Below are 57671 nucleotides of genomic sequence, written 5' to 3' on the forward strand. Positions count from 1 at the left end.
AGGCCTGGATATGACTTAGACGAGGCCCAGAACTGTCAGCAGCATGTCGATGAGCTTGATGCCCACAAACGGCACGATCAGCCCGCCCAGGCCATAGATCAGCAGGTTTCGGCGCAGCAGCAGGGCCGCACCCACGGCGCGATACTGCACACCACGCAAGGCCAGCGGCACCAGGGCGATGATGATCAGTGCATTGAAGATCACGGCACTCAGGATGGCGGAATCCGCGCTGTGCAGCTGCATCACGTTGAGCGAGGCCAGTTGCGGATAGGTGCCCACAAAGGCGGCAGGAATGATGGCGAAATACTTGGCCACATCATTGGCAATGCTGAAGGTGGTCAACGCGCCGCGCGTCATCAGCATCTGCTTGCCGGTTTCCACCACCTCGATCAGCTTGGTGGGGTTGCTGTCCAGGTCCACCATATTGCCGGCCTCTTTGGCAGCCTGGGTGCCGCTGTTCATGGCCACGGCCACATCGGCCTGGGCCAGGGCCGGAGCATCGTTGGTGCCGTCCCCCGTCATCGCCACCAGGCGGCCCGCAGCCTGGTGCGAGCGGATCAGCTGCAGCTTGTCTTCGGGCCTGGCTTCGGCCAGGTAATCATCCACCCCTGCCTCTGCGGCAATGGCGGCAGCCGTCAGCGGGTTGTCGCCCGTCACCATCACCGTCTTTATGCCCATGCGGCGCAGCTCGGCAAAGCGCTCGCGCATGCCCGGCTTGACGATGTCCTTGAGTTCGATCACGCCCAGCACCTTGGCGCCATCTGCCACCACCAAAGGCGTGCTGCCCTTGCGCGAGACGTTATCCACAGACAGTTGCACCTGAGCCGGGAAGCTGCCTCCCAGTGCCTCGACATGCCGGCGCACGGCATCGGCGGCCCCCTTGCGCAAGCTGCGCAAGCCTTGTGGACTCTGCAGATCCACACCACTCATACGCGTCTGTGCGGTAAAGGGGACGAACTCGCCCGGAAAATCCGCACTGCTGCGATCGGGCAAGCCATGACGCTCCCTGGCCAGAGCCACCACGCTGCGGCCTTCAGGTGTTTCATCTGCCAGAGATGAGAGCTGTGCGGCTTCGGCCAGCTGCGCGGCGCTCGTTCCAGGGGCCGGCAGAAACTCGCAGGCCTGGCGGTTGCCCAGGGTGATGGTGCCGGTCTTGTCCAGCAGCAGCACGTCCACATCACCGGCAGCCTCCACGGCCCGGCCCGAAGTGGCGATGACATTGGCCTGCATCATGCGGCTCATGCCGGCCACGCCAATGGCCGACAGCAGGCCGCCAATGGTGGTCGGAATCAGGCAGACCAGCAGCGCAATCAGCACGGCAATGCCGACCACCGAGCCCGTTCCGGCCTGTGACACCGCAAAGGCCGAGAAGGGCCACAGCGTGACGATGACCAGCAGAAAGACCAGCGTCAGCCCCACGAGCAAAATCGTCAGCGCCATCTCGTTCGGAGTCTTCTGGCGCTTGGCCGACTCGACCATGGAGATCATGCGATCCAGGAACGACTCGCCGGGGTTGACCGTGACTTCCACCACCAGCCAGTCCGACAGCACGCGCGTGCCGCCGGTCACCGACGAGAAGTCGCCTCCGGCCTCGCGGATCACGGGCGCGGATTCGCCGGTGATCGCGCTTTCGTCCACCGAAGCAACGCCCTCGATCACCGTGCCGTCAAGCGCAATCGTGTCGCCGGCTTCCACGAAGATGACCACGCCCTTGCGCAGTTCGCTGGCGCGCATGGGAATCCATGAGCTGCCGAAATGCGGTTGCTGCAGCAGCTTGGCCACCGTATCGCGCTTCATGCCGCGCAGGCTGGCGGCCTGGGCGCGGCTGCGGCCCTCCGCCAATGCTTCGGCAAAGTTGGCAAACAGCACGGTGAACCACAGCCACAGCGCAATCGCCAGAACAAAGCCGCTGTTCTCGCTGCCCGGCTCCATCAGGCTCTGCCACCACAACAGACTGCTCAGGATCGCACCCAGATACACCACAAACATCACTGGGTTGGCCCACTGCGTACGCGGCGAGAGTTTGCGCAGCGCATCCCACAGAGCCGACTTCACCAGCCTGGCATCGAGCAGGCTGCGGCCTGCCGTCATTTTCTTCGTGCTCATGGCTTACTCCTTCACTGCGCTGGTGGCGGGCTGCAAGGCGTCCAGCGCCAGATTGAGCTGCAGCACATTCACGCGCGGCTCGCCCAGCAAGCCCAGCGTGCGCTGCTCTGTTTCCTGCGCCAGCAATGGCTGCACCTGGTCTGGCGAGAGCCCTCGCGCCTTCGCCACACGCGGCAGTTGCAGCAGCGCATTGGCCATAGAGATATGCGGGTCCAGGCCCGATGCCGACGCCGTGACCGCATCCACCGGCACCGCCAGGTCTGCGGCCAGACCGTTATCGGCGCGGTACTGTGCGACACGCTGCGCCACGGCTTCGGACAAGTCCTTGTGCGTGGCCCCCTGGTTGCTGGCGCCAGACAGGCCTGCGTTGTAGGGAGCCGCAATGTTTGCCCCTTCCTGACTCGGATCGGGAGCGACTGTGGCGCTGGGACGGCCATGGAAGTACTGCGGCCCGGTGAATTGCTGACCGATCAGGGCCGAGCCCACGATCCGACCCTGGCGTTCGATCAGGCTGCCATTGGCTGCATGCGGGAACAGTGCCTGCGCCACACCCGTGGTCAGCAAGGGATAGGCAATGCCGGAGATCGCCATCACCAGCAGGGCGGCGCGCACGCTGCTGCCCAGCAGATGTGGCCAGGAGGCGGATTCCGCCTCGGGCTGCGCTTGAGCATGGCTTGGCAGCACTGAAGCGCAAAGAGTTTGAGTCGATGTTTTCATGATTTGCTCCCTGGTCTGCAGCCTTGCATGGACTGCAGACCATTGGCATCAATTGGATAGAACGTTAGGCGTACAGCTGAGCCACAAGCATTTGCAGGTGCTCGATCACGGGCCCCAGAGCCAGCGCCGGCAGAAAGGTCAGACCGCCCACCACCAGCACCACAAACACCAGCAGGCCCATGAACAACGGCGTGGCCGTGGGGAAAGTGCCCGGACCCGGAGGCACGGTGGCCTTGGCGGCCAGGCTGCCGGCCACGGCCAGCATGGGCACAAGCGTCAGAAAGCGCCCTGCCAGCATGGCCAGGCCCGTGGTGGTGTTGAAGAACGGCGTATTGGCATTCAGCCCTGCAAAGGCCGAGCCGTTGTTGGCCGTGGCCGAGGCATAGGCGTAGAGAATCTCCGAGAAGCCATGCGGGCCGCGGTTATTGAGGCTGGCTGCGGCATCCGGCCAGAGCACGGCCAGCGCCGTGAAGCCCAGAATGCAGGCCGGCGGCACCAGCACCGCAAGCATGACCAGCTTGATCTCGCGCACCTCGATCTTCTTGCCCAGGAATTCAGGGGTACGCCCAATCATCATGCCGGCCAGAAACACCGTGAGGATGGCGTACTGAATCAGGTTGATCAGTCCCACGCCGTCGCCGCCGAAGACGCAGTTGAGCATCATCTGCGCCAGCGGCGTGATGGAGCCCAGCGGGGTCAGCGAATCATGCATGGCGTTGACCGAGCCCGTGGTGGCCGCGGTGGTGGTAGCCACGAACAAGGCCGTATCGGCAATGCCGAAGCGCAGCTCCTTGCCCTCCATATTGCCGCCGCTCTGGATCAGGCTGTATTGCTGATCGGCTCCGGCGCGCGCCAGCAGCTGGCTGCCGTTTTGCTCGGCCACAAACACCAGGCTCAGAAAGCCGACGAACATCACCATGCAGGCCGCAAACAGCACCCAGCCCTGCTTGCGGCGCAGCAGCATGGAGCCAAAGGCGTAGGTCATGCCGGCCGGGATCAGCAGCATCGAGAGGATGTGCAGCAGATTGGTCAGCGGCGTCGGGTTCTCGAACGGATGTGCCGCATTCATGCTGAAGAAGCCGCCGCCATTCGTGCCCAGATGCTTGATGCTTTCCAGGCTGGCCACGGGCCCCATCAGCAGTTGCTGCCGGGCGCCTTCGAGCGTCGTCGCCACCGCGTCGGTGTGCAGAGTCTGCGGAATGCCCTGCCAGACATAGACCAGGGCCATGATGAAGGACAGCGGCAGCAGTACGCGCCAGAACACGCGCACGAAGTCGACCCAGAAGTTGCCGACATCCTTGCTACTGGATCGCGCCAGGCCGCGCACAAAGCCGGCACCGGCAGCAACACCCGTGGTGGCACCGGCAAACATCAGAAAGGTGATGACCACCATCTGCGTTGCATTGCTCAGGCTGTTCTCACCCGAGTAGGCCTGCCAGTTGGTATTGGTGATGAAGGAGGCTGCGGTGTTGAAGGCCAGGTCGGGCGCCTGCGCCGCGATCTCCAGCGGGTTCAGCGGCAGTGCGCCCTGCAGACGCAGCAGCAGATAACCCTGCAGCATCATCAGCGCATTGCTCAGCACCACAGCGGCGCCATAGCGCTGCCAGCCCATGCGCTCCTGCGGGTTCACGCCCATGACCCGGTAGCTCAGGCGCTCCAGCCAGCCATGACGCTCGCTGGTAAAGCAACGTGCCAGCCATTGGCCCATGGGTATGGTCAGCAAGGTTGCCGCAGTCAGCACGGCGGCAAATTCCATCCAGGGTAACCACATGATCCACCCCTTTCACAGACGCGCCAGGGCGCGCACAAAGCCCAGCAGTCCGACAAAGCAGACCACCGTCAGGCTCACAAAAATCAGGTCTTGCAGCACTTGCATGGCAGCCCCTTCAGAATTTCTCGGGGCGCAGCAGCGCATAGCCCAAATAGGCAAACAGCCCCAGCGCCGTCAGGGCGGCCAGGGCTTCAATCCAGGTGATGGTCATTTCATTCCTCCCGCAAGCCGTTCACGCGGCTTGATTGCGATGGAGGAACTGTAGAAATTCGCCCGTCAAGAACGGGTAGAGATTGGGCGTGCCGATATCAAGACGGCATCAAGAAGCGGCTCGATTCGCGGCCGCAATCCCGGCCAGCCACTGAACGCGCAAGGCCAGCACGATGACCAGCGCCAGTACAGCCAAGGCCACGGAGCCCACGCCCGTCCAGCCCCAGCGCGACCAGAACCAGCCCGCCCCGGCCCCCAGCACGCTGGAGCCCATGTAATAGCCCCAGAGATATAGCGATGATGCGTGCCCCTTGGACTGCGTGGCCAGTCGCCCCACCCAGCCGCTGGCCACCGAATGCGCGATGAAGAACCCTGCCGTCAGCAAGACGATGCCGAGCACGATGACGGCCAGCGGCTGCAACAGGGTCAGAACCACGCCTGCGGCCATCAGCAAAGTGCCAGCAACCAGCACCGGGCCGCGGCCCAGCCTGTCGGCCAGCCCCCCGGCAATCGGCGACGCCGCCGTGCCCAGCAGATAGGCGTAGAAGATATGGCTGATCTGCAGCTGGCTCAACTGATAGGGCGATGCGCTGAGCAGAAAGCCGGCATAGTTGTAGATGCTGACAAACACGCCCATCAGGCCGAAGGCGATCAGGAACAGCAGCGGCAGGCCCGGGTGGCGCAGATGCCGGCCCCAGGCCTGCAGGTGATACCGGGCACCCAGCCCGGTCTTCTTGATGAAGTTGCGCGAGTTGGGCAGCAGCCAGACAAAGCCCAGGGCTGCCAGCAGGTCAAGCACCGACAGTGCAGCCATGGCATGGCGCCAGCCCCAGAACTCGGTCATGGCGCTCATGCCGACCCGGCCCAGCATGCCGCCCAGCGCCGTGCCACCCACATACAGGCCCATGGCAAAGCCCAGGCCGGGCGGGTCGATCTCCTCGGACAGATAGGCCATGGCCACGGCAGGCACGCCGCCCAGCAGCAAGCCTTCCAGCGCGCGTGCGGCCAGCAGCGCATGCCACTGCGGCATGAACGAAGCCAGCAGATTGCACAGCGCCGCCAGTGCCATGGAGATGAACATCAACTTGCGCCGCCCCAGCCCCTCGGACAAGGCCCCCGCCAGCACAATGGAGCCGGCCAGGCAGGCCGTGGATACCGACAGCGCCAGCGCGCTCTGGGCCGGACTGACGGCAAAGCTGTGGGCCAGCTCGGGCAGCAGCGGCTGCACGCAGTACAGCAGGGAGAAGGTGGCAAACCCCGCCAGGAACAGCGCCACGCTGACCCGCCGGTACTCGGGCGTGCCGCGCTTGATCCATACCGGAGCGGCAGAGGCTGGAGACTGGATGGGCAAGGAGGTGTTCACATCCTGCGGGACGCTGTTCATGAGTGGCAAATAAGGACCGGAGACTAGGCCGCTATTGTGCTCCGCATCTGCCCGCGGCCGGAGCCAGCGGCCCTGGGCAATGGCGTCGCCCGCCCCGCATTTGCCGGAGCATCTCCATGAATTGGCCCTGCCGTTAAAATAAGCGCCCTCAAGACTTATTCACAGGTCTGCCCTGCATGGGTGCGGGCCTGGTGCGGCAAACGGACCGCCGCACCTTTTGTTGTCACAGCCGGCGTTCTCCGGCTGTATTTACAGCTCTCAATACTGTGTCATACGCCCCAGAAACCCGGCGCCGTCGTACGTTCGCCATCATCTCCCACCCGGACGCGGGTAAGACCACGCTGACCGAAAAGCTGCTGCTGTTCTCGGGCGCGATCCAGATTGCCGGCGCCGTCAAGGGCCGCAAGGCCTCGCGTCACGCCACCTCCGACTGGATGGAAATCGAAAAGCAGCGTGGCATCTCGGTGGCCTCGTCGGTGATGCAGATGAGCTACCGCGACCATGTGATCAACCTGCTCGACACTCCCGGCCACAAGGACTTCTCGGAAGATACCTACCGCGTGCTGACGGCCGTGGACTCGGCGCTGATGGTGATCGACGCGGCCAACGGCGTGGAGTCGCAGACCCGCCGCCTGATCGAGGTCTGCCGCCAGCGCAACACGCCCATCATCTCCTTCGTCAACAAGTTCGACCGTGAAGTGCGCGACCCGCTGGACATCATGGACGAAGTCGAGCGCGAGCTGGGCATGCCCTGCTGCCCCATCACCTGGCCCGTGGGCCAGGGCAAGAGCTTCGGCGGCATCATCAATCTGCAGACACAGAGCATGACGGTGTTTGCCGCCGGCAGCGAGAAGCGCCCCGAAGACTTCGAAGTCATCCCGCTGACCGAAGTCGACAGGCTGCGTGCCCGCTTCGGCCAGGCCTACGACGATGCCATCGAGAGCATGGAACTGGCCCAGGGCGCATCGGCCGAATGGGATCACCAGGCGTTTCTGGAAGGCAAGCTGACCCCCGTGTTCTTCGGCTCCGGTGTGAACAACTTCGGTGTGATGGAAGTGCTGAACGCCGTGGTCGACATGTCCCCCCCCGCCCGGCCCGCGCGTCGCCTTCACCGAAGTGAACCGCCAGCGCGAAGAAGTCACCATCAACCCCGAAGACAAAACCTTCGCAGGCGTGGTGTTCAAGGTGCAGGCGAACATGGATGCCAACCACCGCGACCGCATCGCCTTCGTGCGCGTGGCCAGCGGCAAGTACACCCCTGGCATGAAGATGAAGGTGCAGCGCACCGGCAAGGAACTGCGCCCCACATCCGTGGTGACCTTCATGAGCCAGCGCCGCGAGGCCGTTGACGAGGCCTATGCGGGCGACATCATCGGCTTCACGATTCACGGCGGCGTGCAGTTGGGCGACTCCATCACCGACGGCCCGAATCTACAGTTCACCGGCCTGCCCTTCTTCGCACCCGAAATGTTCATGACCGTGGTGCTCAAGAACCCGCTGCGTACCAAGCAGCTGCAGCAAGGCCTGATGCAACTGGGCGAGGAAGGCGCGATCCAGGTCTTCAAGCCCGATGTCGGCGGCAATATGCTGCTGGGCGCCGTGGGTCAGCTGCAGTTCGAAGTGGTTCAGCACCGCCTCAAGACCGAGTACGACTGCGACGTGCGCCTGGAAGGCTGCCAGTACACCGGGGCGCGCTGGATCACGGCCGATTCGCCCGCCGAGCTGCGCGAGTTCGAGAACGCCTATCCCATGCGTCTGGCGCATGATGCGGCCGACACCCTGGCCTATCTGTGCACCAGCCCCTATGACGTGCGCCTGGCGCAGGAGCGCTTCCCCAAGATCCACTTCCACCCGCTGCGCGAGCATGCGGGCCTGGCACTGGGCTCGGCGAATTGAGCGTGATCACCCCCTGAGGCGCTTCGCCTAGGCGGCCCCGCGCCTTCCCCCTCTCTGGCTTCGCCGGAGGGGGACGACATCCTCGCTGCGAGGCGGCTCTTGCTCGATGTCTCTGAGTTGGACCGCGCTAGCTTCAGGCGAGGATCAACATCGAGAGAGTTTGTTGTGAGCCAAGAATTTCTGCGCCCTTTGTCTGAACTGCGGACACCTGCCAAGCTGCTGGGCGTGCTGACCGATATCGACGACACGCTGACCACCGACGGCGTGGTGCCCGAGCATGTGGTGGCCGCGATTGCGCGCCTCAAGAATGCGGGCCTGAAGGTGGTGCCCATCACCGGCCGTCCCGTGGGCTGGAGCGTGCCCTTTGCATCGGCCTGGCCCGTGGACGCCATCGTGGCCGAGAACGGTGCCGTGGCCCTGCGCCGCAATGCCCAGGGCGGCCTGGACAAGCTCTACCAGCAATCCGCCGACGAGCGCACCCGCAACTTTGCCCGCATGCAGCAGGTGCTCGAGCAGATCGAGGCCACCGTGCCCGGCGCCAGACGCGCCACGGACTCGGCCGGCCGCGAATGCGATATCGCCGTGGACCACAGCGAATTCACGAACATGCCCCAGGCACAGATCGATGAATGCGTGGCCATCATGAAGGCGGCCGGCATGAACGCCACCGTCAGCTCCATCCACATCAACGGCTGGTTCGGCGAGCACAACAAGCTCGAAGGCGCGCGCTGGATCACACGCGAGCTGTTCGACATCGATCTGGACGCCACGCTGGCGCGCTGGGTGTATATCGGCGACTCGACCAACGACCAGCAGATGTTCGAGCACATGCCCCACAGCGTGGGCGTGGCCAATATCGCGCGCTTCGTGCCTCAGCTCAGGCATCTGCCGCGCCATGTGACCTCGGCCGAGCGCGGCGACGGCTTTGTGCAGCTTGCCGATCAGTTGCTGACTCAGCAAAAATAGTAGCTTCAACCGCTCTTTGCTTAACGATTTCACTATCAAAACAATCTGAAATCGTTTGAAAACAAGCGCAAGCAGCTCTCATTTTCAAAGGCCTCCGTGCTTGCCGGCACAGAGGCCTTTTTTGATGCCAATCCATCGCCAAACACGATGCACCCACCCGTACAAGACGACCCCCGGGTGCGTAAAAACCCACGGTTGGCACTCACTACAATTTTTGATTCATTTCAAAACATTTCTGAGAGACCAACACCATGCGCATGATTCGCCGCACCTTCGTCGCCACGGCCGTGGCAGCAACAGCCGCCCTGAGCGCAGGCACTGCATTTGCCCAGGGCAAGGAAGTCAAGATCGGCTATGCGCTGGCCGTCAACTCCCACTACGGCGCTGCCGCCAACGCCTGGGCCGAGGGCGTGGAAAAAGGCACCAACGGTGCCTACAAGTTCAAGCAGTTCCCTGCCTCCGCCCTGGGCGGCGAGCGTGAGCTGATCGAAGGCCTGCAGCTGGGCACCGTGGAAGCCGCCATCGTTTCCACTGGCGCCCTGAGCAACTTCGTGCCCGATGTGGGCGTGGTGGACATCCCCTTCCTGTTCCGCGACACCCAGCACGCACGTGCCGTGATGGACGGTGCCTTCGGTCAGGACCTGCTGGCCAAGTTCCAGAAGCGCGGCCTGATCGCCCTGGCCTGGGGCGAGCAGGGCTTTCGCCATCTGAGCAACAACAAGCATGCCGTCAATGGCGTGGCCGACCTCAAGGGCCTGAAGATCCGCGTGACCGAGAACCCCGTGCACATCACGGCCTTCCGCACCCTGGGTGCCTCGCCCACCCCCATGTCCTGGCCCGAAGTCATCGGTGCGCTGCAGCAAGGCACGATCGACGGCCAGGAGAACCCCATCTCCGTGCTGGTGTCCGCCAAGCTGTGGCAAGTGCAAAAGCACCTGACCCTGACTTCCCACGTCTACGCCCCCATGGCCCTGATCGTGTCGCCCTCGTTCTGGGGATCGCTGAACGCCGCCCAGAAGACCGCCTTCACGGAAGCCGCCAAGAGGGGTGCGCTGGCCTCGCGCGCCTTTGTGGACAACGTGGAGAAGAAGGGCGTTGAAGAAGCCAAGGCCAACGGCATGAAGGTCGTGGAGAAGGTCGATCAGGCCGCCTTCCGCACCGCGCTGGAGCCCGCGTACAAGGAATACGCCAAGAAGTTCGGCCAGAAGACGCTGGACTCCATCACCGCCGTCAAGTAAGCAACCGGCAACACGGGCCTGCCTCCGCGGAGACGGGCCCGTGCATTTTTCTCCCTCCTGGGCAAGGCAGGTCCTTGCCCGGCTGCGGTCAGCACGAATGGACTTGCGCCAATTCCCGCCGATGATGACGCAGCCTTCAACTCCGTGACGCAGCCGGCTCTTGCGGCAGGTTTCGCCGCTGCCTCTGCTCACCCCCACTCCTATGCTTGATCGTATCGAACGCATTCTCGTGGCCGGCAATCGCTGGCTGCTGATCTTGCTGCTGCTGGCCATGGCCTGCATCGTCTTTGCCAACGTGGTGCTGCGCTACACCACGGGCGACTCCATCGTCTGGGCCGAGGAAGTGGCCCGCCACATGATGATCTGGGTCACTTTTCTGGGCTCCGGCCTGGTGCTGCGCTTTGGCGGCCATGTGGCCATCGACAATCTGCACCGCAGCGTGAGCACCCGCAAGGCGCAGGCCATGCGCGGCTTTGTCGTGCTGATCCTGGCGGTCTTCTTTGTGGTGATGACCGTGACCTCCTCGCAGTATGTGTACGCCACACGCTTTCAGACCACGGCGGCCACGGACATTCCGATCTCCTATATCTACGGCGCCATGCCTGTGGGCTTTGTGCTGATGCTGATCCATCTGCTGTTCATCGCACGCGGCTACATCACCACAGGCAGCTTCGCCGAGTCCGATGAAATGGATGCGGATGCCGCAGCGTCGATATGAAACACCCCCTGTGCAGCTTCGCTGCATCCCCCTCTCTCGCTTCGCGGGAGGGGAACGACACCTCGGTGCGGGGCGGCCCTTCCTCGGTGTCCCTGACTTGGTGCGCGTACGAATCTATGCGCCACACCATGAATCACTGATTGACTGAAACATCATGGGTATCACTTTATTTGTTGCCATCATCGTCCTGCTCACGCTGGGCTTTCCGGTGGCGTTTGCGCTGGCCATCTCGGCAGCCCTGGCGGTCTTTGTCGGCGGACGTTATCCACAGCTGATCGTCTTCAAGGAAATGTTCACGGGCATCGACAGCTTTCCGCTGATGGCCGTGCCCTTCTTCATCCTGGCCGCAGAGCTGATGTCGGGCGGTGCGCTGACTGCCGTGCTGCTGCGCTTTGCCGCCCAGTTCGTCGGCCATCTGCGCGGCGGCCTGGGCTATGCCAATGTGCTGTCGCTGACCATGTTCTCGGGCATCTCTGGCTCGGCCCTGGCCGATGCGGCCGGACCCGGCTCCATGATGGTCAAGATGATGGACAAGGCCGGCTACAGCCGCCCCTATGCGGCCGCGCTGACGGCCAGCACCGCCATCGTCGGCCCCATCATTCCGCCATCGGTCAGCATGATCATCTATGCGCTGCAGGATGAGAACGTGTCCGTGGGCGGCCTATTCATGGCCGGCTTCATTCCCGGCATTCTGATCGCGCTGGCCATGGCGGCCGTCAACTGGTGGGTCTGCAAGAAGCGGGACTACCGCAGCACCGAACCGCGCCCCTCGGCACGCGAGATGTGGAGCACCAGCTTCAAGGCCATCCCCGCGCTGATGCTCATCGTACTCATCGTGGTCGGCATCCGCTTCGGCATCTTCACGCCCACGGAAGCCTCCGTCGTGGCCGTCTTCTATGCCCTGGTCTGCGGCAAATGGGTTTACCGCACGCTCAGGTGGTCGGCCCTGCCCGGCATTCTGGCGCGCTCGGCCATGCTCACGGCCTCGGTGCTGCTGGTGATGGCGACCTCGGCCGCCTTTGCCTGGGTGCTCACGGTGGAAGGCATTCCGCAGTATCTGTCCGAGCTGATCGTGAGCTGGGAGCTCTCGCCCGTCATGTTCCTGATTGCCGTGAACATTCTGCTGCTGGTCTTCGGCATCTTCATGGAGCCGCTGCCCGGCGTGATGATTCTGGTGCCCATTCTCGCGCCCATCGCCTTCAGCCTGGGCATCGATCCCACGCACTTCGCCATGGTGGTGATCGTCAACCTCACGCTGGGCATGATCACGCCGCCGGTCGGCGGCCTGCTGTTCGTGACGGCCGTGTCCACGCGCGTGTCCATCACCGAGCTGACGCGCGAGATGCCGCTGTTCCTGCTGGCCCACTTCGTCGTGCTGTGCCTGCTGACCTTTATCCCCGAGCTGTCGACCTGGCTGCCTCACACGCTGGGCTTCCAGTAACCGCCATGCTCACGGCAAAAAGGGCTGCCCCAGGGCAGCCCTTTTTTGCTGCACATCCCGCGTCCAGCGGATAGCGCAGCGCTAGAACAAGAGCTTGCCCATGCGCTGTGCAGCAGCCTGCAAATGCGGCAAACCCATCAGCGCCTGTTCCAGAGACATGCGTGCCTGCGGCGCATGCACCGCCAGCGCAGCACGGCACAGCCCTTTGTCGTCCTTGATCGGTACGGCCACGGCAATCATTCCCAGCATGAACTCTTCACGGTCGCAGGCATAGCCAAGCGCTTGAATCTGCTGGACCTGTTGGGCCAATGCCTCGGCTGATTGCAAGGTGCGTGACGTACAAGGCGTCAGCAGCAGGTTTTCCAGCACGGCCTGACGACGCTGATCAGCCATATGCGCGAGGAAAAGCTTGCCACTAGCCGTCGCATGCAAGGGTACGAGGGAGCCGACCTCCAGCTGCATGCGCAAGGGCCAGTGCGTCTCCACACGGTCCAGATAACGTACACGGGTTCCATCAAGAACCGTGAGGTTGCAGGTCTCACCCAAGGTCTGCACCAGCTGGGACAAAACCTCATGGCGCAAAGCCTGGCGCGGATCGCATTGCAAGGCTTTCACCGCGAGACTGAGCAAGCGTGGACCCGGTGCAAAACTGCGGTCTCCCTCGTGCCGCGTCAGCCACTGGCGCGACTCCAGCCCCGAGCACAAACGCGAAGCCGTGGCCTTGGGAAAGTGCAGCGCATTGGCAATTTCCATCAGCCCCGGAGGTTCGCTGCTTTGGGTCACGTAATCGAGCACCGCGAGCGCACGGTCCGACATTGAGCTGGGATCTTCCTGGGAGGGTTGTGCGGCATCGGAAGCACTTTGTGGAATTGCTACGGGCATGACAGGAATGATGGCACAGCTCGCTGATACGCCAGTTGAAAGCCCATGCGTCCCGGTATTTACACCAGCAAGGGAAAGCGCTGATTGCAGCGGGCAATCACGCATTTAGAGTTCCATCAAAAGGAACAAATAGTTCCTCCAAACAGAACAAAAGGAGATTTTCGTGTCAGAAGCGATCGCAAGTTATGACTACGTCATCGTCGGCGCCGGCTCTGCGGGATGCGTTCTCGCCGCACGACTTTCCGAAGACCCCGGCAACAAGGTCCTGCTGCTGGAGGCAGGGCCTCCTGATCGCTCTGTCTGGATCCACTTGCCCATCGGTTATGGCAAGACCATGTGGAGCCCTCAATACAACTGGCGTTTCGAGACAGACCCTGACCCCAATATGAACGGACGAAGAATCTATTGGCCCAGAGGCAAGACCTTGGGTGGAAGCAGTTCCATCAACGGCCTGATCTACGTGCGAGGCCAGGCACAGGACTACGATCACTGGGCCGCGCTGGGCAACCCGGGCTGGTCTTATGAGGATGTGCTGCCCTACTTCATCAAGTCCGAAGGCAATGCACGCGGCGAGTTTCCCTCGCATGGCGGCACAGGCCCTCTCAGAGTCTCCGACATCGGCGCAAAACATGAGCTGATCGAAGCCTTCATCGGCGGAGCTCAGCAGATTGGCGTGCCCCGCACCGATGACTTCAACGGCCGTCTGCAGGAAGGTGCCGGCTACTACCAACTCACCACCCACAAAGGCCTGCGCTGCAGCACCGCCAAAGGCTATCTGGGGCCGGCTCGCAACCGCCCCAATCTGCACATCGAAACCGATGCCATGGCAACCAGCTTGATCATGCGAGGCAAACGGGCCATAGGCGTGAACTTCTTTCAGCGCGGGAAGACACGCAAAGCCATGGCCAATGCCGAGGTCATTCTGAGTGCGGGAGCCATACAGTCCCCCCAGCTCATGCAGCTTTCAGGCCTGGGGCCACGTGCGCTGCTGCAAAGCAAAGGGATCCCCGTGGTGCTGGACTTACCGGGCGTCGGCGAGAACCTGCAGGACCATTTGCAGATTCGTCTAAGCTTTGAATGCAGCAAACCCATTACCACCAACGATCAGCTGAATTCCTGGATAGGTACAACAAAGCTGGGGTTGGAGTGGCTGCTGTACCGATCTGGCCCGCTGGCCGTGGGCATCAATCAAGGCGGCTGTTTCATGCGTGCACTCAAGCATGTGGATGGCCGGCCCGTGGCGAGCACGCCAGATATTCAATTTCACGTCTCCACGCTTTCGGCAGACATGGCGGGTGGCAAGGTGCATCCCTATTCGGGCTTCACCATGTCGGTATGCCAGTTGCGCCCCGAGTCGCGCGGCCATGTGCGCATACGCTCACAAGATCCGTTTGAGCCGCCATCGATGCAGCCCAACTACCTGAGCACCGAACTCGATCGCCGCACCAATGTCGCTGCCGTGCGCGCGGCCAGAGAGATTGCGCAGACCTCGGCCATGGCGCCTTATGTAAAGCAGGAAATCAAGCCTGGCCCGGCTCAGCAAAGCGATGAAGAGCTGCTGGAGTTCTGCCGTAACAACGGGGCCACCATCTTCCACCCCAGCGGCACCTGCAGCATGGGCCCGGCCCAGAACCCCATGTCCGTCGTAGATGCCCGCCTGCGCGTGCACGGAATTCAGGGTCTGCGTGTGGTCGATTGCTCGGTCATGCCCACTCTGGTCTCCGGCAACACCAACGCCCCCGTCGTGATGATGGCCGAGAAGGCCGCAGACCTGATCAAGGAAGACGCAAAGCAGTTCCAAGTCGCATGACTGCTTTTATTCCAAGAAACCGCGACAAGACACCAGGAGACATCATGGCAAAAGACAGTGATCCCAAGGTCGTTCGTAAGGTAGTCACCTCTGCTCTCATCGGCGCCACCATCGAGTGGTATGACTTCTTTCTTTACGGCGTTGTCGCCGGCATCGTTTTCAGCAAACTCTACTTTCCCGGAGAAGACCCGCTCATCTCCACCTTGCTGGCCTACACCACATTCGCGGTCGGCTTTGTCACGCGCCCTCTTGGCGGCATCATCTTCGGCCACTTCGGCGACAAGGTGGGTCGCAAGAGCATGCTGGTCATCACGCTCATGATCATGGGCGTTTCTACCTTTCTCATCGGACTGACTCCGACCTACGCGCAAATCGGCATCGCCGCACCCGTTTTGCTGTTGCTGCTGCGTATCGCGCAAGGCATAGGGCTAGGCGGAGAATGGGGCGGAGCCGTGTTGATGGCCTATGAATATGCACCCAAGAACCAGCAAGGCTTCTACGCATCACTGCCTCAGATCGGGCTGGCCATAGGCTTGTTCATGGCATCGGGCGTCGTGGCACTGCTGTCCTGGCTGTGTACCGACGAGCAGTTCATGACCTGGGGCTGGCGCATCGCCTTCCTGATATCGGGACTGATGGTACTGGTAGGCATGTACATCCGCCTGCACGTCAAGGAGACGCCGGAATTTGCTGCCATCAAGGAGCGCAACGCAGAAACGGCGATTCCCTTTTTTGACATGATGCGCCGCTATCCCGGCAACGTGCTCAAGGGCATGGGAGCCCGCTATATCGACGGCGTGTTCTTCAACGTCTTCGGCGTGTTTTCCATCAGCTACCTGACCAACACTGTGAAGATATCGCGCACCGATGCGCTGATGGGCGTAATGCTGGCGGCCGTGGTGATGTGCGTGACCATCCCGTTCTTTGGCCGTATGTCGGACAGACTGGGGCGAGCCCGCACCTATATGTGGGGCTCACTCATTACTGCCATCTCGGCTTTTCCAGCCTTCTGGCTGATGACGAATAGCAACGGCAATGCGATGCTGATCTGGGCTGCCATCGTCATTCCGTTTGGCGTGCTTTATGCATCGGTCTATGGTCCGGAAGCAGCGCTTTTCTGCGACCTTTTCGACGCCAAGGTTCGCTACACCGGCATCTCCTTCGTCTATCAGTTCTCGGGCATCTTTGCGGCGGGCATCACTCCCATCATCGCGACCAGCCTGATCAAGGCAGGTGACGGCTCGCCCTGGCTGATCTGCCTATACGTCCTGTTTGCCGGCCTGGTCTCCGCCTTGTGCGCCATGTCCATAGGCCGCAGCCCGCAAGCGCAGGCTGAAAGCCAGCCCGACACTCGCCCGGCAAGCACGTACAGAAGCGCTTGAACGTCGATCCGAGACGGGGCAATACCCGACCCTGGGCCACGGCATCAGCCTCTGCCCAGCACAGGCGCCAGTGCCTTGCCGGTGTGGGTGCCGATGCTGACCAGCGCCTCGGAGGTTCCCGTAACCACGCGCGTGTTCATCACCGAGCTGACGCGCGAGATGCCGCTGTTCCTGCTGGCCCACTTCGTCGTGCTGTGCCTGCTGACCTTTATCCCCGAGCTGTCGACCTGGCTGCCTCACACGCAGGGCTTCCAGTAAAGCGGACTGTGCTGGACCACAAGGCCTGCGTGCATCACGCGGGCCTTTTTTTCGATCAAATAATCGGTGCCGCGGCCCCATGAACACCATGCACCTGCCTTGGCAGAAATGGCACTGGTGATGCGTGATGATGGTGAGGTGTGTTGTGGAAGGACGCGCTGCATGCGCCGCATCGGCCGCCTTTGCGTGCGCGCTACAAGCGACGTTCGCTCACTTCCATGCGCGCGCCCAGCGCCCCGAAATGCTGCACCAGGCGGTCTTTTTGCAAGGCGCTGACGCTATCGTCGAGCAGCGTCAGCGGCAGCCGGGTCTTGAGTTTCAGCAGCTCCTGCGCAGACAGCGTCGTGAAGATTTTCCTGAGCGCCAGCATGACCCTAGTCGGGTCGGGTCCAAGCTCCAGCAGGCGCACGGTGTAGAAGATGGTGGAAGAGCGCGTTTCACGCGGCACCAGTGGCGCTTTGGCGACCTTGGCCTGCACATGCGCCATCAACTCCTCGAGCGAGGCAAACAATGGCCTGGCCGCGCGGTGCGGCTCGTCATGCCACTTCCACAGCACAGGCACCTCGGGCCGGCTCATGTCACCGATCAGCGGGTCGCCATCCAGCCCATGGCTCAGCACCAGCCAGTGCGGGCTCCAGCCATCCGCCACCGCACCGTCGATCCAGCGCAGATCACCGGGCGTGCTGGCCTTGAGGTCCAGACCGAAGCGGTACTCACCAGTCTGAGACCACAGCCCTGCCGCATCGGTGGCACGCTGCATCGCGAGCCAGTTGCCCGCGCCTTCACGCCATGCAGGAAGCTGCAACCACGGCAGCGCATCCTTCCAGCCACGCGCCCAGGTCATCCAGGCCTGCACCGCAGGCGGCAGCGATGGGCGCGCGATCTGCGCCATCCACGCGATACGCGAGGCCACCAGCTCCGCCGGTGCAGGAAAGTCGCTGCGCGAGAAGGACATGGTGCGCGCCGCCTCTTACCGCGCCAGCACCGGCGCCAGTGCCTTGCCGGTGTGGGTGCCGATCTTCACAAGCTCCTCGGGGGTTCCCGTGGCCACGATGCGCCCACCGTCCTTGCCGCCCTCGGGGCCCAGATCGATGATCCAGTCCGCCTCGGCAATCACGTCGAGGTCATGCTCGATGACCACCACGCTGTGGCCGCCGTCGACAAGGCGGTGCAGCACATGGATGAGCTTGTCCACATCGGCCATGTGCAGGCCCACGGTGGGCTCGTCCAGCACATACAGCGTGTGCGGAGCCTTCTGTCCGCGCCGGCCGATATCGTCGCGCACCTTGGTCAGCTCGGTCACCAGCTTGATGCGCTGGGCCTCGCCGCCCGACAGCGTGGGCGATGGCTGGCCCAGGGTCAGATAGCCCAGGCCCACGTCTTTCAGCAGCTGCAGCGGATGGGCAATCGAAGGCATGGAGGCGAAGAACTCCACGGCCTCGTCGACCTCCATCTGCAGCACGTCGCCAATGCTCTTGCCGCGCCAGCTCACGGCCAGCGTCTCGGGGTTGAAGCGTGCACCGTGGCAGACTTCGCAAGGCACTTTCACATCGGGCAGAAAGCTCATCTCGATGGTGCGCACGCCCTGGCCTTCGCAGGCCGGGCAACGGCCTTCGCCCGTGTTGAACGAGAAGCGGCCAGCCGCATAGCCGCGGGCCTTGGCCTCCAGGGTCTCGGCGAACAGCTTGCGAATCGTGTCCCAGAAGCCGATATAGGTCGCCGGGCAGGAGCGCGGCGTCTTGCCGATCGGCGTCTGGTCGACTTCGAGCACGCGATCAATCGTCTCGAAACCCTTGAGTCCCTTGCAGCCCACGAGCGCCGGCGACTTGCCGGCATCCATGGCATCGCGTCCGGCCTTGGTCGAGCGCTGCTGCACCCAGGCCGCCACATTGCTCAGCAGCACATCGCGCGCCAGCGTGGACTTGCCCGAGCCGGACACTCCGGTCACGGCCACCAGCCGCTTGAGCGGAACCCGGGCCTCCACGCTCTGCAGATTGTGCAGATTCGCGCCCATCACCGTCAGCCAGTGCAAGGCGTCGCTGTCTTGCTGCACCACATTTTCAGTAGCAGCTACCGCTTTCTTTTTCTTGGCTTTGGATGGTTTCTTCTCTGAAACTGCCATATCACCAGCGTCAGCAGCTTCTGCATTGATAGCAGTCGGCTGTACCGGAGGCTCGCCTTCTCCCACCCACAGACGTGGCTTGAAAGGATGGCGCATGGCATGCAGCAGATAGCGCCCCGTGACCGAGTCCTTGGCCGCCATGATGTCATCCACCGTGCCCTCGGCCACCAGACGGCCGCCGCGAATGCCGGCGCTGGGGCCTATATCGATCACATGGTCGGCGCGGCGAATCGTGTCTTCGTCATGCTCCACCACCACCAGTGTGTTGCCCTTGTCGCCGAGTTTGTGCAGGGCATTGAGCAGAATCTGGTTGTCGCGCGCATGCAGGCCGATGGTAGGTTCGTCCAGCACATAGCAGACGCCTTGCAGATTGCTGCCCAGCTGTGCGGCCAGTCGGATGCGCTGGGCCTCGCCCCCGCTCAGGGTAGGTGCGCCGCGATCCAGCGTCAGATAGTTGAGACCGACTTCTTCCAGGAATTCGAGACGGCTCTGGATCTCGGGGATCAGGTCGCGCGCAATATCGGCTTCGCGGCCCGTGAGCTCCAGGCTCTGTATCCAGTGGCGCACATCGCTGACCGACAGCTGGGCGATATCGGTAATCGCCTCATCGTGAAACTTCACGGCTCGCGCCACAGGGTTCAGACGTGTGCCATGGCATTTGGGACAAACGACTTCAGCCAGATCTTCCACTTCCTGGCCTTCGAACTTCACCTCACGGCCCCGGTTGTCGTCGGCCAGCAAGGTGTCGTCATAGACCTTGCGCTGGTCCTTGGTCAGCTTCACGCCCGTGCCCACGCAATCGGGACACCAGCCATGCTTGCTGTTGTAGGAGAACAGACGCGGGTCCAGCTCGGCATAGCTGGTGGCGCAGACCGGGCAGGCGCGCTGGGTGGAGAACACCTGCAGCGCACCGATGCCGGCCGTGCTCCGGCCGCCCTGCATGGCGTCGGCCAGATTCTCGATGCCCGAGAGCACATGCAGCACGCCCTTGCCGATCTCCAGCGCCTGGCGCAGATGGCCGCGCAGCTCCTTCTCGTTGGCCGCGGTCACCGTCACGCTGGCCACGGGCAGCTCGATGGTGTGCTCCTTGAAACGGTCTATGCGCGGAAAGCCCGTGGTCGGCAGAAACTCGCCGTCCACGCGCAGATGCGTGTAGCCCTTGGGTCTGGCCCAGTCGGCCAGCTCGGTATAGACGCCCTTGCGGTTGACGACCAGCGGACTCAAGAGGCCTATGGTCTGACCGCGGAAGTTCGTCATCAGCTGCGCGGCAATGCTTTCCTCGGTCTGCGGCTGCACGATGGCATCGTCGTGTATGCAGTGCTGCACGCCCAGCTTCACATAGAGCAGACGCAGAAAGTGCCAGACCTCGGTGGTCGTGCCCACCGTGGACTTGCGACCGCCGCGCGACAGGCGCTGCTCGATGGCCACCGTGGGCGGAATGCCGTAGACCGCATCGACCTCGGGACGGCCCGCAGGCTGCACGATGGAGCGCGCATAGGCATTGAGCGATTCGAGATAGCGACGCTGGCCTTCGTTGAACAGAATGTCGAAAGCCAGCGTGGATTTTCCGGAACCCGAGACACCGGTCACCACATTGAACTTGCCGCGCGGCACATCGACCGTCAGCGACTTGAGGTTGTGCTCCTTGGCGTTGACGATTTCAATCGAATTCTTGGCCTGCAGCGCTTGTGCGGCCTTGGCTTTGCGCTCTGGTTTGTAGAGCATGGGCGCGACTTCGCGCACCGCCTCGCCGCCCACGCCCATGGCCAGGTCGTATTCACGCAAGGCCTGGGCCGTGTGCGACTCTTGCACATGGCGCACATCTTCAGGCGTGCCCTGGGCCACTATCAGACCGCCGCCATCGCCGCCTTCGGGGCCCAGATCGATGAGCCAGTCACTGGCGCGAATCACGTCCAGGTTGTGCTCGATGACGATCAGCGAGTGGCCCGCTTCAAGCAGCTTGCGCAATGCGCGCATGAGCTTGGCAATATCTTCGAAATGCAGGCCGGTCGTGGGCTCGTCGAACAGGAACAGCGTGCCTTTCCTGGCCAGCGACTGCTTGGATTTGGACTGCGCCTTGGCCGCCTCGGCCAGGAAGCCTGCCAGTTTCAAGCGCTGCGCCTCGCCGCCCGACAGCGTGGGCACCGGCTGGCCGAGCTTCACGTATTCCAGGCCCACATCGACGATAGGCTGCAGCGCGCGGATCACATCGCGGTCCTGCGCAAACAGCAGCGCGGCTTCGGCCACCGTGAGCTCCAGCACATCGGCCACATTCAGCGGCTGGCCGTTGCGCTCGATTTTCACCTCCAGAATCTCGGGGCGATAACGCGTGCCGTTGCAATCGGGGCAGCGCAGATAGACATCCGAGAGGAACTGCATCTCCACATGCTCGAAGCCCGAGCCGCCGCAGGTCGGGCAGCGGCCGTCGCCGCTGTTGAAGCTGAACTTGGCAGCCGTGTAGCCGCGCTGGCGCGACAGCGGCGCCACGGCGAACAGCTCGCGGATCGCATCCCAGGCGCCCACATAGCTGACCGGGTTGGAGCGCGCCGTCTTGCCGATGGGCGACTGGTCCACGAACATCACATCGGCCAGATGGTCCGCGCCCAGCAGGCGCTCGAACGCGCCCGCCGCATCGGTGGGCTTGCCGAAATGGCGCATCAGCGCTGGCACCAGCACATCCTGGATCAGCGTGGATTTGCCCGAGCCCGAAACGCCGGTGATGGTGACCAGGCGCTGCAGCGGAAAGTCCACGCTGATATCGCGCAGATTGTGCTCGCGCGCGCCTTCGAGAATCAGGCGCGGCGTGCTCTCGGTCACCATGCGCTTGAGACCGAAGCCCACCTGCTTGCGCCCGCCCAGATAGGCGCCGGTGAGGGTATCGGCCTGGCGCAGATCCTCGGGCGTGCCGTCGAACACGATCTGGCCGCCGCGTGCACCGGGGCCCGGCCCCATGTCTATCATGCGGTCGGCGGCAAACATCACGGCCGGGTCATGCTCCACCACAACCAGCGTATTGCCCGCATCGCGCAGGCGCTGCATGGCCTCGGTGATGCGTTCCATATCGCGCGGGTGCAGACCTATCGATGGCTCGTCGAGCACGAACAAGGTATTGACCAGCGAAGTGCCCAAAGCGGTGGTCAGATTGATGCGCTGCACCTCGCCACCGCTCAGCGTGCGGCTCTGACGGTCCAGCGTGAGATAGCCTATGCCCACATCGCACAGATACTGCAGCCGCGTCATGACTTCTGCATGCAGCATCTTCAAGGCCTGGGCTTCACCATCATTTTTAACGGCGTTGTTGTCTGGCGCCAGCTGCGCAAAGAAGTCACGCAGGCGCGTGATCGGCAGGCGCATCAGGTCATGCAGACACAGGCCAGGCAGGCTTTCCAGCTGCTCGCGGCTCCAGCCCACCGCCTGCGGCATGAAGCGCTGGTATCTGCCGCTCTCGTCGCCGGGCGGCAGCACGGCATCCGCAGCCTGCTTGCCGCCTATGCGCCAGAGCAGGCTTTCGGTCTTGAGACGCGCACCTCCGCATGTCGGGCATTCGGTATAGCTGCGGTACTTGGACAGCAGCACCCGGATATGCATCTTGTAGGCCTTGCTTTCGAGATACTCGAAAAAGCGGCGAATGCCATACCAGGTCTGGCTCCACTTGCCGTTCCAATTGGGCGAGCCTTCGATCACCCAGTCCTTCTGCGCCTGGGTCAGCTTGGACCAGGCCGTATCGCGTGGAATGCCCTCGGCCTCGGAATGGCGCATCAAATCGTCCTGAATCTCCTTCCAGGCCGGCGTCTGGATCGGCTTGATGACACCGGTGCGCAAGGTGAGCTTTTCATTGGGAATCACCAGTCCCCAGTCCACCCCTATGACTCGGCCGAAACCACGGCAGGCATCGCAGGCGCCCACCGCGGAGTTGAAGGAAAACAGCGAGGGAATCGGCTCCTGATAGGTCAGATTGCTCTCGGGGCAATGCAGACCCAGCGAGAACTTCCACAGCTCGGGCTCGGCCGACTCAACACCGCTTTCAGGCAACACATAGACCGTGAGCCTGCCGCTGCCGCGCTTGAGGCCCACCTCGATCGCCTCCATGGCGCGGGACCGCTCGGCCTTGCCGAGGCGAAAGCGGTCGGCAATCACATCCAGCACCTTGATCTTCTCGGGGGCTGGCTTGGCCTTTTTCTTGCCCTTGGCGACCTCATCAGCTGCTGGGTGAGCGCGCTCCACTTCGCGCTCGGCCTGCACCTTGGTGAAGCCGCTGGCAGACAGCCATTGCTCCACCTCTTCGGCCGAGGTATTGGCCGGCAGCTCCACCGGGAAGGTGATGGCAATGCGCGGATCGCCCGCGGCCTCGCAGCGCTGGGCCAGTTCGGCATAGATGCTGTCCGCCGTATCGTGGCGCACCGGCAGGGCCGTCCTGCTGTCGAACAACTGGGCCGCGCGCGCAAACAGCAGCTTGAGGTGATCGTTGATCTCCGTCATCGTGCCCACGGTGGAGCGCGAGTTGCGCACCGGGTTGGTCTGATCGATGGCAATCGCGGGAGGCACACCCTCGACCTTGTCCACGGCCGGCTTGTCCATGCGATCGAGGAACTGGCGCGCATAGGCGGAGAAGGTCTCGACATAGCGGCGCTGACCTTCGGCGTACAAGGTGTCGAACACCAGACTGGACTTGCCCGAGCCGCTGGGGCCGGTGACCACGGTCAGCTCACCGGTACGGATATCGATGTCCAGATTGCGAAGATTGTGCTGGCGAGCACCACGGATACGGATCAGGCCCTGCGTCATGTTCTGCGGTCTTTTCTATGGAGGCCAAACATTCTAGGCAGTCCTGACAAGAGCCTGGGGTGCGCATGTGCATTACCGTTTCAACGTGCAGCCAGGGCCTCCACAAAAAAGCCCCGGCTGGCGGGACTTTGATCGAGAGCTGCTGCCCTCATTTGGATTCTGCCGGTGCATGAATCGCATCCGCACCATGCTTTTCTCCACTCATATCCACCTTGTCGCCCGCCTTCATGATGACAAACAGCGCAACGGCAGCAAACACCACAAAACCAATCGCCAGCTTCCACATATCAGTCTCCAAAGTGTTATGAATAAGCAGCTGGTGCAGCCGCTCGTGCCACACCAGTCAGCACGACCATTGAGCCTGAGCGAGTTTGCGCGTGGCTTACTGCCAGACAGGCTGCACATAAGAAAAAACCCCATGCCTTGCGACATGGGGTATGAACTTGGAGTAATGGTCTGCATTATCAGCTGCAGCTGCTGGAGACACCGCTTGCGCGGTGCACAAATTAGAAGTTGTGACGCACGCCCAGAGCGAAGGAGCTGAAGTCCGCGCCGGCAGTACCGGTCACATAGTTCGCACCCTTGCTGTTGTTCACCTTGGTGTAGTAGCCATACACCTTGGTGCGCTTGCTCAGGTTGTAGTTGTAGCCCAGAGTCCACTGAGTGGCGGCGGAGTCAGCAATATGGCTCCACTTGTTGGCGTGACCCACGTTGGCATGGAATTCCGAAGCGCCCATGGTGTACATGGCCGACAGACGGAAGTTGTTGCGCGAACCAGCGCCGGTGCCTGTGATCTGGTTGTCGTCCTTGTTACGCTGGTAGTAGGCACCCAGAGTCACTTGACCGAATGTGTACAGGCCGCGCAGAGCAGCTTGCCAGTTGTCACCCACCTTGCTGAAGCCTGCGCCCAGGTGCAGAGGACCGGTGGCGTAGTTGGCAGCCAGGTCGTAGCCGTTCTTGCGAGGACCGACAGTGGGGTCCTTCTCGTGCATAGACACGGAGGCATCCACCGTCAGGCCGCCCATGTTGGGGGTGCGATAGCCGATCTTGTTCTTGGTGCTCAGACCGCCGAACCAGACGGGATCGTAGTACAGCGCATCGGAAGAAGAACCGGTGTCGTGGTTGTGCATGCTGATGTAGTCAGCAGTTGCGTAGTAGGACTCGGGGACGAAGTTGCCCAGACGGATCATGCCGAAGCCGCCGGACAGGTTCACTTCGCTCTGACGCGCAAAGGACATGCCGGAGGTGGGGTGGGTCCAGGCGGAACCGGTACCGGTGTCGGAGTTGAAGCCGGACTCCAGAGTGAAGCCTGCCTTCAGGCCGCCACCCAGATCTTCGGTACCGCGAATGCCCCAGCGGGAAGCATTGTTGTACAGGCCGGACACCGACTCATCGCCCACCTTCTGGCGTTCGACTGTGGTGTTGATACGGCCGTACAGCGTCACGCTGCTCTGTGCCATTGCGGTGGTTGCGCCCATCACAGCCAGTGCGGCCAGTGCGATGCGAGTCATCTTGGTCATTCAGTGCTCCTATGTCCTGGGATAGTGTTTTTTGCACCGCATTGGCTTGTAGGTTGTTGGCCCTCTCGCGGCTAGGTGTGATTCTAGGTTGCCCCCTCTCAAAAGCATGATTTCCATCGCAAAAAAGTAACGCAATGATGCTTTGTTGCCACACTGCTGTAACCCACTAGTGCTGAGGCAAATAAAAAAGACCTGCAAAGCACAAGCCTTGCAGGTCTTTGATGCGATGCTGCATAAATTGCAGCATCAGCGCCTGGCATCAGTCTTCGGCGTAGATGTCGCGATCCTTGGTTTCGGGCACGAACAGCGTGCCGATCACGGCCGTCACACCAGCGATGATGATGGGGTACCAGAGACCGTTGTACATATTGCCGGTCTGCGCCACGATGGCGAAGGACATGGTGGGCAGCAGACCGCCAAACCAGCCGTTACCGATGTGATAGGGCAAGCTCATCGAGGTGTAGCGGATGCGTGTCGGGAACAGCTCCACCAGCATGGCGGCGATGGGGCCGTAGACCATGGTCACCAGCAGCACCAGATAGGTCAGGATCACGACCATCATGACCTTGTTCATCTTGGCGGGGTCGGCCTTGGTGGGATAGCCATCCTTGGCCAGTTCTTCAGCCACAGTCTTCTTGAACGCACCGTCCTTGGCCTTGGCGTCTTCAGGGCTCAGGCCCTTGAGCGAGAACGAAGGAATCTCGGTTGCACCGATACGGATCATGGCCTGCGTGCCTGCAGCAGCCTCTTCGGTTTCATAACTCACGGAACCCGCAGCCAGCACCTGCTTGGCCACGTCGCAGGAACTGGTGAACTTGGTCGTGCCTGTGGGGTTGAACTGGAAGGAGCACTCCGCAGGATCGGCCACGATGACCACCTTGTTCTTGGCTTGAGCCGCAGCCAGGTCTGGGTTGGCGGCTTCGGTCAGCGCCTTGAAGACCGGGAAGTAGGTCAACACGGCCAGAATGCAGCCCAGCATGATGATGGGCTTGCGACCGATCTTGTCGGACAGCGTGCCGAAGATCACAAAGAAAGGCGTGCCGATCAGCAGTGCGGCGGCAATCATCAGATTGGCCGTCACGGCATCGACCTTGAGCTGCTGCGTCAAAAAGAACAACGCATAGAACTGGCCGGTATACCAGACCACAGCCTGGCCGGCAGTCAGGCCGACCAGCGCCAGAATCACGATCTTGAGGTTCTTCCACTGACCGAACGACTCAGTCAGAGGCGCCTTGGACACCTTGCCCTCGGCCTTCATCTTCTGGAAGGCTGGAGACTCGGACAGCGTCATGCGAATCCAGACCGAGATGGCCAGCAGCAAAATGGAAACCAGGAAGGGAATACGCCAGCCCCAGTCGGCAAACTTCTCTTCGCCCATCGAGGTACGCACACCCAGAATCACCAGCAGCGACAGGAACAGGCCCAGCGTTGCCGTGGTCTGAATCCACGAGGTGTAAGCACCGCGCTTGCCATGCGGCGCATGTTCTGCCACATAGGTGGCAGCGCCGCCGTACTCACCGCCCAGGGCCAGACCTTGCAGCATGCGCAGCGCGATCAGGATGACGGGAGCGGCCACGCCAATGCTGGCGTAGTTGGGCAAGATGCCGACGATGAAGGTGGACAGGCCCATGATCAGAATCGTCACCAGGAAGGTGTACTTGCGCCCGATCATGTCGCCCAGACGGCCGAACACCAGCGCGCCGAAGGGGCGCACGATGAAGCCTGCCGCAAAGGCCAGCAACGCGAAGATGAATGCCGATCCTGCATCCAGACCGCTGAAGAACTGCTTGGCGATGATGGCTGCCAGAGATCCGTACAGATAGAAGTCGTACCACTCGAAAACGGTTCCGAGGGAAGACGCAAAGATGACTTTGCGCTCTTCCGGGCTCATCGGCCTTGGGGCCGATTTACCTCCCATATGTGCTGTCGCATTGATGGCCATGTTTGTCTCCTAGGTTTTGGAATTTCAGGCGCTGCCAACTCACCTGTTTGCCCAATATCAAAGCGACAACTGACCGCTAACTTACAAAAAAATGCTTCTCAAAAATTCAAGACTGGGCATTACCCGACCCTCTCCGCACTTACCCGGATTGGTTTTTTTTTTGATGTGAAAAACCAGGGGCAAACACCGATATCGTAAGTAAGGAGACGGTCAGACGGGCTTCTCAGAATGCATCGCAAGCAAGCCACCGAGCACCTGATGGCAGGCTGGAAAACTTCAAAGGAGACAACGCTGTGCGAGACCCGGTGATAGAGACCATCCAAAGCAACCCCGCCTACCAGCAGCTGCGCCGCAAGCGCAATCGCCTCGGCCTGGCGCTGACCGTCCTGATGCTGATCGTGTACTACGGCTATGTCGCGCTGATCGCATTCGACAAGGAATTCCTGGCTCGGCCCATAGGCGCTGGAGTGACCACGCTGGGCATTCCCATCGGCATGGGCGTCATCATTTTTTCCGTGATCATTACCGGCCTCTATGTGCGCCGCGCCAACAACGAGTTTGATCAGCTCACCCGCGACATTCTCAAAGGCATCAAGCAATGAAGCAGCGCATCTCTTCCCAATGGCTGGCGGGCGCTGCGGCGCTGGTCGCGACAGCTCCCGTGCTGGCCGCTGGCGGCGACGTCGGCAACGCCGCCAAGCAGGCCACCAACTGGACGGCCATCATCATGTTCACCGCCTTTGTGGTGGCAACCCTGTGGATCACCAAATGGGCGGCGGGCCGCACCAAGTCGGCTTCCGATTTCTATACTGCAGGCGGCGGCATCACCGGCTTTCAGAACGGTCTGGCGATTGCGGGCGACTATATGTCCGCCGCCTCCTTCCTGGGCATCTCGGCCTCCGTCATGGCCAGCGGCTATGACGGCCTGATCTACTCCATCGGCTTTCTGGTCGGCTGGCCGATTCTGACTTTTCTGCTGGCGGAACGCCTGCGCAATCTGGGCCGCTTCACTTTTGCCGACGTGGCCGGCTACCGTTTCGAGCAAAAGCCCTTCCGGATTTTTGCCTCCTGCGGCACGCTGGTCGTGGTGGCCTTCTATCTGATTGCCCAGATGGTGGGCGCAGGCCAGCTGATCAAGCTGCTGTTCGGTCTGGACTACTGGATTGCCGTGGTGCTGGTCGGCGGCCTGATGATGATCTATGTGCTGTTCGGCGGCATGACGGCCACCACCTGGGTGCAGATCATTAAGGCCTGCCTGCTGCTGGCCGGCGTGACCTTCATGGGCTTCATGGTGCTGGCCAAGTACGGCTTCAGCCCCGAGGCACTGTTTGCCGAAGGTGTGAAGGTTCGCACCCAGATCGCCGCAAATGGCGGCGCAGAGCCATCCGTGGCGGAAAAGCTCGGCCTGGCCATCATGGGTCCGGGCGGCTTCATCAAGGACCCGATCTCCGCCATCAGCTTCGGCATGGCGCTGATGTTCGGCACCTTGGGCCTGCCCCACATCCTGATGCGCTTCTTCACCGTGCCTGACGCCAAGGAAGCACGCAAGAGCGTGTTCTGGGCCACGACCTGGATCGGCTACTTCTATGTGCTGATCTTCATCATCGGCTTCGGCGCCATCACCCTGGTGCTCACCAACCCCGAAATGGCGGACACGGCCAAGGGCGTGATCCACGGCGGCGCAGGCACGGCCAATATGGCGGCCGTGCTGGTGGCCAAGACCGTGGGCGGCGATGTGTTCTACGGCTTCATCTCGGCCGTGGCCTTTGCCACGATTCTCGCCGTGGTCGCAGGTCTGACCCTGTCCGGCGCCTCGGCCGTCTCGCACGACCTCTACGCCACCGTCATCAAGAAGGGCAAGGCCGACAGCGCCTCCGAACTCAAGGTCTCGCGCATCACCACGCTGTGCCTGGGCTTTGTGGCCGTGCTGCTGGGCATCGTGTTCGAGAAGCAGAACATCGCCTTCATGGTCTCGCTGGCCTTTGCCGTGGCGGCTTCGGCCAACTTCCCGCCGCTGCTGCTGTCCGTGCTGTGGAAGAACTGCACCACCAAGGGCGCCGTCATCGGCGGCTTCATGGGCCTGGTCTCCTCCGTGGGCCTGACCATTGTGTCGCCCTCGGTATGGGAAGGCACCTTGGGCAACCCGGCCGGCTCGGCATGGTTCCCCTACGCCTCGCCTGCACTGTTCTCCATGGCGATCGGCTTCTTCGGCGTGTGGCTGTTCTCCGTGCTCGACAAGAGCGCTCAGGCTGCCAAGGAGCGCGCCGTGTTCCCTGCGCAGCAAGTGCGTTCGGAAACCGGTCTGGGTGCGGCAGGCGCATCCGGCCACTGATGATGTGAATGGCCCGGCGCCATGCCGGGCCCCGGCAGGAATCTGCCCTCACCTCGGCCCGCAGAAACCGCCACGGTTTCTGCGGGCCGCGCTCATTCCACGTCCATCCCGCCGGCCTGCGCCAACTCGAACAACAGCTCTCGCGCCCACTGGTGCCCCGCAGAGCGATGGGTGCGCGCATGCCAGGCAGCCGTCTTGGTGAAGCCCGGAATCTCCAGCGGCGGATCCAGCACTACCAGCCCCGAGTCGGGCTTGACCAGACGCCGCGGCACGACGGCAATCAGATCGCTGCTGCGCAGGATTTCGGGCAGCACCAGAAAGCTGGTCACGGACAGCGCCACGCGCCGGCGCCGCCCCAATCGCTCCAGCGCCTCGTCCGTCACACCATGAAAACCGCCTCCGTCATAGGACACCAGCGCATGGTCCAGAGCGCAGAAACGCTCCAGTGACAGGCCACGCCGGCGCGCATCGGGATGGCCCTGGCGCATCACGCAGACATAGCGTTCATCGAACAGCCGGCGCGCATGCAGATCGGGGGCCGTGCGCTCCGGCGTGACCAGCGCCAGATCGATATCGCCACGTTCCAGCCGCTCGTGCAGCGGCAGATGCTGTGCCGGCACCACGGCCACGCACAGACCGGGCGCGCGCTGGCGCAACACGGCCAGAAACGGTAGCACCACCGCCTGCAGCGCGTAATCCGTGGCGGCAATGCGCAGCGTCATATGTGCTGTGGCCGGATCAAAGGCCTGGGGACGCAGCAGCGCTTCGGCATTGCACAGCAATTCCTTGAGCGGCCCGGCCAGTGCCAGCGCGCGCAGCGTGGGGGCGATGCCGCGCTGCGTGCGCACGAACAAGGGATCGTCGAAGCTCTCGCGCAGCCGCGTCAGCATGCCGCTGACCGCCGGCTGGGTCAGCGCCAGACGCTCGGCCGCGCGCGTCACGCTGCGCTCGTCCAGCAGCGCATCCAGGGCCTTGAGCAGATTCAGGTCCAGACTCTTGATATCAGTCGGCATGATTTCATAAATCAGAAATATCGATTGGATTTATTTCATCACAGACCCCATCATTTCCCCACTCCCTTCGACAGAAGCCCTGCATGCACAGCATTCACTGGCCCGCCGACTACATGCCGGGCAACACCGAAAACTTCGCCTCCGGCGAGATCATTGCCCAGGACCTGTATCCGCCGCTTTCCGAACCCGCTTTCCTTGATTTTTTGATAGCTGTCAGCAACTTCATTCATTGGATTTCAGATTGATTTCATTCTGAAAACAAGCAATGAAAAGCGCTAGTCGCTATCAAACCTTTTGCATCCTGCATTGCCGCTGGACTGCTGGCTCACTCCATTCGCACCACCAATACTCCGCATGTCTGCACTCTTTACCCCTTTCGCCCTCAAAAGCCTGACCCTGCGCAATCGCATCGCCATTCCGCCGATGTGCCAGTACAGCGCCGTGGACGGTCTCACCAATGACTGGCACCAGGTCCACTACGCCTCCATGGCGCGCGGCGGCGCGGGGCTGGTGATTGTCGAAGCCACGGGCGTGTCGCCCGAGGGCCGCATCTCGCCCGACTGCACCGGTCTTTGGAACGACGGCCAGATCGAAGGCATGTCACGCATTGCCGCCGGCATCAAGGCCGCAGGCGCTGTGCCCGGCATCCAGATCGGCCATGCCGGACGCAAGGCCAGCGCCAACAATCCCTGGGAAGGCGACGACCATATTGCCGAAGGCGATGCCCGAGGCTGGCAGCCGATTGCGCCATCGGCCATCGCCTTTGGCGGCGGTCTGCCCCGTGTTCCCCGCGCTATGACGCTTGCGGACATCGCCCGCGTACAGGACGACTTTGTCGCGGCAGCGCGCCGTGCCCTGGCAGCCGGCTTCGAATGGCTGGAGCTGCACTTTGCCCACGGCTATCTGGCGCAGAGTTTTTTCTCGGCCCACAGCAACCAGCGCGACGATGCCTATGGCGGCAGCTTCAGCAACCGTGCCCGCTTTCTGCTGGAGACCGTGGCCAAGGTGCGCGAGGTCTGGCCCGAGCATCTGCCGCTGACAGCGCGTTTCGGCGTCATCGAGTACGACGGCCGCGACGAAGAAACCCTGGAGGAATCGATTGCCGTGACGCGCCAGATGCGCGAGCGCGGCTTGGATCTGCTCAACGTCAGCGTCAACTTCGTGATTCCCGATGTGAAGATTCCCTGGGGCACGCCCGCCTTCCTCGCTCCCATTGCCCAGCGCGTGAGCCGCAGCGCCGGCCTGCCCGTGGCCTCAGGCTGGGGCATGGATGATCCACAGATTGCCGAGCGCATCGTGGCAGACGGCCAGGTGGATCTGGTGATGATAGGCCGCGCCCATCTGGCCAACCCGCATTACACCTATCAGCTGGCGCAAAGCCTGGGCGTGGACCGCCCCGACTGGACCTTGCCCGCACCCTATGCCCACTGGCTGGAGCGCTATCGCGGCGCGGCCAAGCAGGCCGCAGCCTGAGTCGGCCGTCGCCCCTCGACGCGCCACAGATATCGACCGCAAGGAGGCCGGGCTGCCTGCGCTCCTGCGCTCCCGCGCCATGCAGTCGGCCAAGGTTTTCACCGGCGGCCCGCCCCACGACCTGCACCGCAGAACTGGACGCCACCGCGCGCTAGGGCGGGAAAGAGCGCACCGCATCGATGCCTCACCCGCCCGCAGCAAAGCCCGCAACCAGTCTCATCGGCCTTGCAAGGCAGGCGCCGGCTCAGGAGACGCTCGCGCGCTCCAGCACCGCCAGCACGTTGCGCGCCGCTCCCACTCCCATGTTCACATAGGCATCCGAGGTCACGCCGCCGATGTGCGGACTGAGGATGAAACCCGGCTGGTGCAGGAACGGGTGGCCAGCCGCCATGGGCTCAACGGCAAAGCTGTCCAGGCCCGCGGCGCTGACCTGGCCTTGCTGCACGGCGGCCAGCAGCGCGGCCTCGTCGATGAGACCGCCGCGCGCGGTGTTGACCACAATCACGCCGCGCCTACAGCACGCCAGGGTTGTGGCGTTGAGCAGATTGCGGTTGTCGTCGGTCAGCGGGCAGTGCAGCGAGATCGCATCGCTTTCGCGCCACAGCGTATCCAGGTCCACGGCCTGCACGTAGCTGGGCAACTGGCCCGCAAAGGGATCAAAGCCGATCACGCGCATGCCCAGTGCATCGGCCATCTTCGCAAAGCGCAGGCCTATGGCGCCCAGGCCGACCAGGCCCACGGTGCGCCCGGCCAGCTCCAGGCTTTTGTGCGTGGCCTTGTCCCAATGGCCGGAGTGCATGCGCGAGTCCAGCTGCACCACCGACTTGGCGCAGGCCAGCAGCAGGGCCAGGGCCTGTTCGGCCACGGCCGCCGCGTTGGCGCCAACCGCTGCCACGACCTCGATGCCGCGCTGCGCGGCCTCGGCCTTGTCTATGGTGTCCGTGCCGCTGCCGTGCTTGGAAATCACCTTGAGCGAAGGTCCGGCGTCCATGACCGCGGCCCCCACCTTGCCGTAGCGCACGATGATGGCGACGGGATCATGCCGGCGGCACAGGGCCACCAGGTCTTGCTCGGTGGGCGTCTTGCCCGCGTAGACTATGTCGTGGCCTTGCAGCAGATCCAGGGCCTGCTGCGCCAGGTCAGCGCCCGTGACGATGATGGTGCTCACAGCGTCTCTCCTTCCTTGAGCACGCCGGCCGCGCGCAGCGCGGCGGGCAGCCACCTCGAGGCCGTGTCGCCGCGGGCGATGGCCTCGATGCGCGCGGCCTCGTCTTCCACTTTCCTGTCGGCCAGCGCCAGCATGGCGGGCGCCTTGCCACGCTCGATCACGACCACGCCGTCGGCGTCGCCCACCACCAGGTCGCCCGGGTTCACCGTCGCACCGCCGCAGGAGATGGGGTGGTTGATGCGACCGGGCACGAACTTGGTCGGACCTGCAGGATTGAAGCCGGCGCTGAACACCGGAAAGCCCAGCTCCAGCAGCTCGAGCTTGTCGCGGATCGCGCCATCCACGATCACGCCGCCAAGGCCTGTCTTCTTACAGGCGCTGAGCATCAGCGTACCCATCAGGGCCGCAGTCTGGTCTCCCTTGCCGTCGATGACCAGGATATCGCCGGGCTTGGCCAGGGCGATGGCGGCGTGGATCATCAGGTTGTCTCCGGGGCGCACCTCGACGGTGAAGGCCGGACCGGCGAGCTTCATATCCTGATGCACGGGCGCCACGCGTGCGTTCATGGTGCCGCGGCGGCCTGCCACGTCGGCCAGGATGGCGGCCTGGAAGCTCGAGGCCTTCTGGACGACCTCGGCGCTGACGCGCTCGATGTCACGGATGATTTCTGAAAATTGGCTCATGATGATTAGGTCCGCGGTTCGGTCCGGTTGCAGGGGTGAAAGTAAAGAAGGAGCAGGAGTGGCAGGGCGCACGGCGTCCTGCCCGCAAGGGCACATGCCAGACATATGCGCCAGGCATGGCGCGGCAGATGTGCTCGGTGGGTGCTTTGTCGGCGCGATGGCGCGGTGGCGTGATCGGCCTCAGTCCAGGCTGGCGCCCGAGTCCTTGACGATGCGACCCCAGCGCGGCACCTCGGTGCGCAGCAGCTGGGCAAAGGCCTGGGGCGTTCCGCCCAGCACATCGCCGCCCTCGGAGCGCAGTTTCTCGGCCACATCGGGCTGCTTCAGGGCCAGGTTGATGGCCTTGTTGAGCTGCTGCACGATGGCCTCGGGCGTGCCCGCGGGCGCCAGCACGCCTACCAGGAGCTGGCCTCGAAGTCCTTGTAGCCGAGCTCGGCCAGCGTGGGCGTATCGGGCAGCTGGCTGGAGCGCGCCAACGAGGTCACGACAATCGGCCGCAGCTTGCCGTTGCGCACCTGGCCCAGCAGCGTGGGAATGGCGGACATGTACAGGTCGATCTGTCCGCCCACCAGGTCCGTCATGGCCTGGCCTGCTCCCTTGTAGGGCACATGGCGCAGGCTCATGCCCGAAATCTTCTGGGCCTGCTCGCCCGCCAGATGGGCCACGGTGCCGTTACCCGAATAGCCCAGGGTGATGCCGTCGGGCCTGGCCTTGGCCGCCGTCACCAGCTCGGCAAAGGTCTTGTAGGGCGTGTTGGCGGGAGCGGCCATGACGATGGGCGCCGAGGACACCAGGGCCACGGGCGCCAGGCTCTTGATCGGGTCGTAGGGCAGCTTGGCGTAGAGCCAGGGGTTGATGGCGAGATTGCTGGTCTGGCCCATGACCAGGGTGTAGCCGTCGGGCGCGGCCTTGGCCGCAGCGTCCACGCCCAGGTTGCCGCCCGCGCCGGGGCGGTTGTCCACCACCACGCTCCACTTGTTCTGCTCGGCCATCTTCTGCGCCACGGTGCGCGCAATCATGTCCGTGCCGCCGCCAGGCGGGAACGGCACGATCAGGCGGATCGGCTTGGCCGGATAGGCGGGCTGCGCCAGCGCGCCGGCGAAGGGGGTGACTACGGCCACGATGCCGAGCACGGCGACATGCAAGGCGCGCGAAAGCGGGCGAAAGTTCATCTGTTGTCTCCTGTTGGTCGCTTTGAAGCGTGTTCTGATGCGTGCAGCCGGAAGCCCCGACCGCTGGAGGCGACTTTAGGCAAACGTTTCAACCCATACAATGCTGTTTCGCAGAATGAAACGCATTGCATCATGAGCAACCCAACCCAATCCGCACAGAAGTCCGGCGACGGCGTCATTGCCGTCACCCGCGCACTGCAGCTGCTAGAGGCCTTTGCGCTGGGCGAATCGCATCTTTCGCTGGCCGAACTCAGCCGGCGCTGCGGCCTGCACAAGACCACGGTGCTGCGGCTGGCGCGCACGCTGGCCCGGTCGGGCTACATGGTGCAGCGCGAGGACGGGGAATGGCGGCTGGGTCCTTCCTCGGGCTGGCTGGGCGCGCGCTACCAGGCAGGCTTCGATGTGCAGAACGTGCTGGAGCCCGCGCTGCGCGAGCTCACACAACTCAGCGGCGAGAGCGCCGCCTTCTACGTGCGCGAGGGCCATGTGCGTACCTGCCTGGTACGCGTGGAAGGGCCGCAGGCCCTGCGCCACCATGCGCGCATGGGCGAGGGGCTGCCACTGGACAAGGGCTCGCCGGGCCGCGTCATCCTCGCGTTCTCGGGCGAGCCCGGCGAAATCTACGAGCAGATCCGCAGAAAGGGCTACCACTGCTCCATCGGCGAGCGCGAGCAAGGTGTGGCGACGGTCTCGGCGCCGGTGTTCGGCATGCACTGGCGGCTCATGGGGTCGGTCTGCATCTCGGGCCCCGCATCGCGACTGCCCGAGGCCAGGCTCGAAGCCCTGGCCCGGACCGTGATCGCCGCAGCCAACAAGCTGTCCTATGCGCTGGCCGGCAACTCCGCCACACCGGCCGCCAGCCCTGTGCGCGCGACGCAGTGGCATCCCTGAGGGCAGGAAACCAGCCCCCGAAAGGATTCATTTTTGTCGGAATGAAGGTTCAAAAAACAATAGCTTTTCTCGCTTATTGAAATTGAAACTCAGATACTTTTGCATCTGAATTACTTATCCATAAAGCGGCAGAAGCTATCTTTTTATGCAATGACTGCGCTCGGGTGAGCTCAGCGCGCCCAGGCGCAACCGCCATCCACGACCAGGGTGGAGCCCACCACATAGTCGCCGGCGCGCGAGGCCAGGAAGATGGCGGCGCCAGCCATATCCTCGGGCTCGCCGATGCGGCCCAGGGGCACGCGCCCCGCGGCCTCGTCCGCATGGTCGCGCGCGTTCTTGTTCATCTCCGAGGCGAACGGGCCGGGCGCGATGGCGCTGACCACGATGCGCTCGGGCGCCAGGCGCAGAGCCATGCGCTTGGTCAGATGGATCAGGCCGGCCTTGCTGGCCGCGTAGGAGTAGGTCTCCCAGGAGTTGACCGAGATGCCGTCGATGGAGGCGATGTTGATGACCTTGGCCAGCTGCGCGCCCGCGGCCGACTTGCGCAGCATGGGCGTGAGCGCCTGGGTCAGGAAGAAGGGCGACTTCATGTTCAGGTCCACGACCTTGTCCCAGCCGCTTTCGGGAAATTCGTCATAGGGCGCGCCCCAGGCCGCGCCCGCGTTGTTGACGAGGATGCCCAGCTGGTCTTCGTGCGCCGCATAAGCATCGACCAGCGACTTCACGCCGTCCATGGTGGACACGTCGGCGGGCAGCGAAACGCAGTGGCCCAGCTCCGACAGCTCGCGCGCCGTCTGGTCGCAGGCCTCGGCCTTGCGCGCCGAGATGTACACGCGCGCGCCCTGGCGCACAAAGCCTTCGGCGATCATGCGGCCGATACCGCGCGAACCACCGGTGACAAGAGCCGTGCGGCCCTTGAGCGAAAACATCTGCAGGGTATCCATGGTGCGGTCTCCTTGATGGTCTTGAAAACCGCACCAGCTTATGCAAGGCCCGCCACGCCCGGCGTCGCCTAGGCGCCATGGCCGATGCCAGAGAGAAAGCACCGTCCTGCGTGTCGATCCCGGCTCCGGCCCGTACCTGCCGCCCTACTCCAGCCCCCAGGACACGCCAGCTGCGGCCTCCCACTGCTGCGCAAACCACTCATCGCCACGCAGATAGGCCTGCAACATGGGCAAGGCATCCAGGCCCCAGAATACATGGCCGTCCACGACCCAGGCTGGCACGCCGAACACGCCGGCCTGCTGCGCCTGCTCCGTATTGCTGCGCAGCCATTGCTTGACCTCGGCACTGTCCTCTTCCTGGCGCAGCTGCTCCTTCAGCTGCTCGCGCAACTGCTGCAGGCGCTGCGCATCATTGGCCTCCTGGCCACCCTGCCAGACATGCTGCATCACGGCCTGCGCCACAAAGCGGTTGATGCTGCCGTCACGCCCATGGGCCAGCGCCAGCCGCAGCAGCGGCAGCGGCTTGAACGGATGCCGGGCCGGCATCTGCAGAGGTATGCCCAGCGACCGGCCAAGCCATGTGACATGGCGGTAGGTCCAGGTGCGCTTTGCAGGAATACCGGCCGGTCCGGGGTTGGCATTGCCTTGCAGCAAGGCACCCAGCAGCACCGGGCGGTAATCAACGTGATAGCTGAGCCCTTGCAGCGCCTTGGGCATCTGCTCCAGCGCCAGCCATGCATAGGGCGACACAAAGTCCAGATAACAAGTGATGTGCTTCATGTCGGCTCTCCTCCAAGGGCGATCAGATCTCGGCATGGCGCGGGTCCTCGAGGCCGGCGCGCTGCAGCAGCCGACCCCAGATCTCCAGGCGCAGCTCGGCATCGCCCTTGGACCAGGCGCGAATCTCGTCAATGGTTCTGAAGCAGCCCTGGCAATGGCTGCGGTCCGCCGTCATGCGGCAGACGTTGATGCAGGGCGAAGCCACGGGCTGGTCGGCCTCGGCCCAGACCAGGGCCACTTCGGCCTTGGCGGCAAGTTGTGCCAGTTGCTGAGCCTGCTGGGCCTGCTGTTCCTGAAGAAGTTCGGTACTCATGCCTGCTCCACCACATCCGACCAGGGGGCGGCAGTAAGAGCCTGCAGCTGCGCAGGCGATGCGGGAAACACGCCGTGCGGATGGCCTGCTGCGGCCCACACCGTCTCGAAGCGCTGCAACTCGGCATCCATCAAGGTCACTACCTTGGTTGCATGGGCCACGGGGCTGACGCCGCCAATCGAGAAGCCGGTGCTGGACTTGACGAAATCCGCATCGGCGCGACCGACCTTGCCCACCAACTGCGTCACTTTCTTTTCATCGACACGCCTGTCGCCCGAGGCCACGACCAGCACGGCCGCGCCATCGCTCCTGCGCTTGAAGATGATGCTCTTGGCCACCTGCCCGACCAGAATGCTGAGCTGATCGGCTGCCTCCTGGGCGGTACGCGCCGCGCCGTCCAGCATCTGCGGCGCATGCGGATGACCGGCATCCTGCAAAAAGCGGCTGACGCGCTGCACGCCTTCCGGCAGCGCATGAAGTTCTGACCCACACATGATGTTTTCCTGAAAATCGCGCCGCCATCCGGCAGCGTCACGGCCCCTACTGTGCCAGCTTGAGCCTGAGCTGCACCAGCTCCAGTTGCAAATCACGCAGGTCTTTCTGGACATAGGCGATATGTCCGGCACTGTTCTTGGCGTCACGCGCCTCGCGCAGCTCTTTTTTCTTGGCCTCGATGCGGCGCTCCAGCTCAAGCACCGACTGCCTGTCCTGATAGCGCTCGCGCGCCGGCGCATAGCCTTGCAAAAACGCGGCCTCCAGCGGCGCCGGGCAATAGCCCGGCTGGAACTTGCGGCCGGCTTCCGCATAAGCCTTGCCGCTGTCGGGAGTGCAGAAATCCTGCAGGCCGCGCAGCCAGCCCTGCTGATAGGCCCGCGCATCCATCTGTACGCCCTGGTCCTTGCAGGCCTTGAAGTGGCGTCTGGCGCGGGTGGACAGGTCCAGCCTGCCGTCCATGGCATCGAGCTGGCCCAGATAGGCCCAGTCCGTGTCCCTGCACTCCTGGGCATCCATGCCGGCGCAGCCGCCCAGCAGGGCAGCTGCCGCCAGACAAAGGGCCAGTGAAAAACGTGATCTTGCTTGCATGGCGGCGATGGTAACAACGCCCATGCCTGCCCGGGCCGAGTCGAGATTCAGCCCGCGCGCTTGGTCAGCAAGGCCTTGGCCACGCGCGACTGCGTGGGGCGACCCAGGTGCTCGCTGATGAACTGGCCCGCATCGATCAGCTTGTCGAGGTCGATGCCGGTCTCTATGCCCATGCCCTGCAGCAGATAGACCACGTCTTCGGTGGCCACATTGCCCGTCGCGCCCTTGGCATAGGGACAGCCGCCAAGGCCTGCGACCGAGGACTGGAAGTTCCAGACCCCCAGATCCAGCGCCGCCAGCGTGTTGCTCAGGGCCTGGCCATAGGTATCGTGGAAATGGCCGGACACCTGGTCGATATCGAAGTGCGCCAGCGTGGCCTCCAGCGCCTTCTGCACCTTGACGGGCGTGCCCACGCCAATGGTGTCGGCCACGTCCACACGCTGCACGCCGATATTCTTCATGAGCCCGGCCAGATAGCCCACCTTCTCGGGCGCGATCTCGCCTTCATAAGGGCAGCCCACGGTACAGCTCATGGCGCCGCGCACGGCAATGCCGGCCTCCAGGGCCGCCTGCACCACAGGCGCAAAGCGCTCTATGCTCTCGGCAATCGAGCAGTTGATGTTGCGCTGGCTGAAAGCCTCGCTGGCCGCACCGAACACCACGATCTCGTCGGGCTTGCCGGCCAGCGCGGCCTCGAAGCCCTTGAGATTCGGCGTGAGCACCGAATACAGCACCCCGCCTCGGCGCGCTATTCCAGCCATGACTTCGGCGTTGTCCGCCATCTGCGGCACCCATTTGGGCGACACATAGCTGGTGACCTCGATCTCCTTGAGGCCGGCGTCCTGCAGGCGCTGCACCAGCTCGATCTTGACCGCAGCAGGCACAGGCTGCTTTTCGTTTTGCAGGCCGTCGCGCGGGCCCACATCGATGATCTTGACGCGTGCGGGGTACTTCATTCTTGTCTCCTTGGTATCAATAGCCCTTGCCAAGGTCGACGCGACCTGTGACGGGCTCGCCCCGGCTCATGGCGGCGACCTTGCCCACGATCTGAGCAATGCTGTCCGCCGCCAGCGTGCGGGCCGAGGTATGGGGGGTGAGGATGATTCTGGACTGCTTCCAGAACGGGTGATTCTCGGGCAGCGGCTCCTCTCGGAACACATCCAGCATGGCGCCGATGACATGGCCGGACTCGATCTGCGCAATCAGGTCGGCATCGACCACATGGCCGCCGCGCCCCACATTGATCACATAGGCCCCGGGCTGCAGCAGCGCCAGCGTGCGGGCATTGATGATGTCGCGGGTCTCGTCGTGCAGGGGCAGCAGATTGACCAGAATGCGCGTCTCGGACAGAAAGCGGTCCAGGCTGTCCATGCCGCTGAAGCATTCGACGCCCTGCAGCTCGCGCGGCGAGCGGCTCCAGCCATTGACCTTGAAATCGAACACCGTCAGCGCCCTGGCCACGCGCTCGCCCATCTTGCCCAGGCCCATCACGCCCACGGGATAGTCCACACGCCTGGGGTTGCGCTGATGCTGCCACAGGCCTTGCGCCATATCGGCCTCATACTGATCGAGGCCACGGAAGAAGCGGATCACGGCCTGGGCCACATACTCGGCCATCTGCACGGCCATGCCCGCATCTTCGAGGCGGTAGACGGGCAGCTCGGCGGGAATGCGCAGCGGCAGCAGCGCATCCACGCCCGCGCCGATGTTGAACATGGCCTTCAGGCCGGCCGCCTGCTCGTCAAGAAACTGCTGGGGCGGCGCCCAGACCAGTGCATAGTCGGCCTGGGGCGCGCCCGGCTCCCAGATGGCAATCTCCGCGCCCGGCAGCGCGTCATGCAAACCTTTGAGCCAGGGTTCCGGCCGCGTATCGTCACAGCAAAATAAGACTTTCATAGATGCGAAGCCTAACGCTTTGGCATTCCTGCTGCAGACGCAGATGGCCAATGGACCGCCATCAAAAAAGAAGCTTCCTGCGCTTTACCTGTCTTGATTTCATCATTGAAAGTGACTGACTTCATGGATAGTCCAGCGCAAGCTGCTCTTTTTGTTAAACAGTTCAACCCTGGCCGGATCAGGCGGCCACCTCGATGCGCAGCAGCTCGGCGCCTTCGCTGACCTGGTCGCCAGGCACATACAGCAGCTCCAGCACCACGCCATCGCCGGGGGCGGCAATCGTGTGCTCCATCTTCATGGCCTCCATCACGGCAAGCGGCTGGCCCTTGCTGACCTTGTCGCCGGCCTTGACGGTGAAGGACACCACCTTGCCGGGCATGGGTGCCGTCAGGCGGCCGCCTTCATGGCCGGTGTCGCCCGCATGGGCCAGTTGGTCGACCACGGTGATCTGGGTGCTGCCCGCTTCGGTGAAGATGGACAGCTGATCGCCCTGGGCATGGACCACGACCACCGTGCGCTTGCCGTCCAGGCCCAGCTCCAGCCGCCCGTCGGCCAGTGCGCGCCACTGCAGCGTGCCATCGCTGCGGCTCTCGCCCTCGCCAATGCCGAGCTGATAGGTCTGCGCCGCCTGCGTGCCGCGGCCGTAGGCCAGGCCGGCCGTGAAGTCCTCGCCGCGGTAGGCAAAGCCGAAGGAGCGCACATAGCGGCCCGACATGCGCCAGCCGTCGCGGCGGCTGAAGGGGTCTGCGCCTTGCGCGGCCTGCTCGCCCTGCAGCTGCCAGGCCATGGCGGCGGCGACGGCCAGGTCGCGGCCCACGAAATCCTTGCCGAACAAGGCCTCGCGCTCGCGCTCGATCAGCGCGGTATCGAGCAAGGCATTGGAGAAAGCCTGGCTCTTCACCACCTGGCGCAGAAACTGCACATTGGTCGTCAGGCCCACGATGTGGGTCTGGGCCAGTGCCGCGTCCAGACGCGCCAGCGCCTGGGCACGGTCCTCGCCATGGACGATGAGCTTGGCGATCATGGAGTCGTAGAAGGGGCTGATCGCGTCGCCCTCGCGCACGCCGTCGTCCACGCGCACATCGCTGATCTCGAAGCTGCTGCATTCTGGCTTGCGATAGACGGCCAGATGACCGGTGGCGGGCAGGAAGTTGTTCTCGGGGTTCTCGGCGCAGATGCGTGCCTCGATGGCATGCCCCAGGATACGAAGCTCCGACTGTGCCTTGGGCAAAGGCTGTCCCGAAGCCACCAGCAGCTGCCACCGCACCAGGTCCTCGCCCGTGATGGCTTCGGTCACGGGGTGCTCCACCTGCAGCCGAGTGTTCATTTCCATGAAGTAGAACTTCATGGCTTCGGGCTGGTCGTAGCCGCCGGGCTGCTCGACGATGAACTCCACCGTGCCCGCGCCTACATAGTTCACGGCCTTGGCGGCGGCCACGGCGGCCTCGCCCATCTTCTGGCGCAGCGCGGCAGTCATGCCGGGCGCCGGCGCTTCCTCAAGCACCTTCTGGTGGCGGCGCTGCACCGAGCAGTCGCGCTCGAACAGATAGACGCAGTTGCCTTGTGTATCGCCAAACACCTGTATCTCGATATGGCGCGGACGCAGCACGTATTTCTCGATCAGCACGGCATCGTTGCCGAAGCTGTTGATGGCCTCGCGCTTGCAGGACTCCAGCGAAGCCGCGAAGTCCTCGCTCTTTTCCACCAGACGCATGCCCTTGCCGCCGCCACCCGCGCTGGCCTTGATGAGCACGGGATAGCCGATGCGGTCGGCCTCGCGTTGCAGCAGCTCGGGGTTCTGGTCGTGACCGTGATAGCCGGGCACCAGCGGCACGCCGGCCTTTTCCATCAGCTGCTTGGACTCGGCCTTGAGACCCATGGCGCGAATCGCGCTGGCGGGCGGGCCGATGAAGACCAGACCAGCCGCCGCGCAGGCATTGGCAAAGTCTTCGTTCTCGGAGAGAAAGCCATAGCCGGGGTGAATGGCTTCGGCACCCGTGGCCTGGGCGGCCTCCAGAATGCGCTCCCAGCTCAGATAGCTGTCCTTGGGCGCACTGCCGCCGATGTGCACGGCCTCGTCGCAGGCCGCGACATGCTTGGCCCTGGCATCGGCATCCGAATACACGGCCACGGTCTTCACACCCATGCGACGGGCGGTGGCGGCTACGCGGCAGGCGATTTCACCTCTATTCGCAATCAGAATTTTCTTGAACATATCGTCTCCGGTTATCGGTCAAATCACCACTCAGCGCATATCCATCAAACGCAAGCAGCTATGTTTTTTGCAATGGTTCCTGCGCATCGCCAGTGCCGCGCAGGCGTCGAAAAATCGCCTTGAGAAAGCGCCAAAGCGCCCAGATCACCAGCCACATCGCAATCACCACGACCAGCAGCACGGCGGCAAACACCAGCGGATTGGTCAGCGCCAGCCAGATGGCGCCCAGCGACACCGTGTCTTCAGCCAGACTGGCTCCCAGGTTGGAGAACGGTTCGGGCGAGGTGTTGATGAGGGCACGCGTGGTGGTCTTGGCGGCCTGGCTGGTCGCGGCCAGCGCTCCGCCCATCAAGGCGGCAGCCATGGCCATGGTGGTGCTGTCGGCAGCAAAGACCGAGGCCGCCAGCGCCGCCCCGGCGGGAATGCGCAGCACGCTCTGGAACAGGTCCCAGACCGAATCGACCACGGGAATCTTGTCGGCAAAGAACTCCACGAACAGCAGACCGCCGCTGATGACCAGCACCATGGGATGCTGCAGCACATGCAGACCGCCGGGCAGCGGCATCAAACCACTTGCACCCAACAGGCCCACGACAAACACCACGGCATAGAGGCGAAAGCCGCTGGCCCAGCCCAGAGCCGCGGCCAGCGCAAGCATCGAGGCCATGTCCATCTGCCCCACGGCTTGCCCGGCCCTGGCAGCCACATCTCCGACCTGACCAGCAGCATCGCCCACGGCCCTGGCCGTTTCGGGGTCGATATGCAGGCCGATGCGGTGCAGCCAGTCGATGATGGTTTGCCAGATATCCATGGTGTTCATTCCTTATGTCTCGCCCGGACTCTAAAGCGCCCCGGACACAAGGTTTGTCATCTCATCCGGGCAGCCAGTTGGGTTTGCGCTTGTTGAGAAAGGCCTGCACGCCTTCCTTGCCTTCGCTACTGGCGCGGATGGTGGCAATCGACTCCACAGTCGCCGCAATCAGCTGCTCGCTGATCTCGCGCTCGGCCATGTCCAGCACCAGGCGCTTGCAGGCCCGCACCGCTGCGGGGCCGGCGCTCAGCAAATGCTTGAGCCAGCCGTCGACCACGGCGTCCAGCCCGTCGGCATCGACCACCTCATGTACATAGCCGATGCGATGTGCCTCCTGCGCCGAAAAGCGCTCGCCCGTGAGAAAGTAGCGGTGCGCAGCCCTGGCACCCATGGCGCGGATCACATAGGGGCTGATGGTGGCGGGAATCAGACCGATCTTGACCTCGCTGAGACAAAAGCCCGCCGTATCGGCCGCCACTGCCATATCGCAGCAGGCCACCAGGCCCATGCCCCCCGCATAGACATCGCCCTGCACACGCGCAATCGTGGGTTTGGGGCATTCGTAGATGACGCGCAGCATCTCGGCCAGCAGACCCGCATCAACGCGGTTTTCGTCGCGCGAGTAATCGGCCATACGGCGCATCCAGTTCAGGTCCGCGCCCGCGCAGAATGCGGGTCCTTCGGCGGCCAGCACCACGGCGCGCACATCGGCACGCTCGCCGACCTGAAGGAAGGCGGCGGTGATCTCGGCAATCGCCGCATCGCTGAAGGCGTTGCGAATGGCGGGCTGAGCCAGCGTGACGCGGGCGATGCCGCCATCCACGGTCAAAGTCAAAGCAGTCATGGCTTGTCTCCCAGTGAGTTAGGGCGTTGCAGTTGCGCAGCCGCCGTACCCGGCAGCTGCTGCATCAGGAATTCACGGACCTGCGGCAACCATTGCCCGATATTGGCTGCACGGTCAAAGAACTGGTGTCCCTCAGCGCCGCTGGATGGAGCAAACACCAGTTTCAGGTTCTGGCCTGCGGCCAGATAGCTTTCAGCCATCTTGCGCACCAGCGGCGGGCGAAAGTAGCTATCGTTTTCGGCATAAATCCACAGCTGGGGCACACGGCTGGTGGCGGCAAAGCCGGCCACGGTCTTGAGCAGTTGCGCCTCGCCGCAAACCGCGGCTTTCTCACGCATCTGCGGCTGCGAACCGCGGCCGCCGGCAAAGTTGACGACGCCGCGCAAGCCCACGGGCTGCTGCGCCGCCAGCGCCAGCGACGCAAAGCCGCCGGCAGACTTGCCCAGCAGCAGCACATGCGAGCCATCGACATAAGGCAGCTTTTGCCCGTAAGTCATGATGGCCGCCACATCGCGCGCGGCCTCCTGGGCCGCATGGGCGTAGTCGGGGTCATCGCAGCTGCCGTAGCGGTCGGCCAGAGGACCGTCCGATGCGCCATAGCCGCGGCGCAAGCCCGTCACCACCACATAGCCCAGCTCGGCCAGAGCGCGCGCCTGCGGGCCGTAGCGATCGCGCATGGTTTCGCGCGCCTCTTTGCCGCTGGGTGTGCCATGGTTGAGCACGATCAATCCCCAAGGACCCTGCCCATGAGGACGATAGACATGGCCTGTCAACTCGGCGCTGTGCGCAGGCGAATCGCCGCTCGCTGGCACCCAGACCGGAATGCGCGCGTCCATGCGCTGCACCGCTGGCTCGGCGGCGCCAACCATGGGCATGGCCAGCGCTGCCGACAGCAGGACTGGCGGCAAGCAGGTGAGGAAATGGCGACGCGACATGATTGGCAGCCTCTAGCCGCTTACATGCGGAATACGCCGAAGCGCGTGTCCTCAATCGGCGCATTGCGCGCGGCAGCCAGGCCCAGCGCCAGCACGCGGCGCGTGTCGGCGGGATCGATCACGCCGTCGTCCCAGAGACGAGCCGTGGCGTAATAGGGATGGCCCTGGTCTTCATACTGCTGGCGAATGGGCGCCTTGAAGCGCTCCTCTTCTTCGGCACTCCAGCTGCCGCCCTTGGCTTCGATGCCGTCGCGCTTGACGGTGGCGAGCACGCTGGCCGCCTGCTCGCCGCCCATGACGCTGATGCGCGCGTTGGGCCACATCCAGAGAAAACGGGGCGAATAGGCGCGGCCGCACATGCCGTAATTGCCCGCGCCAAAGCTGCCGCCGATGATGATGGTGAACTTGGGCACCGCAGCCGTGGCCACGGCCGTGACCAGCTTGGCGCCATGACGGGCAATGCCTTCGTTTTCGTATTTACGGCCGACCATAAAGCCCGTGATGTTCTGCAGGAACACCAGTGGCACCTTGCGCTGGCAGCACAGCTCGATGAAGTGTGCCCCCTTGACGGCCGACTCGGAAAACAGAATGCCGTTGTTGGCGATGATGCCGACCTGCATGCCCTCGATGCGCGCAAAGCCGCAGACCAGGGTGTTGCCGAAGCGGGCCTTGAACTCGTCGAACTGGCTGCCGTCCACGATACGGGCGATGATCTCGCGCACATCGAAGGGCTTGCGCGTATCGACGGGAATCACGCCATACAGCTCTTCGCTCTCGAACAGCGGCGCCGCAGGCGCATGGTCGGTCTGCGACTGGGGCTTGTCCTTGTTCAGGTTTGCCACTGCCTGGCGTGCCAGCGCCAGTGCATGCAGATCGTTCTCGGCCAGATGGTCGGCCACGCCCGACAGGCGCGTGTGCACATCGCCGCCGCCCAGGTCCTCGGCACTGACCACCTCGCCGGTGGCGGCCTTGACCAGAGGAGGGCCGCCCAGAAAGATGGTGCCCTGGTTCTTGACGATGATGGACTCGTCACTCATGGCCGGCACATAGGCGCCGCCTGCCGTGCACGAACCCATGACCACGGCGATCTGGGCGATGCCCTGAGCGCTCATATTGGCCTGGTTGTAGAAGATGCGGCCGAAGTGCTCGCGGTCGGGGAAAACCTCATCCTGATTGGGCAGATTGGCACCGCCCGAATCGACCAGATAGATGCAGGGCAGACGGTTCTGCGCGGCCACTTCCTGCGCGCGCAGATGCTTTTTCACCGTCATCGGGTAGTAGGTTCCGCCCTTCACGGTGGCGTCGTTGCAGACGATCATGCAGTCCACGCCGCTGACGCGACCCACGCCGACAATCACGCCGGCGCCCGGCGCATCGTTGTTATACATATTGAGCGCGGCCAACGGCGACAGCTCCAGAAATGGCGTGCCGGGGTCCAGCAGCCGCTGCACGCGCTCGCGCGGCAACAGCTTGCCGCGCGCCACATGCTTGGCGCGCGCGGCTTCATTGCCGCCCAGCGCGTTCTGATCGCAGCGTGCATGCAGCTCATTAACCAGCGCCTGCATGGCAGCGGCGTTGGCCAGGAAATCTGCCGAACGCGGATTCAGTTGTGTGCCCAGAATGCTCATCGCTTGCCTCTTGTCTTGATTACTTTGCCCGATACGGGAACTTGGTTTTTTTTCTTGCTCAGACACAGCGCTGCCACTGCAGTTGAAGAAAATGCCTTATGCACGCTGTTGAAACTGTTCTGCTTGTCTTGCTGCTGGGAGCGCTGACAGGCATTGTGGCCCGCTATATCCGGGCCATCCCCCTGCCTCTGATTCAAATCGCACTGGGTGCGCTGATTGCCTGGCCGCAAGCCGGCCTGCACATCGCGTTCGACCCCGAGCTGTTCCTGCTGCTCTTCATTCCGCCGCTGCTGTTCGCCGACGGCTGGCGCATCCCCAAGCGTGAATTCTTCGCACTGGCCAAACCCATTTTGCTGCTGGCCCTGGGCCTGGTTCTGTTCACCGTGCTGGGCCTGGGCTATCTCATCCACTGGATGATTCCCGAGATTCCGCTGACCGTGGCCTTTGCCCTGGCCGCCGTGATCTCGCCCACCGATGCCGTGGCCGTTTCGGCCATCACGCGCAATCTGGGCATGCCCGAGAAGACCATGCATGTGCTGGAGGGCGAGTCGCTGCTCAATGACGCATCGGGCCTTGTGGCGCTGAAGTTTGCGATTGCAGCCACGCTGACCGGCATGTTCTCCTGGGGCGAAGTCGCCAAGGAATTCACCTGGATGGCCGTCGGCGGCCTGGTTGTGGGTACGCTGATAGGCTGGGGTTTCAGCCATGCGCGCGGCACCATCACGCGCCGCCTGGGCGATGTCGCAGCCACGCAGATGGTGCTGCTGCTGGTGCTGCTGCCTTTTGCCGCCTATATCGTGGGTGAGAAGATCGGTGTCTCCGGCATTCTGGCTGCCGTGGCCGCAGGCATCGCCACCAATTTCGCCGACCTGGAGCGCAGCAGCTATATCAGCGAACGCCTGCAGACCGAAGGCACCTGGAGCATGGTGGAGGCCGCCTTCAACGGCGCCATCTTCCTGCTGCTGGGCCTGCAGCTGCCCTCCATCATCGGCGTGCCGCTGCATCAGGCCGGCCATGACTGGTGGATTCTGGTCGGCTATGTGGCCGCGATTTCGTTTGCGCTGCTGCTGATGCGCTGGATCTGGCTGGTGCTGGGTGTGCATGGCTCGCTGCTGCGCGCCCACCGGCAGGGCAAGATGTCCGAGCGTCCCTCGCCACTGCTGAATCTGGCCACCACGCTGGCCGGCATTCGCGGTGCGGTCACGCTGGCCGGCGCGCTGTCCGTGCCCATGCTGCTGAACAATGGCCAGCCCTTCCCGGGTCGCGACATGCTGGTCTTTCTCGCCACCGGCACGATTTTGTTCACGCTGGTGATCGGCGCCGTGGGCCTTCCCATCGTGCTGCGCCATCTGCCCCCGCACGAAGAGTCGCCCACCGTGCGTGAGGAGCGCCTGGCCCGCGAACAGGCCTGCATGGCGGCCATGGCCAAGCTCACGCTGAGCGAGGAGGAAGTGCTGCGCCGCGACCCCGAATGGGTGGCGATGCGCCAGGAGGTCAACGGCCACCTGACCCAGGAATACCGCAACCGCATCCAGTTGCTGGACGACGGCAGCGGCGCCGCGCAAAGCATAGAACTGCTGCGCGAAGCGCCCGAAGTCGTGCGCCAGCGCAAGCTGCGCTATGTGATGGAGATCGAAACCCGCATCGAGTGCATTCATGCCGAGCGGGACTTTTACTACGCCGAAAGACAGGCCCACCGCATCAACGACGAATCGCTGCGCAGTCTGGTCAGCGAGCTGGACATGCAGGAAATCGCCATGCGCAAGCGCCTCGCTGTCGCACGCCGCGCCGCCGGCCTTCCCAAGAGCGAAACCAGCGCCCACCAGCACTGAACATGCCTCTTCCCAAGCCCCGCAGATGCGGGGCTTTTGGCAGGGGGTGCAGGCATGGTTCAACATGGCATTCAGGCTGTCTTGATCACGCGCAGATCCAGCAACTCGATCATCTCGTCGCGAATCCTGAACTTCTGGATCTTTCCCGTCACCGTCATCGGGAAGGCCTGGACAAAGCGGATATAGCGCGGCACCTTGTAGTGCGCAATCTGCCCCTTGCAGAACTCACGGATCTCATCTTCGCCGAGTTCCAGGCCGGGCTTGACAATGATCCAGGCACAGAGCTCCTCGCCATAGCGCACATCGGGCACGCCCACCACCTGCACGTCCTGCACCTTGGGGTGGCGATAGAGGAATTCCTCGATTTCACGCGGGTAGATGTTCTCGCCGCCACGGATCACCATGTCCTTGATGCGGCCCACGATATTCACATAGCCTTCGCCGTCCATGGTCGCCAGATCGCCGGTGTGCATCCACTGCTCGGCATCGATGGCCTCGCGGGTTCTGGCCTCGTCTTCCCAGTAACCGTGCATGACGGAATAGCCACGCGTGCACAGCTCGCCCGACTGGCCCGGCGGCATGATCTCGCCCGTGGACGGGTCCACGATCTTCACCTCCAGATGCGGCTGCACCTTGCCCACGGTGGCCACGCGCTTTTCCAGAGGCGTGTCGGCATCGCTCTGGCAGCTCACGGGGCTGGTTTCCGTCATGCCGTAGGCGATGGTGATTTCGCTCAGATGCATGTCGCGCACCACGCGCTTCATCACCTCGATGGGACAGGGCGAGCCGGCCATGATGCCGGTGCGCAGAGTGGACAGATCGAACTCGGCAAAGCGCGGATGGTCGAGCTCGGCAATGAACATGGTGGGCACGCCGTGCAGACCCGTGCATTTCTCGGCCTGCACTGCCTCCAGCACGGTGATGGGGTCAAAGCCATCATTGGGATAGACGATGGTCGAGCCATGGGTGAAGCAGGCCAGATTGCCCAGCACCATGCCGAAGCAGTGATACAGGGGCACGGGAATGCACAGTCGGTCCTCGGGCGTGAGGCGCATGCATTCACCAATGAAAAAGCCATTGTTGAGGATGTTGCGGTGCGTCAGCGTCGCGCCCTTGGGGAAGCCCGTGGTGCCGCTCGTGAACTGGATATTGATGGGGTCGCGGTTGCTGAGCGTGGCCGCAATCGCATCAATGCGCTCATCCGCACTGGTTCCTTGTGCCATCAACTGCGAAAAGCGCAGCATGCCGGGCTGTTCGGCGTCCAGATCCGCCGCACCTGGGCCGGCCGCACCTGAGCCGGCTGCGTCAATCCACACCACGGTGCGCAAGGCCGGCAGGCGTTTGGATTGCAGCTGGCCTGGCGCGCAGCTCGCCAACTCGGGCGCCAGCTCGCGCAGCATGCCCAGATAGTCGCTGGTCTTGAATCGCGGCATGGACACCAGCGCCTTGCAGCCCACCTTATTGAGCGCGTATTCGACTTCAGAGGTGCGGTAGGCCGGGTTGATATTGACCAGCACCAGTCCCACCTGCGCCGTTGCCAGCTGCATCAGCACCCACTCGGCGTTGTTATGGCTCCAGATACCCACCCTGTCGCCCTTGACCAGCCCTTGCGACAGCAGCGCACTGGCCAGCTGGCGCGCAGCCATATGCAGCTGGGCATAGCTGTAGCGCAGGCCCTGATGACGGCTGACCAGCGCGTCACGCGAGCCCTGGCGCTGTGCCATTGCAGCAAAAAAAATCGCCAATCGTCTGCTCGATCAGCGGCACATCCGTGCCCCCCTTGGCATAGCTGGCGGTCAGCGCGTTCACTTGCGATGGCATGGTCTTGTGTCTCCTTGCGTGCCGGCAGCCACCTGCGAACTGGCTGCACGGCGTCCATTCAGCACCGTTTTCTGCACCTCAGAATAAGGGCAAGCCCTGTCCAGAAGAGGTCACAAAGGTTGCAATAATTGCCAAATGCTCACCCCCTCTCTGGTCAAGACTCCTCTACCGCACCATGCCAGCTCCGTGCTCAAATCGCACCCGGCAATTACCCCCATGGCGTTTGTAAAAGCCATTGTCCGCGCTTATGAAGCCAGGCAGATGTCAGCGCTAGGTGCTCTGGAAAAGGCACAAATCCCGCCAGATCTGATTAACGATGCCAATGAGCGCATCACGGCCCTGCAGATGGAGGCTCTATCCGACGCAGCCATGCGCGAGCTGGACGATGAAGCCTTGGGCTGGTTCGAGCGCCGCCTGCCCTGGGGCAGCTACGGCATGCTGGCCCGCGCCAGCATCAGCGCACCGCAACTGGGCCTGGCGCTGGCGCGCTGGTGCCGCCATCACGGACTGATTGCGCAGGACATACAGCTTCAGCTCAGCGAGCAGGCCGGCATTGCCACCCTCACCCTGCATGAAAGCCGCCCGCTGGAAAGCATGCGCGAGTTCTGCATGGTATCGGTGCTGCGCAATATCCACGGCTTTGCCAGCTGGTTGATCAACGAACCGATCAGCCTGCTGCATGCCAGCTTTCCGTTTTCCGAGCCCGCGCATGCCGATGTCTACAAGGTGCTGTTCGCACCGGGCAGCATCGCTTTTGATGCCCCCGTCGCCAGTCTGCAGTTTGAAGCACGCTGGCTGCAGGCACCGCTGGCGCGCGACGAGGCGGCCCTCAACCGGATGCTGCAGCGCGCCTTGCCGATCCAGGTGCGCCCCTACCAGCGCGAGAAGACTCTGGTGCAGCGCGTGCGCCATCTGCTGGCCGCCAGCGGGGAGGAGCAGCAGACGGCTGAAACACTGTCCCGCCAGCTGCATCTGTCACAGCGCAGCCTGCACCGCCAGCTCAAGGAAGAAGGTATTTCGCTGCAGGCCCTCAAGGACGATATCCGGCGTGAACGCGCGATTGCGCTGCTGCTGCGCACCAGCCGCCCCATCAAGCGCGTGGCCCAGGCCTGCGGCTTTCTCAACGACAAAAGCTTTATCCGCGCCTTTCGCCTCTGGACAGGGCTCTCCCCTTCGGAATTCCGCAAAACCGCCGGCCAGCGCGCCGCCTGACGCAAGGAGCTCTCCATGCAGGAATCCTCAGAAAACTGGCAGGCAATCGCTGATGGGGTATGGGCACTCAGCTATCACTTCAGCAATGCAGGGCTGAAGGTCAGCACACGCATGACGGTGATCCGGCTGGCCGACGGCAGCCTGTTCTCGCACTCTGCAGTGCCGCTGACAGGCGGGCAGAAAGCTGCGCTCGACGCCCTGGGACCGCTGCAACACATAGTCGCACCCAGCGCCATGCACCATTTGTTCGTGGGCAAGCTGGCCAGGCTTTATCCACAGGCCAGGATCTATGGCACACAGGGCGTGCTGCGCAAGCGACCTGATCTGCCGCTGCTGGAGCCCTTGCCTCCGGACTCCGAAGCACCCTGGACAGGCGAGCTGCAGTGCCTGCGGCTGGACGGCATTCCCATGCTCGACGAGACGCTGTGGTTCCACCCGGCCAGCGGCAGCCTCATCGCCACCGACGTGCTGCAATGCTGGCAGGGACCGCTAAGCCTGCCGGTACGCATGTATCTGGGTCTGACGGGCGGACATGAGCGCCTGACCGTGCCGCGCACCGTGCGCCTGCTGGTCAGGGACAGGGCCGCCGTGCGCAGCTGGGTGAAGCGGGTCGAAAGCTGGCCCGTACGGCGCGTGATCCTGCTGCACAACAGCGTGATCGACGATCAGCCAGTGAAACGGCTGCGCGAGGCGCTGTCGATCTGGGACTGAGCGCGCTTTAGCGCAGGTCGTGCTCGTCCTCTTCGCCAACCGAGGCGCTTGCGGCACTCCTGCGCACGGCCTCGAACATGGCGGGCAGATCGCCCATGTCGCCGAACACGCAGGCTGCGCCAGCCTCGAGCAGTTGTTCTGCCGAGGCATGACCCTGATCGGCCGGGAAATAGCCCCAGACGGTGGCACCGGCGGCCACGCCGGCCTGCACGCCGGTCATGGTGTCCTCGATCACCAGGCACTTGGCAGGATCGGCCTTCAGCGCTTCGGCCGCTGCCAGATACACATCGGGGAAGGGCTTGCTGCGCGGCATTTCATGGCCGCTGTAGACATGACCTTCGAAATAGGGCGCCATGCCCACCTTGGCGAGCTGCATCTCCACCTTGGCACGGTCCGCCCCCGAGGCGCAGGCAATGCGACCGTTGCACAGCGCATGAATCCGCCTGACCGCTTCCAGCGCGCCATCGATGGCCACCAGCTCGGCACGCAGGGCGGCATTGCGGCGCTCGTAGAACTCGGCCATCCAGGCATCGGTCAGCGGCTTGCCGGTATGGGCCTCGATCACGGCCGCCTGGCTGCGCACCGTCTTGCCGATGAAGTCGCGCGTGCACTGCTCCTGGCTGATGGCCCAGCCGGATTCGTTGAGCATGGAGCACAGCACACGATTGGTGATGGATTCGCTGTCCACCAGCACACCATCACAGTCGAAAAGCACAGCGTCAAAAGCAGTCATGGAAGCATTACCAGCGCATCGTCGGATGCAAAAAAGGCGCCCAACGGCGCCTAGTATCAAGAAACAGAGGGCGTGATTATGCGCTCACGCCCTTTTCGAGTTCAGGGGAAGGTCACTCCGGCCAGCGGATTGATCATCCACACGCTGTTCTTGGCGTAGATGGTGCTGGTCTTGCCGTCGGCGGTCATGATTCCGCTGAAGTAGAAGAATCCATTGGCCGCGTTGGCATTCATATTGTTCAGCTGGGTCGTGAGCGAGTCACTGCTTGCCGAGGCCTCGACCAGGTATTCGATGGCGCCATTCTGTACCGAACTCTTCTCGAAGACATCCACATAGTTCATGTTCATCAGGTCGCTGCCCAGCCCCTGCGTGCCGCGTATGAACCAGCCGTCCGCACCCTTTTGGGCCAGACGCGCTCTCATCTCCGCAGCATCGGCGGCCGAGGATGAGCTGGCGAGCTTGTCGACCTGATAGGTATAGGTGACGCTGTCATTGCGCTTGGCATACAGGCTGAAGAACTCGTTGTTGATAATCTGGGGCCCCAGATAGCGATAGCCTTCGGCCCCTTGTCCATTGAGCTCCGCGGCAAAGGCTTCGGCGGTCGTGGCCACGGGCGTCACTGTTCTGTAGCTGAACTGGTCGCTGCGGCTGTTGTCCTTGACATAGACGCTGCGGATGTCGCCGACATCGCTGAACACCGCATCGGATTTGTACATATAGCCGCTGCTGCCCTGTTGGTTCAGCTGTGCCAGAAAGCCGATGCGCGATGGCTGCGCCGCAGGATTGACATAGCTGAACTTTCGCCCTGCATGTGCGGTATCCGTGAGATAGAAGTCGCCGATCTCCGAACCGGTCGAGCTGATCGAGCCCGCCAGGGAGCTGAACAGCGCATAGCCGTCAGCCCCCATGCTGTTGGCGGCATCCATCATCTGCGCATGGCTGGTAGCCGTCTGGCCGCCCAACTTGTAGGTTCCCGTGACGGTCTGATTGCCGTTGCCGCCACCGTTGCCGCCACCCGTATTGCCTCCGCCGCCTTCGGAGCCACCGCCTCCGCCTCCGCTTTCGCTGCTGCCGCCATCTCCACCGCCGCCACAGGCTGCCAGGGTGGAAATCAGCAGCAAGGCTGCAGTTCTACGGGTGATTTGCATAAGAGATGGCACGGGCTTGCTCCTCGGTCTTGATGTTGGTTGAAAATGTCCATATCCCGACACTGAGATAACAAGCAGCGTCGTCTTACAGACATTGTCAGAAGGCTTGCGAGCAGATCACTCCCTACCGAGGAGGGGTCTTTGTTACCAAGCCCCAAAGGAACGCTCATGCCCGATCTACTGCAAATCCTGAGCACCACTCAACTGAGCGCACAGCCCTATGCGCTGGTGGTGGATGATCACCCGCTGGTCGCTGAAGGTGCAGCCCATGTGCTGATGACCAGCGCCGGCGTGCAGCGGGTGCGCTGTGCGGCACACGGCAATGAGGCTCTGGCAATGATTGCTGCGCTGGGTGAGCCCGTTATCACCGTGATGGACTTCTGGCTGGAGGACGGCGCATCACTGGAATTTGTGCATAGCATCCTGGCCTTGGCGCCTGGCACACGCATTCTGGTGACCAGCGGCGACAAGCACCCGGCCATCGCCAGCAAGGCCGCTGCCGCAGGTGTGCATGGCTTTGTGCACAAAAGCAGCCCGTCTCACGAGTTTCAGGCAGCAGTGCAAGCCCTGCTGGCCGGTCGCACCTGGTTTGAGGCCCTGCCTCCCATCCCCACTGCCCCTCCGGCGCCAACTGCGGGCAGCATCCTGCACATGAGCGCCAGAGAACTCGGCATCACTGCGCGCCAGGCTCAGGTGCTGAGCCTGTTGCTGCAGGGCAAGCCCAATCGCGCCATTGCACAGGCGCTGAACCTGTCCGAATACACGGTCAAGGAACATGTCACCGCCCTGCTGCAGCGCCTGGGCGCCAGCAACCGCGTGGCGCTGATCACGCGCATGCGAGGCATCGAGGTCGACTTGGACTAAGGCTGACGGATCGCCATACAGCGCGCCAGCACGGCATGCAGCTGGTCGGGCTGCAGCGGGGTCGCCAGAGCCAGATAGCCCTGATCCTGGACCTGCTCCAGCATCTCCTCATCGCCGCTCATCAAAGCACCGCTGGCTTGCGGATGCTCCTCCAGCAGCTGCATCAAACACTCAAGCCCGCTTGCACCATCCTTCAATCGCTGGTCGCACAGCACAAAGTCTGGCCGCAGTCCATCGGCCAGCAGTTGCTGCGCCTCAAGCAAGCTGCGCGCTCTTTGCACCTGCACACCCCAGCTCTGCAAAATCTGCACCAGCACCGGGGCCAGCTGCGCATCGTTTTCCACGACTAGGCAGTGCCCCTGCAAGGGGGCAAACCACTGCGGCCCAGTCGATATCGGCGGTGCCGGCAGCACAGACGAGGTCTGCCACTGCTCGGCATCCTGCGGCCAGCGCAGCCAGAAACATGAACCCTTGCCCGGCAGCGACTGAACTCCGCATTCCACGCCCAGCCGCTGCGCCGCCAGCGCCACCACGGACAAGCCCAGGCCACGCCCGCGCAATGGAGCCGGCACGCCATCCCTGGCATCGCGCTGCTGGCGCGCAGGGCTGCGATAGTGACGCATGAAGACCTGTGCGCATTCCTGCTCGCTCATGCCGCAGCCGCTGTCCCACACCTGCAAAAGCCAGCGCCCCTGCCTGTGCCGCAGCGCCAGCAGCACCCCGCCCTGGTCGGTGTAGCGCAGCGCGTTTTGCAGCAGATTGAAAACCATCTGCCGCAACAGCACCGCATCCGTGCACAGCGCCGGCATATGAGCCGGCTGCCTCACGCGCAGACGCAGACCGCGCTGCGCTGCCTCGCGCGAGAACAGGCGCCGAGCCTCGTCCAGCACCGCACTCATGGATACCGCCTGCCATTGCGGCGCGAAGCTGTCGCCCTCAAGTCGCGACAGATCCATCAGGTCGTTGAACATGGAGCCCAGATCGCGCGTGCAGGCCTTCATTTCCTGCAGCAGTTGTGCCAGCTCATCATCCTGATTGCGCTGATGGGCGGCTTGCAGCATCAGGCCCATGGCATGCAAGGGTTGCCGCAGATCATGGCTGGCGGCGGAGATGAACCAGTTTTTCTCGGCCAGCGCATTCTCGGCCTGCTCCTTGGCCTCGCGATAGCGCTCCGCCAGTGCCTGACGCTCCAGCTCGTGCGCCATCTGCTGCTGCACGAAGCGCCTCGCGCCCCAGGCGTGGCGTGCAAGTATGGCGCCGTACAGCAGCAGCAGCGGCAACAGATAAGGGCCTTTTTTCGGAAAGTAATGCAGCGTGCACAGCAACATGGGCAAGTAAATACCCGCCATGAAGGCGGCAAATACCTGCAGTACGGGCGCCAGAAAAGTGGCAGCCGATGCCATCACGCCCAGCAGCACCAGATAGATCAGCAGACGCAGCTCACTATGGCTTTCGCCCCAGGTAAAGGCCAGCACGCTGACCCAAAGCAGGCCGTTGATCAGTGCGGCCAGCGCCAGCTGTCGCTGCCAGGTCGTCAATGCCGCCTGCAGTCGCGATGGCTCCCAATCGCGCGCCGACCGCCACTGACGATGCAGGCTGCGGCGGAACAGCAGAAAGCCCAGCGCCATGACGATCATCAGCCCCCACCACCAGGCCAGCCCCGCGCTGACGGCGGGGCTGTTGCGGGTACTGACCCACAGCAACAGGGCCGGAATCAGCAAGGCCGCTATTTCGGAGGAGCCACGCGAAGCCAGGGACTGCAACAGGCGCAGACTGGCCTGCAGCCGGGTCAACTGCGCCGAATCGACTTCAGAACTGGTCGCCATCAACGTAGAACCATCGCCCACCCTCGAGCACAAAGCGGCTGCGCTCATGCAGGCGCACGGCACGACCCGCCAGACGATAGCGGGCGACGAATTCGACCTCCGCTGAAGCCGCTCCGGTTGGTTGAAACTGCTTCACATCCAGCCCCAGCCATTTGGTGGCAGCATCGAAGTCGAGCTGCGACGGGCGCTGGCTGG

At 63.4% G+C, this 57671-nt stretch carries 45 protein-coding genes and 4 pseudogenes (1 of these 49 only partly in view); 17 read left to right on the forward strand and 32 right to left on the reverse strand.

Features of this window, described 5'->3' with window-relative positions:
* Positions 1-15: 15 nt before the first annotated feature.
* From kdpB to V8Z78_RS05670, 5 genes are all read right to left on the reverse strand, one after another.
* On the reverse strand, positions 16-2106 hold the full coding sequence (kdpB, locus tag V8Z78_RS05650) for a potassium-transporting ATPase subunit KdpB (RefSeq protein WP_046460983.1): 2091 nt from the start codon (positions 2104-2106) through the stop codon (positions 16-18).
* A gap of 3 nt (positions 2107-2109) precedes the next feature.
* Positions 2110-2823, reverse strand: a complete 714-nt coding sequence (kdpC, locus tag V8Z78_RS05655) for a K(+)-transporting ATPase subunit C (RefSeq protein ID WP_046460982.1) — start codon at positions 2821-2823, stop codon at positions 2110-2112.
* Positions 2824-2887: 64 nt separating this feature from the next.
* A complete protein-coding gene (gene kdpA / locus V8Z78_RS05660) occupies positions 2888-4594 on the reverse strand; it encodes a potassium-transporting ATPase subunit KdpA (protein WP_349731050.1) in 1707 nt (568 codons plus the stop codon).
* Between the two features lie 115 nt (positions 4595-4709).
* On the reverse strand, positions 4710-4805 hold the full coding sequence (gene kdpF, locus V8Z78_RS05665) for a K(+)-transporting ATPase subunit F (protein ID WP_003061706.1): 96 nt from the start codon (positions 4803-4805) through the stop codon (positions 4710-4712).
* A 108-nt stretch (positions 4806-4913) separates the two neighbouring features.
* A complete protein-coding gene (locus V8Z78_RS05670; RefSeq protein WP_349731051.1) occupies positions 4914-6188 on the reverse strand; it encodes an MFS transporter in 1275 nt (424 codons plus the stop codon).
* A 266-nt stretch (positions 6189-6454) separates the two neighbouring features.
* Between V8Z78_RS05670 and V8Z78_RS05675 the strand changes: the two are divergent.
* The 5 genes and pseudogenes from V8Z78_RS05675 to V8Z78_RS05695 all read left to right on the forward strand — a co-directional run bounded on the left by V8Z78_RS05675 (position 6455) and on the right by V8Z78_RS05695 (position 12447).
* Positions 6455-8084, forward strand: a pseudogene (locus V8Z78_RS05675) (peptide chain release factor 3).
* A gap of 165 nt (positions 8085-8249) precedes the next feature.
* Positions 8250-9050, forward strand: a complete 801-nt coding sequence (locus tag V8Z78_RS05680) for an HAD-IIB family hydrolase (protein ID WP_279090103.1) — start codon at positions 8250-8252, stop codon at positions 9048-9050.
* A gap of 251 nt (positions 9051-9301) precedes the next feature.
* Entirely contained in the window at positions 9302-10288 is a 987-nt protein-coding gene (locus V8Z78_RS05685) for a TRAP transporter substrate-binding protein (RefSeq protein WP_046460978.1), read from the forward strand.
* A 202-nt stretch (positions 10289-10490) separates the two neighbouring features.
* Complete coding sequence (locus tag V8Z78_RS05690; protein WP_046461114.1) at positions 10491-11006, forward strand: TRAP transporter small permease; 516 nt, start codon at positions 10491-10493, stop codon at positions 11004-11006.
* A gap of 154 nt (positions 11007-11160) precedes the next feature.
* Positions 11161-12447: a TRAP transporter large permease gene (locus tag V8Z78_RS05695; RefSeq protein WP_054074371.1), complete on the forward strand. Its 1287-nt coding sequence runs from the start codon at positions 11161-11163 to the stop codon at positions 12445-12447.
* 81 nt (positions 12448-12528) lie between these two features.
* Here V8Z78_RS05695 and V8Z78_RS05700 read toward each other — a convergent pair whose 3' ends face one another.
* Positions 12529-13263: an IclR family transcriptional regulator gene (locus V8Z78_RS05700; RefSeq protein ID WP_255443305.1), complete on the reverse strand. Its 735-nt coding sequence runs from the start codon at positions 13261-13263 to the stop codon at positions 12529-12531.
* Between the two features lie 229 nt (positions 13264-13492).
* On the opposite strand from V8Z78_RS05700, the gene V8Z78_RS05705 reads away from it, so the two are divergent.
* The 3 genes and pseudogenes from V8Z78_RS05705 to V8Z78_RS05715 all read left to right on the forward strand — a co-directional run.
* Positions 13493-15139, forward strand: coding sequence for a GMC family oxidoreductase (locus V8Z78_RS05705; protein WP_046460975.1), 1647 nt, complete (start codon positions 13493-13495; stop codon positions 15137-15139).
* A gap of 44 nt (positions 15140-15183) precedes the next feature.
* Complete coding sequence (locus V8Z78_RS05710) at positions 15184-16521, forward strand: MFS transporter (protein ID WP_046460974.1); 1338 nt, start codon at positions 15184-15186, stop codon at positions 16519-16521.
* 120 nt (positions 16522-16641) lie between these two features.
* Positions 16642-16779 (forward strand): annotated as a pseudogene (locus tag V8Z78_RS05715) (TRAP transporter large permease); the annotation flags it as partial.
* A gap of 193 nt (positions 16780-16972) precedes the next feature.
* On the opposite strand, the gene V8Z78_RS05720 reads toward V8Z78_RS05715, so the two are convergent.
* The 5 genes from V8Z78_RS05720 to V8Z78_RS05740 all read right to left on the reverse strand — a co-directional run bounded on the left by V8Z78_RS05720 (position 16973) and on the right by V8Z78_RS05740 (position 27148).
* On the reverse strand, positions 16973-17734 hold the full coding sequence (locus tag V8Z78_RS05720; RefSeq protein WP_349731052.1) for a hypothetical protein: 762 nt from the start codon (positions 17732-17734) through the stop codon (positions 16973-16975).
* A 15-nt stretch (positions 17735-17749) separates the two neighbouring features.
* Positions 17750-23686: an excinuclease ABC subunit UvrA gene (gene uvrA, locus V8Z78_RS05725; protein WP_349731053.1), complete on the reverse strand. Its 5937-nt coding sequence runs from the start codon at positions 23684-23686 to the stop codon at positions 17750-17752.
* A 148-nt stretch (positions 23687-23834) separates the two neighbouring features.
* Positions 23835-23972: a hypothetical protein gene (locus V8Z78_RS05730; RefSeq protein WP_003059044.1), complete on the reverse strand. Its 138-nt coding sequence runs from the start codon at positions 23970-23972 to the stop codon at positions 23835-23837.
* A gap of 220 nt (positions 23973-24192) precedes the next feature.
* Entirely contained in the window at positions 24193-25206 is a 1014-nt protein-coding gene (locus V8Z78_RS05735; protein ID WP_057091465.1) for a porin, read from the reverse strand.
* A gap of 259 nt (positions 25207-25465) precedes the next feature.
* The gene (locus V8Z78_RS05740) at positions 25466-27148 is read right to left on the reverse strand and encodes an MFS transporter (RefSeq protein WP_046460970.1); all 1683 of its coding nucleotides are present in this window, start codon (positions 27146-27148) and stop codon (positions 25466-25468) included.
* Positions 27149-27441: 293 nt separating this feature from the next.
* Here V8Z78_RS05740 and V8Z78_RS05745 point away from each other — a divergent pair, with 293 nt between their 5' ends.
* Both V8Z78_RS05745 and V8Z78_RS05750 read left to right on the forward strand, forming a co-directional pair.
* The gene (locus tag V8Z78_RS05745; protein WP_003061686.1) at positions 27442-27750 is read left to right on the forward strand and encodes a DUF485 domain-containing protein; all 309 of its coding nucleotides are present in this window, start codon (positions 27442-27444) and stop codon (positions 27748-27750) included.
* Positions 27747-29480 carry a cation acetate symporter gene (locus V8Z78_RS05750; protein ID WP_003061684.1) on the forward strand — a complete coding sequence of 578 codons (1734 nt, stop codon included), beginning with the start codon at positions 27747-27749 and terminating at the stop codon, positions 29478-29480. The genes V8Z78_RS05745 and V8Z78_RS05750 overlap by 4 nt, the downstream gene beginning before the upstream one ends.
* Positions 29481-29572: 92 nt before the next feature.
* Here the strand turns inward: V8Z78_RS05750 and V8Z78_RS05755 are convergent, their stop codons facing one another.
* Positions 29573-30493 (reverse strand): LysR family transcriptional regulator, encoded by a 921-nt coding sequence (locus V8Z78_RS05755; RefSeq protein ID WP_349731054.1) that lies wholly within the window; start codon positions 30491-30493, stop codon positions 29573-29575.
* An 83-nt stretch (positions 30494-30576) separates the two neighbouring features.
* Between V8Z78_RS05755 and V8Z78_RS05760 the strand changes: the two genes are divergently transcribed.
* Complete coding sequence (locus V8Z78_RS05760) at positions 30577-30738, forward strand: hypothetical protein (protein WP_280031369.1); 162 nt, start codon at positions 30577-30579, stop codon at positions 30736-30738.
* A gap of 109 nt (positions 30739-30847) precedes the next feature.
* Positions 30848-31966 carry an NADH:flavin oxidoreductase/NADH oxidase gene (locus V8Z78_RS05765; RefSeq protein ID WP_280031368.1) on the forward strand — a complete coding sequence of 373 codons (1119 nt, stop codon included), beginning with the start codon at positions 30848-30850 and terminating at the stop codon, positions 31964-31966.
* Between the two features lie 244 nt (positions 31967-32210).
* Here V8Z78_RS05765 and V8Z78_RS05770 read toward each other — a convergent pair whose 3' ends face one another.
* The 3 genes and pseudogenes from V8Z78_RS05770 to V8Z78_RS05780 all read right to left on the reverse strand — a co-directional run bounded on the left by V8Z78_RS05770 (position 32211) and on the right by V8Z78_RS05780 (position 34989).
* Positions 32211-33134 carry an NAD(P)-dependent oxidoreductase gene (locus tag V8Z78_RS05770; RefSeq protein WP_046460967.1) on the reverse strand — a complete coding sequence of 308 codons (924 nt, stop codon included), beginning with the start codon at positions 33132-33134 and terminating at the stop codon, positions 32211-32213.
* Positions 33131-33817, reverse strand: coding sequence for an RraA family protein (locus V8Z78_RS05775; protein ID WP_349731055.1), 687 nt, complete (start codon positions 33815-33817; stop codon positions 33131-33133). The genes V8Z78_RS05770 and V8Z78_RS05775 overlap by 4 nt, the downstream gene beginning before the upstream one ends.
* Before the next feature lie 180 nt (positions 33818-33997).
* A pseudogene (locus V8Z78_RS05780) lies at positions 33998-34989 on the reverse strand (Bug family tripartite tricarboxylate transporter substrate binding protein).
* Between the two features lie 132 nt (positions 34990-35121).
* Between V8Z78_RS05780 and V8Z78_RS05785 the strand changes: the two are divergent.
* Positions 35122-35880, forward strand: a complete 759-nt coding sequence (locus V8Z78_RS05785; RefSeq protein WP_057091461.1) for an IclR family transcriptional regulator — start codon at positions 35122-35124, stop codon at positions 35878-35880.
* Positions 35881-36050: 170 nt separating this feature from the next.
* Here V8Z78_RS05785 and V8Z78_RS05790 read toward each other — a convergent pair whose 3' ends face one another.
* The 12 genes from V8Z78_RS05790 to V8Z78_RS05845 all read right to left on the reverse strand — a co-directional run bounded on the left by V8Z78_RS05790 (position 36051) and on the right by V8Z78_RS05845 (position 47329).
* The gene (locus V8Z78_RS05790) at positions 36051-36824 is read right to left on the reverse strand and encodes an SDR family oxidoreductase (protein WP_179625457.1); all 774 of its coding nucleotides are present in this window, start codon (positions 36822-36824) and stop codon (positions 36051-36053) included.
* Positions 36825-36968: 144 nt separating this feature from the next.
* Positions 36969-37604 (reverse strand): 2-hydroxychromene-2-carboxylate isomerase, encoded by a 636-nt coding sequence (locus tag V8Z78_RS05795; protein ID WP_349731056.1) that lies wholly within the window; start codon positions 37602-37604, stop codon positions 36969-36971.
* A 22-nt stretch (positions 37605-37626) separates the two neighbouring features.
* A complete protein-coding gene (locus V8Z78_RS05800; protein WP_057091459.1) occupies positions 37627-37917 on the reverse strand; it encodes a DUF1289 domain-containing protein in 291 nt (96 codons plus the stop codon).
* Positions 37914-38411, reverse strand: coding sequence for a YbaK/EbsC family protein (locus tag V8Z78_RS05805; RefSeq protein WP_003061666.1), 498 nt, complete (start codon positions 38409-38411; stop codon positions 37914-37916). Before V8Z78_RS05805 ends, V8Z78_RS05800 begins: the two co-directional genes overlap by 4 nt.
* 46 nt (positions 38412-38457) lie before the next feature.
* Positions 38458-39000, reverse strand: coding sequence for a DUF2799 domain-containing protein (locus tag V8Z78_RS05810; RefSeq protein ID WP_229227965.1), 543 nt, complete (start codon positions 38998-39000; stop codon positions 38458-38460).
* Between the two features lie 47 nt (positions 39001-39047).
* Complete coding sequence (locus tag V8Z78_RS05815; protein WP_349731057.1) at positions 39048-39956, reverse strand: hydroxymethylglutaryl-CoA lyase; 909 nt, start codon at positions 39954-39956, stop codon at positions 39048-39050.
* Between the two features lie 16 nt (positions 39957-39972).
* Positions 39973-40896: a 2-hydroxyacid dehydrogenase gene (locus V8Z78_RS05820; RefSeq protein WP_349731058.1), complete on the reverse strand. Its 924-nt coding sequence runs from the start codon at positions 40894-40896 to the stop codon at positions 39973-39975.
* 178 nt (positions 40897-41074) lie between these two features.
* On the reverse strand, positions 41075-43111 hold the full coding sequence (locus tag V8Z78_RS05825; RefSeq protein WP_349731059.1) for an acetyl/propionyl/methylcrotonyl-CoA carboxylase subunit alpha: 2037 nt from the start codon (positions 43109-43111) through the stop codon (positions 41075-41077).
* Between the two features lie 58 nt (positions 43112-43169).
* The gene (locus tag V8Z78_RS05830) at positions 43170-43922 is read right to left on the reverse strand and encodes a DUF4126 domain-containing protein (RefSeq protein ID WP_057091455.1); all 753 of its coding nucleotides are present in this window, start codon (positions 43920-43922) and stop codon (positions 43170-43172) included.
* A gap of 61 nt (positions 43923-43983) precedes the next feature.
* On the reverse strand, positions 43984-44766 hold the full coding sequence (locus V8Z78_RS05835) for an enoyl-CoA hydratase/isomerase family protein (RefSeq protein ID WP_003059063.1): 783 nt from the start codon (positions 44764-44766) through the stop codon (positions 43984-43986).
* The gene (locus tag V8Z78_RS05840) at positions 44763-45701 is read right to left on the reverse strand and encodes an alpha/beta hydrolase family protein (RefSeq protein WP_349731060.1); all 939 of its coding nucleotides are present in this window, start codon (positions 45699-45701) and stop codon (positions 44763-44765) included. Before V8Z78_RS05840 ends, V8Z78_RS05835 begins: the two co-directional genes overlap by 4 nt.
* 20 nt (positions 45702-45721) lie before the next feature.
* Positions 45722-47329 carry a carboxyl transferase domain-containing protein gene (locus V8Z78_RS05845; protein WP_039049467.1) on the reverse strand — a complete coding sequence of 536 codons (1608 nt, stop codon included), beginning with the start codon at positions 47327-47329 and terminating at the stop codon, positions 45722-45724.
* 98 nt (positions 47330-47427) lie between these two features.
* Here V8Z78_RS05845 and V8Z78_RS05850 point away from each other — a divergent pair, with 98 nt between their 5' ends.
* Positions 47428-49161: a Na+/H+ antiporter gene (locus V8Z78_RS05850; protein ID WP_349731061.1), complete on the forward strand. Its 1734-nt coding sequence runs from the start codon at positions 47428-47430 to the stop codon at positions 49159-49161.
* Between the two features lie 71 nt (positions 49162-49232).
* On the opposite strand, the pseudogene V8Z78_RS05855 reads toward V8Z78_RS05850, so the two are convergent.
* Positions 49233-50982: pseudogene (locus V8Z78_RS05855) on the reverse strand (AMP-binding protein).
* Between the two features lie 135 nt (positions 50983-51117).
* Between V8Z78_RS05855 and V8Z78_RS05860 the strand changes: the two are divergent.
* Positions 51118-52194, forward strand: coding sequence for an AraC family transcriptional regulator (locus V8Z78_RS05860; RefSeq protein ID WP_003061648.1), 1077 nt, complete (start codon positions 51118-51120; stop codon positions 52192-52194).
* Positions 52195-52209: 15 nt separating this feature from the next.
* The gene (locus tag V8Z78_RS05865) at positions 52210-52905 is read left to right on the forward strand and encodes a DUF4336 domain-containing protein (RefSeq protein WP_046460953.1); all 696 of its coding nucleotides are present in this window, start codon (positions 52210-52212) and stop codon (positions 52903-52905) included.
* Positions 52906-52912: 7 nt separating this feature from the next.
* Here the strand turns inward: V8Z78_RS05865 and V8Z78_RS05870 are convergent, their stop codons facing one another.
* Positions 52913-53638 (reverse strand): HAD family hydrolase, encoded by a 726-nt coding sequence (locus V8Z78_RS05870; protein ID WP_046460952.1) that lies wholly within the window; start codon positions 53636-53638, stop codon positions 52913-52915.
* 101 nt (positions 53639-53739) lie between these two features.
* Positions 53740-54798: a hypothetical protein gene (locus V8Z78_RS05875; protein ID WP_349731062.1), complete on the reverse strand. Its 1059-nt coding sequence runs from the start codon at positions 54796-54798 to the stop codon at positions 53740-53742.
* 156 nt (positions 54799-54954) lie between these two features.
* Between V8Z78_RS05875 and V8Z78_RS05880 the strand changes: the two genes are divergently transcribed.
* Positions 54955-55650, forward strand: coding sequence for a response regulator transcription factor (locus V8Z78_RS05880; protein ID WP_003061639.1), 696 nt, complete (start codon positions 54955-54957; stop codon positions 55648-55650).
* Here V8Z78_RS05880 and V8Z78_RS05885 read toward each other — a convergent pair.
* Both V8Z78_RS05885 and V8Z78_RS05890 read right to left on the reverse strand, forming a co-directional pair.
* The gene (locus tag V8Z78_RS05885; RefSeq protein WP_046460950.1) at positions 55647-57476 is read right to left on the reverse strand and encodes a hybrid sensor histidine kinase/response regulator; all 1830 of its coding nucleotides are present in this window, start codon (positions 57474-57476) and stop codon (positions 55647-55649) included. The genes V8Z78_RS05880 and V8Z78_RS05885 overlap by 4 nt on opposite strands.
* Positions 57460-57671, reverse strand: partial view of a YchJ family protein gene (locus tag V8Z78_RS05890; RefSeq protein WP_179625445.1) — the 3' portion only. Its footprint extends 202 nt past the window's final position; only the last 212 of its 414 coding nucleotides appear in the window; its start codon lies beyond the right edge, outside the window; the stop codon is at positions 57460-57462. Before V8Z78_RS05890 ends, V8Z78_RS05885 begins: the two co-directional genes overlap by 17 nt.

The sequence above is a fragment of the Comamonas sp. wu1-DMT genome (assembly GCF_040187805.1).
Classification (GTDB): domain Bacteria; phylum Pseudomonadota; class Gammaproteobacteria; order Burkholderiales; family Burkholderiaceae_C; genus Comamonas; species Comamonas thiooxydans.

Coding starts and splice junctions, on each gene's coding strand:
- V8Z78_RS05760 (WP_280031369.1), top strand. CDS start 30,577: ATGCACAGCATTCACTGGCCCGCCGACTACATGCCGGGCAACACCGAA.
- V8Z78_RS05710 (WP_046460974.1), top strand. CDS start 15,184: ATGGCAAAAGACAGTGATCCCAAGGTCGTTCGTAAGGTAGTCACCTCT.
- V8Z78_RS05815 (WP_349731057.1), bottom strand. CDS start 39,956: ATGAAGTACCCCGCACGCGTCAAGATCATCGATGTGGGCCCGCGCGAC.
- V8Z78_RS05730 (WP_003059044.1), bottom strand. CDS start 23,972: ATGTGGAAGCTGGCGATTGGTTTTGTGGTGTTTGCTGCCGTTGCGCTG.
- V8Z78_RS05820 (WP_349731058.1), bottom strand. CDS start 40,896: ATGAAAGTCTTATTTTGCTGTGACGATACGCGGCCGGAACCCTGGCTC.
- V8Z78_RS05750 (WP_003061684.1), top strand. CDS start 27,747: ATGAAGCAGCGCATCTCTTCCCAATGGCTGGCGGGCGCTGCGGCGCTG.
- kdpA (WP_349731050.1), bottom strand. CDS start 4,594: ATGTGGTTACCCTGGATGGAATTTGCCGCCGTGCTGACTGCGGCAACC.
- V8Z78_RS05690 (WP_046461114.1), top strand. CDS start 10,491: ATGCTTGATCGTATCGAACGCATTCTCGTGGCCGGCAATCGCTGGCTG.
- V8Z78_RS05840 (WP_349731060.1), bottom strand. CDS start 45,701: ATGTCGCGTCGCCATTTCCTCACCTGCTTGCCGCCAGTCCTGCTGTCG.
- V8Z78_RS05720 (WP_349731052.1), bottom strand. CDS start 17,734: ATGTCCTTCTCGCGCAGCGACTTTCCTGCACCGGCGGAGCTGGTGGCC.
- V8Z78_RS05785 (WP_057091461.1), top strand. CDS start 35,122: ATGAGCAACCCAACCCAATCCGCACAGAAGTCCGGCGACGGCGTCATT.
- kdpF (WP_003061706.1), bottom strand. CDS start 4,805: ATGACCATCACCTGGATTGAAGCCCTGGCCGCCCTGACGGCGCTGGGG.
- V8Z78_RS05700 (WP_255443305.1), bottom strand. CDS start 13,263: ATGTCGGACCGTGCGCTCGCGGTGCTCGATTACGTGACCCAAAGCAGC.
- V8Z78_RS05695 (WP_054074371.1), top strand. CDS start 11,161: ATGGGTATCACTTTATTTGTTGCCATCATCGTCCTGCTCACGCTGGGC.
- V8Z78_RS05795 (WP_349731056.1), bottom strand. CDS start 37,604: ATGAAGCACATCACTTGTTATCTGGACTTTGTGTCGCCCTATGCATGG.
- kdpB (WP_046460983.1), bottom strand. CDS start 2,106: ATGAGCACGAAGAAAATGACGGCAGGCCGCAGCCTGCTCGATGCCAGG.
- V8Z78_RS05670 (WP_349731051.1), bottom strand. CDS start 6,188: ATGAACAGCGTCCCGCAGGATGTGAACACCTCCTTGCCCATCCAGTCT.
- V8Z78_RS05825 (WP_349731059.1), bottom strand. CDS start 43,111: ATGTTCAAGAAAATTCTGATTGCGAATAGAGGTGAAATCGCCTGCCGC.
- V8Z78_RS05685 (WP_046460978.1), top strand. CDS start 9,302: ATGCGCATGATTCGCCGCACCTTCGTCGCCACGGCCGTGGCAGCAACA.
- V8Z78_RS05805 (WP_003061666.1), bottom strand. CDS start 38,411: ATGTGTGGGTCAGAACTTCATGCGCTGCCGGAAGGCGTGCAGCGCGTC.
- V8Z78_RS05765 (WP_280031368.1), top strand. CDS start 30,848: ATGTCTGCACTCTTTACCCCTTTCGCCCTCAAAAGCCTGACCCTGCGC.
- V8Z78_RS05880 (WP_003061639.1), top strand. CDS start 54,955: ATGCCCGATCTACTGCAAATCCTGAGCACCACTCAACTGAGCGCACAG.
- uvrA (WP_349731053.1), bottom strand. CDS start 23,686: ATGACGCAGGGCCTGATCCGTATCCGTGGTGCTCGCCAGCACAATCTT.
- V8Z78_RS05850 (WP_349731061.1), top strand. CDS start 47,428: ATGCACGCTGTTGAAACTGTTCTGCTTGTCTTGCTGCTGGGAGCGCTG.
- V8Z78_RS05860 (WP_003061648.1), top strand. CDS start 51,118: ATGCTCACCCCCTCTCTGGTCAAGACTCCTCTACCGCACCATGCCAGC.
- V8Z78_RS05740 (WP_046460970.1), bottom strand. CDS start 27,148: ATGGCCATCAATGCGACAGCACATATGGGAGGTAAATCGGCCCCAAGG.
- V8Z78_RS05810 (WP_229227965.1), bottom strand. CDS start 39,000: ATGCAAGCAAGATCACGTTTTTCACTGGCCCTTTGTCTGGCGGCAGCT.
- V8Z78_RS05885 (WP_046460950.1), bottom strand. CDS start 57,476: ATGGCGACCAGTTCTGAAGTCGATTCGGCGCAGTTGACCCGGCTGCAG.
- V8Z78_RS05735 (WP_057091465.1), bottom strand. CDS start 25,206: ATGACCAAGATGACTCGCATCGCACTGGCCGCACTGGCTGTGATGGGC.
- V8Z78_RS05790 (WP_179625457.1), bottom strand. CDS start 36,824: ATGGATACCCTGCAGATGTTTTCGCTCAAGGGCCGCACGGCTCTTGTC.
- kdpC (WP_046460982.1), bottom strand. CDS start 2,823: ATGAAAACATCGACTCAAACTCTTTGCGCTTCAGTGCTGCCAAGCCAT.
- V8Z78_RS05755 (WP_349731054.1), bottom strand. CDS start 30,493: ATGCCGACTGATATCAAGAGTCTGGACCTGAATCTGCTCAAGGCCCTG.
- V8Z78_RS05835 (WP_003059063.1), bottom strand. CDS start 44,766: ATGACTGCTTTGACTTTGACCGTGGATGGCGGCATCGCCCGCGTCACG.
- V8Z78_RS05865 (WP_046460953.1), top strand. CDS start 52,210: ATGCAGGAATCCTCAGAAAACTGGCAGGCAATCGCTGATGGGGTATGG.
- V8Z78_RS05845 (WP_039049467.1), bottom strand. CDS start 47,329: ATGAGCATTCTGGGCACACAACTGAATCCGCGTTCGGCAGATTTCCTG.
- V8Z78_RS05775 (WP_349731055.1), bottom strand. CDS start 33,817: ATGAGCCAATTTTCAGAAATCATCCGTGACATCGAGCGCGTCAGCGCC.
- V8Z78_RS05830 (WP_057091455.1), bottom strand. CDS start 43,922: ATGGATATCTGGCAAACCATCATCGACTGGCTGCACCGCATCGGCCTG.
- V8Z78_RS05800 (WP_057091459.1), bottom strand. CDS start 37,917: ATGAGTACCGAACTTCTTCAGGAACAGCAGGCCCAGCAGGCTCAGCAA.
- V8Z78_RS05870 (WP_046460952.1), bottom strand. CDS start 53,638: ATGACTGCTTTTGACGCTGTGCTTTTCGACTGTGATGGTGTGCTGGTG.